At 60.5% G+C, this 56,750-nt stretch carries 54 protein-coding genes and 1 pseudogene; 35 read left to right on the forward strand and 20 right to left on the reverse strand.

Features of this window, described 5'->3' with window-relative positions; genetic code table 11:
• The 4 genes from GSQ77_RS24460 to GSQ77_RS24475 all read right to left on the reverse strand — a co-directional run.
• Positions 1-1,138, reverse strand: a 1,138-nt coding sequence (locus tag GSQ77_RS24460) for an efflux RND transporter permease subunit (protein ID WP_174246506.1), incomplete at its 3' end; no start/stop codon positions are given.
• 28 nt (positions 1,139-1,166) lie between these two features.
• On the reverse strand, positions 1,167-2,351 hold the full coding sequence (locus GSQ77_RS24465; RefSeq protein ID WP_158905657.1) for an efflux RND transporter periplasmic adaptor subunit: 1,185 nt from the start codon (positions 2,349-2,351) through the stop codon (positions 1,167-1,169).
• Positions 2,352-2,379: 28 nt separating this feature from the next.
• Complete coding sequence (locus tag GSQ77_RS24470; protein WP_158905659.1) at positions 2,380-3,177, reverse strand: alpha/beta hydrolase; 798 nt, start codon at positions 3,175-3,177, stop codon at positions 2,380-2,382.
• A gap of 557 nt (positions 3,178-3,734) precedes the next feature.
• Complete coding sequence (locus GSQ77_RS24475; RefSeq protein ID WP_158905661.1) at positions 3,735-4,643, reverse strand: LysR family transcriptional regulator; 909 nt, start codon at positions 4,641-4,643, stop codon at positions 3,735-3,737.
• A gap of 385 nt (positions 4,644-5,028) precedes the next feature.
• Between GSQ77_RS24475 and GSQ77_RS24480 the strand changes: the two genes are divergently transcribed.
• The 4 genes and pseudogenes from GSQ77_RS24480 (at position 5,029) to GSQ77_RS24495 (ending at position 8,827) form a co-directional block, all read left to right on the forward strand.
• Positions 5,029-6,249, forward strand: coding sequence for an MFS transporter (locus tag GSQ77_RS24480; RefSeq protein ID WP_158905663.1), 1,221 nt, complete (start codon positions 5,029-5,031; stop codon positions 6,247-6,249).
• Positions 6,250-6,359: 110 nt separating this feature from the next.
• A complete protein-coding gene (locus tag GSQ77_RS24485; protein ID WP_158905665.1) occupies positions 6,360-7,472 on the forward strand; it encodes an alkene reductase in 1,113 nt (370 codons plus the stop codon).
• A 94-nt stretch (positions 7,473-7,566) separates the two neighbouring features.
• A pseudogene (locus GSQ77_RS24490) lies at positions 7,567-7,683 on the forward strand (oxidoreductase); the annotation flags it as partial.
• A gap of 121 nt (positions 7,684-7,804) precedes the next feature.
• On the forward strand, positions 7,805-8,827 hold the full coding sequence (locus GSQ77_RS24495) for a methyl-accepting chemotaxis protein (RefSeq protein ID WP_158905667.1): 1,023 nt from the start codon (positions 7,805-7,807) through the stop codon (positions 8,825-8,827).
• Between the two features lie 74 nt (positions 8,828-8,901).
• Here the strand turns inward: GSQ77_RS24495 and GSQ77_RS24500 are convergent, their stop codons facing one another.
• Entirely contained in the window at positions 8,902-9,498 is a 597-nt protein-coding gene (locus tag GSQ77_RS24500; RefSeq protein WP_158905669.1) for a TetR/AcrR family transcriptional regulator, read from the reverse strand.
• Positions 9,499-9,677: 179 nt separating this feature from the next.
• On the opposite strand from GSQ77_RS24500, the gene GSQ77_RS24505 reads away from it, so the two are divergent.
• Together GSQ77_RS24505 and GSQ77_RS24510 are read left to right on the forward strand one after the other, a co-directional pair.
• A complete protein-coding gene (locus GSQ77_RS24505) occupies positions 9,678-9,953 on the forward strand; it encodes a hypothetical protein (RefSeq protein ID WP_158905671.1) in 276 nt (91 codons plus the stop codon).
• Positions 9,953-10,144: a hypothetical protein gene (locus GSQ77_RS24510; RefSeq protein ID WP_158905673.1), complete on the forward strand. Its 192-nt coding sequence runs from the start codon at positions 9,953-9,955 to the stop codon at positions 10,142-10,144. Before GSQ77_RS24505 ends, GSQ77_RS24510 begins: the two co-directional genes overlap by 1 nt.
• Before the next feature lie 13 nt (positions 10,145-10,157).
• Here GSQ77_RS24510 and GSQ77_RS24515 read toward each other — a convergent pair whose 3' ends face one another.
• From GSQ77_RS24515 to GSQ77_RS24550, 8 genes are all read right to left on the reverse strand, one after another.
• A complete protein-coding gene (locus tag GSQ77_RS24515) occupies positions 10,158-10,514 on the reverse strand; it encodes a RidA family protein (protein WP_158905675.1) in 357 nt (118 codons plus the stop codon).
• A gap of 147 nt (positions 10,515-10,661) precedes the next feature.
• A complete protein-coding gene (locus GSQ77_RS24520) occupies positions 10,662-12,098 on the reverse strand; it encodes an NAD(P)/FAD-dependent oxidoreductase (RefSeq protein WP_158905677.1) in 1,437 nt (478 codons plus the stop codon).
• Positions 12,095-12,403: a (2Fe-2S)-binding protein gene (locus tag GSQ77_RS24525; protein ID WP_158905679.1), complete on the reverse strand. Its 309-nt coding sequence runs from the start codon at positions 12,401-12,403 to the stop codon at positions 12,095-12,097. The genes GSQ77_RS24520 and GSQ77_RS24525 overlap by 4 nt, the downstream gene beginning before the upstream one ends.
• Positions 12,381-13,496, reverse strand: a complete 1,116-nt coding sequence (locus GSQ77_RS24530; RefSeq protein ID WP_158905681.1) for an FAD-binding oxidoreductase — start codon at positions 13,494-13,496, stop codon at positions 12,381-12,383. The genes GSQ77_RS24525 and GSQ77_RS24530 overlap by 23 nt, the downstream gene beginning before the upstream one ends.
• Entirely contained in the window at positions 13,497-14,309 is an 813-nt protein-coding gene (locus GSQ77_RS24535; protein WP_158905683.1) for an ABC transporter permease, read from the reverse strand. It abuts the gene before it with no gap.
• A 5-nt stretch (positions 14,310-14,314) separates the two neighbouring features.
• The gene (locus GSQ77_RS24540; protein ID WP_158905685.1) at positions 14,315-15,181 is read right to left on the reverse strand and encodes an ABC transporter permease; all 867 of its coding nucleotides are present in this window, start codon (positions 15,179-15,181) and stop codon (positions 14,315-14,317) included.
• Positions 15,178-16,230 (reverse strand): ABC transporter ATP-binding protein, encoded by a 1,053-nt coding sequence (locus GSQ77_RS24545; protein ID WP_158905687.1) that lies wholly within the window; start codon positions 16,228-16,230, stop codon positions 15,178-15,180. Before GSQ77_RS24545 ends, GSQ77_RS24540 begins: the two co-directional genes overlap by 4 nt.
• A gap of 55 nt (positions 16,231-16,285) precedes the next feature.
• The gene (locus GSQ77_RS24550) at positions 16,286-17,353 is read right to left on the reverse strand and encodes an ABC transporter substrate-binding protein (RefSeq protein WP_158905689.1); all 1,068 of its coding nucleotides are present in this window, start codon (positions 17,351-17,353) and stop codon (positions 16,286-16,288) included.
• A gap of 179 nt (positions 17,354-17,532) precedes the next feature.
• Between GSQ77_RS24550 and GSQ77_RS24555 the strand changes: the two genes are divergently transcribed.
• The gene (locus tag GSQ77_RS24555) at positions 17,533-18,441 is read left to right on the forward strand and encodes a LysR substrate-binding domain-containing protein (RefSeq protein ID WP_158905691.1); all 909 of its coding nucleotides are present in this window, start codon (positions 17,533-17,535) and stop codon (positions 18,439-18,441) included.
• Between the two features lie 82 nt (positions 18,442-18,523).
• Here GSQ77_RS24555 and GSQ77_RS24560 read toward each other — a convergent pair whose 3' ends face one another.
• A complete protein-coding gene (locus GSQ77_RS24560) occupies positions 18,524-19,162 on the reverse strand; it encodes a glutathione S-transferase family protein (RefSeq protein WP_158905693.1) in 639 nt (212 codons plus the stop codon).
• Between the two features lie 505 nt (positions 19,163-19,667).
• Here GSQ77_RS24560 and GSQ77_RS24565 point away from each other — a divergent pair.
• From GSQ77_RS24565 to GSQ77_RS24600, 8 genes are all read left to right on the forward strand, one after another.
• Entirely contained in the window at positions 19,668-21,188 is a 1,521-nt protein-coding gene (locus GSQ77_RS24565; protein ID WP_254067766.1) for an MFS transporter, read from the forward strand.
• Between the two features lie 102 nt (positions 21,189-21,290).
• Entirely contained in the window at positions 21,291-22,040 is a 750-nt protein-coding gene (locus tag GSQ77_RS24570) for an SDR family NAD(P)-dependent oxidoreductase (protein WP_158906563.1), read from the forward strand.
• Positions 22,041-22,180: 140 nt separating this feature from the next.
• The gene (locus GSQ77_RS24575; RefSeq protein ID WP_158905697.1) at positions 22,181-23,509 is read left to right on the forward strand and encodes an LLM class flavin-dependent oxidoreductase; all 1,329 of its coding nucleotides are present in this window, start codon (positions 22,181-22,183) and stop codon (positions 23,507-23,509) included.
• Between the two features lie 280 nt (positions 23,510-23,789).
• A complete protein-coding gene (locus GSQ77_RS24580) occupies positions 23,790-24,779 on the forward strand; it encodes a sulfonate ABC transporter substrate-binding protein (RefSeq protein ID WP_158905699.1) in 990 nt (329 codons plus the stop codon).
• Complete coding sequence (gene ssuD, locus GSQ77_RS24585; RefSeq protein WP_158905701.1) at positions 24,779-25,951, forward strand: FMNH2-dependent alkanesulfonate monooxygenase; 1,173 nt, start codon at positions 24,779-24,781, stop codon at positions 25,949-25,951. Before GSQ77_RS24580 ends, ssuD begins: the two co-directional genes overlap by 1 nt.
• A 3-nt stretch (positions 25,952-25,954) precedes the next feature.
• Positions 25,955-26,743 (forward strand): aliphatic sulfonate ABC transporter permease SsuC, encoded by a 789-nt coding sequence (ssuC, locus tag GSQ77_RS24590; protein WP_158905703.1) that lies wholly within the window; start codon positions 25,955-25,957, stop codon positions 26,741-26,743.
• Between the two features lie 21 nt (positions 26,744-26,764).
• Positions 26,765-27,655, forward strand: coding sequence for an ATP-binding cassette domain-containing protein (locus GSQ77_RS24595; protein WP_254067767.1), 891 nt, complete (start codon positions 26,765-26,767; stop codon positions 27,653-27,655).
• Positions 27,656-27,818: 163 nt separating this feature from the next.
• On the forward strand, positions 27,819-28,760 hold the full coding sequence (locus GSQ77_RS24600) for a TauD/TfdA family dioxygenase (protein WP_158905707.1): 942 nt from the start codon (positions 27,819-27,821) through the stop codon (positions 28,758-28,760).
• A gap of 84 nt (positions 28,761-28,844) precedes the next feature.
• On the opposite strand, the gene GSQ77_RS24605 is transcribed toward GSQ77_RS24600, so the two are convergent.
• The 4 genes from GSQ77_RS24605 to GSQ77_RS24620 form a co-directional block, all read right to left on the reverse strand.
• Positions 28,845-29,513, reverse strand: coding sequence for a nucleotidyl transferase AbiEii/AbiGii toxin family protein (locus GSQ77_RS24605; protein WP_367889690.1), 669 nt, complete (start codon positions 29,511-29,513; stop codon positions 28,845-28,847).
• The gene (locus GSQ77_RS24610) at positions 29,510-30,001 is read right to left on the reverse strand and encodes a helix-turn-helix transcriptional regulator (RefSeq protein ID WP_158905711.1); all 492 of its coding nucleotides are present in this window, start codon (positions 29,999-30,001) and stop codon (positions 29,510-29,512) included. The genes GSQ77_RS24605 and GSQ77_RS24610 overlap by 4 nt, the downstream gene beginning before the upstream one ends.
• 97 nt (positions 30,002-30,098) lie before the next feature.
• Complete coding sequence (locus GSQ77_RS29670; RefSeq protein ID WP_254067769.1) at positions 30,099-30,500, reverse strand: hypothetical protein; 402 nt, start codon at positions 30,498-30,500, stop codon at positions 30,099-30,101.
• A gap of 249 nt (positions 30,501-30,749) precedes the next feature.
• Positions 30,750-32,144: a selenium-binding family protein gene (locus tag GSQ77_RS24620; protein WP_158905713.1), complete on the reverse strand. Its 1,395-nt coding sequence runs from the start codon at positions 32,142-32,144 to the stop codon at positions 30,750-30,752.
• A 359-nt stretch (positions 32,145-32,503) separates the two neighbouring features.
• On the opposite strand from GSQ77_RS24620, the gene GSQ77_RS24625 reads away from it, so the two are divergent.
• From GSQ77_RS24625 to GSQ77_RS24655, 7 genes are all read left to right on the forward strand, one after another.
• Positions 32,504-33,613, forward strand: a complete 1,110-nt coding sequence (locus GSQ77_RS24625; protein WP_158905715.1) for an ABC transporter ATP-binding protein — start codon at positions 32,504-32,506, stop codon at positions 33,611-33,613.
• 75 nt (positions 33,614-33,688) lie between these two features.
• Positions 33,689-34,759: an extracellular solute-binding protein gene (locus GSQ77_RS24630; RefSeq protein ID WP_254067770.1), complete on the forward strand. Its 1,071-nt coding sequence runs from the start codon at positions 33,689-33,691 to the stop codon at positions 34,757-34,759.
• A gap of 65 nt (positions 34,760-34,824) precedes the next feature.
• Positions 34,825-36,150: an LLM class flavin-dependent oxidoreductase gene (locus GSQ77_RS24635; protein WP_158905719.1), complete on the forward strand. Its 1,326-nt coding sequence runs from the start codon at positions 34,825-34,827 to the stop codon at positions 36,148-36,150.
• Positions 36,147-37,931 (forward strand): ABC transporter permease subunit, encoded by a 1,785-nt coding sequence (locus tag GSQ77_RS24640; protein WP_158905721.1) that lies wholly within the window; start codon positions 36,147-36,149, stop codon positions 37,929-37,931. The genes GSQ77_RS24635 and GSQ77_RS24640 overlap by 4 nt, the downstream gene beginning before the upstream one ends.
• 54 nt (positions 37,932-37,985) lie before the next feature.
• Entirely contained in the window at positions 37,986-38,711 is a 726-nt protein-coding gene (locus GSQ77_RS24645) for a class II aldolase and adducin N-terminal domain-containing protein (RefSeq protein ID WP_158905723.1), read from the forward strand.
• Positions 38,701-39,207: a flavin reductase gene (locus GSQ77_RS24650; protein ID WP_158905725.1), complete on the forward strand. Its 507-nt coding sequence runs from the start codon at positions 38,701-38,703 to the stop codon at positions 39,205-39,207. Before GSQ77_RS24645 ends, GSQ77_RS24650 begins: the two co-directional genes overlap by 11 nt.
• On the forward strand, positions 39,173-40,267 hold the full coding sequence (locus GSQ77_RS24655) for a D-2-hydroxyacid dehydrogenase (protein WP_158905727.1): 1,095 nt from the start codon (positions 39,173-39,175) through the stop codon (positions 40,265-40,267). The genes GSQ77_RS24650 and GSQ77_RS24655 overlap by 35 nt, the downstream gene beginning before the upstream one ends.
• A gap of 39 nt (positions 40,268-40,306) precedes the next feature.
• Here the strand turns inward: GSQ77_RS24655 and GSQ77_RS24660 are convergent, their stop codons facing one another.
• Entirely contained in the window at positions 40,307-41,953 is a 1,647-nt protein-coding gene (locus GSQ77_RS24660) for an MFS transporter (protein ID WP_158905729.1), read from the reverse strand.
• 124 nt (positions 41,954-42,077) lie between these two features.
• Here GSQ77_RS24660 and GSQ77_RS24665 point away from each other — a divergent pair, with 124 nt between their 5' ends.
• From GSQ77_RS24665 to GSQ77_RS24675, 3 genes are all read left to right on the forward strand, one after another.
• Positions 42,078-42,971, forward strand: coding sequence for a LysR family transcriptional regulator (locus GSQ77_RS24665; RefSeq protein ID WP_158905731.1), 894 nt, complete (start codon positions 42,078-42,080; stop codon positions 42,969-42,971).
• Between the two features lie 103 nt (positions 42,972-43,074).
• On the forward strand, positions 43,075-43,722 hold the full coding sequence (gene ribA / locus GSQ77_RS24670) for a GTP cyclohydrolase II (protein WP_158905733.1): 648 nt from the start codon (positions 43,075-43,077) through the stop codon (positions 43,720-43,722).
• 90 nt (positions 43,723-43,812) lie between these two features.
• Positions 43,813-44,541: a FadR/GntR family transcriptional regulator gene (locus GSQ77_RS24675; RefSeq protein WP_158905735.1), complete on the forward strand. Its 729-nt coding sequence runs from the start codon at positions 43,813-43,815 to the stop codon at positions 44,539-44,541.
• Between the two features lie 48 nt (positions 44,542-44,589).
• On the opposite strand, the gene GSQ77_RS24680 is transcribed toward GSQ77_RS24675, so the two are convergent.
• Positions 44,590-46,332 (reverse strand): IlvD/Edd family dehydratase, encoded by a 1,743-nt coding sequence (locus tag GSQ77_RS24680; protein ID WP_158905737.1) that lies wholly within the window; start codon positions 46,330-46,332, stop codon positions 44,590-44,592.
• A 298-nt stretch (positions 46,333-46,630) separates the two neighbouring features.
• On the opposite strand from GSQ77_RS24680, the gene GSQ77_RS24685 reads away from it, so the two are divergent.
• The 10 genes from GSQ77_RS24685 (at position 46,631) to GSQ77_RS24730 (ending at position 56,592) form a co-directional block, all read left to right on the forward strand.
• Positions 46,631-47,560: a dihydrodipicolinate synthase family protein gene (locus GSQ77_RS24685; protein WP_158905739.1), complete on the forward strand. Its 930-nt coding sequence runs from the start codon at positions 46,631-46,633 to the stop codon at positions 47,558-47,560.
• A gap of 5 nt (positions 47,561-47,565) precedes the next feature.
• Positions 47,566-48,498, forward strand: coding sequence for a Gfo/Idh/MocA family protein (locus GSQ77_RS24690; protein WP_158905741.1), 933 nt, complete (start codon positions 47,566-47,568; stop codon positions 48,496-48,498).
• Between the two features lie 83 nt (positions 48,499-48,581).
• Positions 48,582-49,586, forward strand: coding sequence for an arabinose ABC transporter substrate-binding protein (locus GSQ77_RS24695; RefSeq protein ID WP_158905743.1), 1,005 nt, complete (start codon positions 48,582-48,584; stop codon positions 49,584-49,586).
• Positions 49,587-49,608: 22 nt separating this feature from the next.
• Positions 49,609-51,153 (forward strand): L-arabinose ABC transporter ATP-binding protein AraG, encoded by a 1,545-nt coding sequence (gene araG, locus GSQ77_RS24700; protein WP_254067833.1) that lies wholly within the window; start codon positions 49,609-49,611, stop codon positions 51,151-51,153.
• Between the two features lie 67 nt (positions 51,154-51,220).
• Entirely contained in the window at positions 51,221-52,243 is a 1,023-nt protein-coding gene (araH, locus tag GSQ77_RS24705; RefSeq protein WP_158905747.1) for an L-arabinose ABC transporter permease AraH, read from the forward strand.
• A gap of 65 nt (positions 52,244-52,308) precedes the next feature.
• Positions 52,309-53,307: a 2-dehydro-3-deoxygalactonokinase gene (locus tag GSQ77_RS24710; RefSeq protein WP_158905749.1), complete on the forward strand. Its 999-nt coding sequence runs from the start codon at positions 52,309-52,311 to the stop codon at positions 53,305-53,307.
• Positions 53,308-53,418: 111 nt separating this feature from the next.
• Positions 53,419-54,282, forward strand: coding sequence for an SMP-30/gluconolactonase/LRE family protein (locus GSQ77_RS24715; protein WP_158905751.1), 864 nt, complete (start codon positions 53,419-53,421; stop codon positions 54,280-54,282).
• Positions 54,275-55,201, forward strand: coding sequence for an aldose 1-epimerase (locus GSQ77_RS24720; protein ID WP_254067771.1), 927 nt, complete (start codon positions 54,275-54,277; stop codon positions 55,199-55,201). Before GSQ77_RS24715 ends, GSQ77_RS24720 begins: the two co-directional genes overlap by 8 nt.
• A complete protein-coding gene (locus GSQ77_RS24725) occupies positions 55,198-55,965 on the forward strand; it encodes an SDR family oxidoreductase (RefSeq protein ID WP_158905753.1) in 768 nt (255 codons plus the stop codon). Before GSQ77_RS24720 ends, GSQ77_RS24725 begins: the two co-directional genes overlap by 4 nt.
• Positions 55,966-55,974: 9 nt before the next feature.
• A complete protein-coding gene (locus GSQ77_RS24730) occupies positions 55,975-56,592 on the forward strand; it encodes a 2-dehydro-3-deoxy-6-phosphogalactonate aldolase (protein WP_158905755.1) in 618 nt (205 codons plus the stop codon).
• Positions 56,593-56,750: the final 158 nt, after the last annotated feature.

Here is a 56,750-nt window from a genome sequence, read left to right on the forward strand (position 1 = left end):
CGATCGAGACCGGCACCGCCAGCAACGGGATCAACGAAGCACGCCAGGTCTGCAAGAAGATGATCACTACAACCACGACCAGCGCAATTGCTTCGATCAAGGTGTGCACCACCGCTTCAATACTGGAGCGCACGAACTGCGTCGGGTCGTACACGATGCTGTAGTCGACGCCCGGCGGCATATCGGCCTTCAATTCCTTCATGGTCTGGCGCACATCGCTGGAAATCTGCAATGAGTTGGCGCCTGGCTGCTGATTGATAATGATGGCCACTGCGCGCTTATTGCTGAGCAAGGATCTCAATCCATATTCGGACGCTCCAAGCTCCACGCGCGCAACGTCGCCCAAGCGCGTTACAGCGCCATCGGGTCCCGTCTTCAACACGATGTCGGCGAATTCGGACTCGGTCTGCAAACGCCCTTGCGTATTGATGTTCAGTTGAATCGGTACGTTGGGGCTCATCGGTGATTCACCGATCACCCCTGCGGCCACCTGCACGTTCTGCTCGCGAATCGCATTCGTGATATCGGTCGCGGTCATGTTGTGTTCGGCGACTTTGCGCGGGTCGAGCCAGACGCGCATCGAATAATCGCCCGAACCCCAGAGCTGGGCTTCACCGACGCCCTGGATGCGCTCGATTCGCTCCTTGACGTTGATCAGCGCGTAGTTGCGCAGATAAGTCATGTCATAGCGGTTGTCCGGCGAGATCAGGTGGACCACCATCGTGAGCGTCGGCGACGACTTGATCGTCGTCACACCCAGCAACTGCACGTCCTGCGGCAAACGCGGCAACGCTTGCGAGACACGGTTTTGCACCAGTTCCTGCGCTTTGTCCGGATCGACGCCCAGGCGGAACGTCACCGTCAAGGTCATGTTGCCGTCGCTGTTGGCTTGCGACTGCATATACAACATGCCTTCCACACCGTTGATCTGTTCCTCCAGCGGCGAGGCCACCGTTTCGGCGATCACCTTGGGGTTGGCGCCCGGGTACTGTGCGTGCACGATCACCGAGGGCGGCACCACTTCCGGATACTCGGAAATCGGCAACTGGAACAGCGAGATGATGCCGGCCAGCAGAATCAAGACCGATAGCACGCCGGCAAAAATCGGCCGGTCGATAAAAAACTTTGAAATATTCATGAGAGTCTCGCTTTAACGCCTGAATCGATCACGCGCCCTGTGCCGCTGAGTTTTCACCCGACATCGGCACCGGATTGGCCTTCACTTCGCTGCCCGGGCGTACCCGCTGCAAGCCGCTCACTACGATCTTCTCGCCAGGTTGCAAACCGGCCGTGATCACGCGCATACCGTCGAACATGTCGCCCAAAGTCACCTCGCGATAGCGCGCATGATTCTGCGCGTCGATCACCAGCACGAATTTCTTCGCCTGATCGGTGCCCACCGCACGGTCATCGATCAACACAGCCGGATGCGGTGCACCACCGCCAACCTCGACGCGCGCGTACAGCCCCGGCACGAGCGCACCGTCGGTGTTCTCGAACGTGGCGCGCACGCGTATCGTTCCCGAGCTGGTGTTGAGCACGTTGTCGACCGAGGAGATCTTGCCCTGGCGCGAGTAACCGGTCTCGTTGGCCAGCCCCAGGCGCACTGGCACTGCCGTTTTGTTGTCGTGGCTCAAATACTTCAGATAGGTTTGTTCGTCGACATCGAACGCTGCGTACATCGGCGACACCGATACCAGCGTGGTCAGCGGGGGCGAACTGATGCCGGGGGCGACCACGTTGCCCACCGTCATTTCGGCTCGCGACATACGTCCCGATACTGGTGCATTGATGCGCGTGTAGCCCAGGTTGACCTGCGCGTTCTCCAAGGCCGCCTCGGCCGCTTTTACGTTGGCTAACGCTGCGAGCGCATCGTTGGACTTCTGATCGAAGTCGCGCTTGGCGATCGCGTTGTCGGTAATCAGCTTTTGGGCACGCGCGAAATCGGTGGTGGCGAAACTGGCGCGCGCCTTGGCGGCCGCCACTTGTGCCGCGGCCTGATCGGCGGCGGCGACATAAGGGCGTGGGTCGATCAGGAACAGTGGATCGCCCTTCTTCACCAACGCGCCGTCCTTGAAGTACACCGCCATGATGGTGCCGGGCACGAGCGGGCGGATATCCACGTGGTCAACCGCTTGCAGGCGACCCGAATAGCTTTGCCAATCGGTGATGTTCTTGGAGACGACAGTGGCCACGTCGACCTCGGGCGCCGGCGGTGGCGCGTCGGCAGCGTGCGCGGTATCGAACCCAAACCCGTCCCCGCCGTCATGCAGCGCGACCAACGAACCGGCCCCGGCCACGATCAGGATAGCCGCGAGCGCGACATAAATTTGTTTGCGTTTCAATAGCATGTCGGTATTCCTCTTGGAGATTTATTGTCTAGTGGGTTGGGGAGCCGGCCAGCCATCGCCGAAAAAACACGGCGACTTCGTCCAGTGCCGGTCGATGCGTGGCCAACGCCTGATGCGATACATCGCGGTAGCGGGTAATTTGGGTGGGCACGCCTGCAGCGATCAAAGCCGCGGCGTATTGTTCCGCTTCGACATGCAGGATGTCGTGCTCGGCACTGGCGATCAGGCTGGGCGGCAGGCCGGCCAAGCGGCGCGATTCGATCGGCGCCGAATACGGGTGCATGCGCTGCGCGAGAGTCGGCAGATAGGCGCTATACCACCGCGCGCAATCGCTGAGCGTGACATCGGAATCGAGCTTACAAGCGTCGCCCAGACGCGTCATGCTGGGGTCGAGCAGGGGAGCAAGCAGCGCTTGACTCGAGAACGCGAATTCACCGCGATCGCGAGACATGAGCGCCAGGCAGGCTGCGAGATTGCCACCCGCGTCGTCGCCGGTTACAGCGATGTGGCACGGCGATGCGCGATGTCCGGGGCTCTGGAAAAGCGCCCATTTTGCGGCCAGATAGCCGTCTTCCAGCGCCGCCGGGAACGGGAAATCGGGCGCCAGAGAATAGCCGACCGAAACAACCCGCGCCTCAGTGTGCTCGGCCAGATATCGGGCCGCGGCATCGGCGTCGTTTACGCTGCCCGTGACAAAACCACCGCCATGAAAGTACAGCACGATCGGTGTGGTCGCGGCCGCCCGCACAGGGCGGTAGACGCGTAATGGGATCCGCTGCGCATAGCCGGCGATCCAGATGTCTTCTATGTCGAGCTTGGCGGCCATGATCGGTGTGCTTTGAAGGGCTCGTGTGGGTTCAGCGCGCTGTTGGTGCGATAGGGCGTGGGAGATATCGGATGCGCGCCATTGCAAGGTGCGGCTTCGGCCGAGCGTCTACTACGGTAGGAGCGAATCACAGTAAGGCGTTAGTAAATCTTTGTTAATTAAACGGGCCCAGAAGACAACGCCCCAACTCGGCATCGCACGCGCTTTTCCAACGGCAGGGGGGAGCGTCGCCAGGCCAACGCCCGACTGATAGCTGGGCGGGAGGGCGAAGCGCTGTATGGGAGGTTAGCTAGCTTGTCGAGGCGGGCATCGCTCGACCAGGCGCGGTTGCATTGCTCGACTGGCCTGGAAGTAGGAACGTTTAAGCATGGCCGAATAATACGGTCGTCCATATTAAAAAGTCAAGATCGACGCACTGGCAGGAAGCTCGGCGTAAAAAAGGGAGGGGCGGCGGCGGTTGCGGTGTTTCGGCGGTAGTCGCCGCGGTACTCGCGGTAATAATGTGCGCTACTGGGGTTACTCGAGCAGTAATCGCACGCTACCGGCGCTAAAGCCGATCAGTTTTCCTCGGTTTCCGGCGTATTTTTGGGAAACAGATGCTCCACTAGAAAGTCCACGAATACCCGGACCTTGGGAGATAGATACCGGCTGGATGGCCATACGGCGCGGAACCAACCGGTGTGAACGATAAAGTCATCAAGCACCCGCACGAGCGTGCCTTCCGCGATCTGTTGTCGTATCGCGAAATCAGGGACGCAGGTAATGCCTAGCCCAAGCTCAGCCAAATGGATTAGCGGTTCCAAGGTACTTGCGGCCACCGTCGTCGGCAAATCGAGGTCCACCGACGTATCCGCCGTTAGCGGCCAGCGCTCGAGCTTGCCGATCGTCGGAAATTTGTGCCGCAAACACGCATGCTTTTTCAAGTCTTCGGGCGTAAGCGGGATTCCCGCACGCGCGAAGTAGTCGGGAGACCCCACCAGCGTATGGCTGAACTTCCCGAGCGTGCGCGCCATTAGCCGCGAATCGCTGACTTCGCCGGTGCGCACCACCACGTCGAAGCCGTCGTCGATCACATTGACCATGCGGTCCGTGAAATCCAGATCGAGTTCGACGTCAGGATACGCCGCGATAAACCGGCTCAGGGTCGGCATCAACAGCATGCCCACCAGCGGCAGGCTCACCCGCAAGGTGCCGCTGGGCGCGCGCTTGATTTGCGCCAATTCCAGCTCGGCCGTTTCGATCTCGGCGAAGATCCGCCGGCAACTCTCGAGAAACAACGCACCTTCCTGCGTGAGCGCGATGCTGCGCGTGCTGCGATGAAACAGACGCACGGCGAGCCGCTCTTCGAGGCGCGCGATCGCCTTGCCGATCGCCGAGGAGGAAACGCCAAGTTGGCGCCCCGCTTCGGTAAAGCTGCGCGCTTCAGCCGCGCGCACGAATACATTGAGCGCCCCTACGTTATCCATAGCTCGTTCCCGAATCCATAGCTCGTCGCCGAAGATATCGGACTCCACCGTCCGATATGTTTGGAACTATAGACTATTTATTCTTGGCGTATCAACTTCTATAGTCAGGGCGTTGACGGGGCTGTGACCCAAGGCCGTGACCCAAGGCTGTGACCCAAGGCCGTGACCCAAGGCCGTGACCCAAGGCCGTGACCCAAGGCCGTGACCCAGGACTGTGACCCAGGACTGTGACCCAGGACTGTGACCCAGGACTGTAACCCGGGCTGCAACCCAGGCAGGACTCCATATCGGCCTGAACTTCGCCTCGTCTTATTCGGCATTTATCAGACACTTATTTGTCGTTGAGGTGCGATCGTCAAACCCGATCGTTTAACAGGAATGTGCAATGAAATCGACTAGCTCTCCTCTCACTTCGAATGCGCCGCTGTACTGGCTCGCATTGGGTACCTTCGCGGTCGGCACCGAAGGCTTCATGATCGCCGGTTTGCTGCCGGGCATGGCCGCCGACCTCTCAGTCAGCGTTGCCGCGGCGGGGCAACTCGTCACGGTGTTCGCGTTTGCTTACGCGATCAGCTCGCCATTGCTGACTACGGCCACCGCCAGCATCAATCGCCGCAAGCTGATGATCATGGCGATGGCCTTATTCTCGCTGGCCAATATGATTGCGTGGTCGGCGCACGGATACTGGTCGCTGATGGGCGCGCGCATCTTGCTCGCGTTCGCCGCCGGCGTGTACGTGCCTGGGGCCAATGCGCTGGCAGGTGCGTCGGCTGCGCCCGAGCGGCGCGGCGCGGCGCTGGCCATCGTCAACGGCGGGATCAGCATCGCCATCGTGTTCGGAGTCCCCTTGGGTGCGCTGGTCGGTGAACACCTGGGGTGGCGCATGACCTTTGCCGGTGTGGCCGCGCTGGCCGCGGTGGCGACGGTAGGCTTGCTGGTCGGCTTGCCGCGCAGCATCGGCGAGGGTATCCCGACCGCCAGCCTGCGCGAGCGCATGAGCACCGCCGGCAAACCGGTGATTCTGCTGACCTTGCTGGTCACTACCCTGTGGGCTACGGGTGGATACACCATCTACACGTATCTCGCGCTGTTCATGGCCAGCGCTACGCACATCCACGGCGGGCAGATCGGCATCGTGCTGTTCATGTGGGGCGTGGCCGCAGCCATCGGCGTGACGATAGGCGGCAAGGCGATTGACCGGATCGGCTTTCGCGCGGTGATCGTGCCGTGTCTGGTAGTCACGATCGCGGCGTTCCTGAGCCTGTCTTCGAGCGCGCACTTCCTGTCCAAGTCACTTGCATTGGTGCCCATCTTGATTGCCGTCGCGGCATGGGGCAGCGCGCACTGGGCATTCTATCCGGGGCAGCAAGCGGGGCTGATCCATACAGCGGGCCTGAAAGCTGCGTCCATCGTGCTCTCCCTGAACGCTTCGTTTATGTATCTCGGGTTTTCGCTTGGCGCAGCACTCGGCTCGCTGACTTTGACGTACAGCTCGCCGGCCGATCTGGGCTGGGTTGCGGCAGCGTGTGAAGTCGCGGCGTTGTCGCTGACCTTGATGTTGGGCCGGCGTGCAACGGCGAATAGCACGGTAGCGGTGGGAGCTTGATCCCTTGATCTGCAACAACCCGACAACAACGACAGCAACACACGACGCAAATACGAGCGGACGCGTTAAAGCGTATCCGGAAAGAAGCACACCACTTTATGAGGTAATCAATGTCTGCATTGTTTTCACCCCTGAAAATCGGCCGGTACTCGCTGTCACACCGCGTGGTGCATGCGCCGATGACGCGCCTGCGCTCCGACGCGGACGATACCCCGAGTGAAATGATGACTGAGTATTATAGCCAGCGCGCATCGGAAGGCGGTTTGATCATCACCGAGTCGTCGCATGTATTGCGCAGCGGTCGTGGCTATCTGGGCGGTCCCGGCATCTATGAAGATCGGCACATCGACGGATGGCGCAGGATCGCTGACGCGGTGCATGCCAAGGGCGCTCGCGTGTTCATGCAACTGGTGCACGACGGGCGTCAGTCTCATGTCGATATGACCGGTGGCACGGCGCCGGCAGCGCCCTCGGAAGTGTCGTTCGAAGGGCTCGCGCTGACCCATAACGGCTGGGTGCCGGTTTCGATGCATCGGGCAATCGATATCGATGAAATCCAGGACATCGTCGCGGCGTTTCGCAAGGGCGCCGAGCGTGCCTTGGCGACCGGCGTTGACGGCGTCGAGCTGCATTCCGCCAACGGTTATCTGGTCGATACCTTCCTCCAGGACGGGACCAACAAACGCACCGACGCCTATGGCGGCTCGATCGAAAAGCGCGCGCGATTCATGCTCGAACTGACCGAGGCACTCGTATCCGTGTGGGGCGCTGATCGCGTCGGCGTACGGATATCTCCGAGCGGGAAGTGGGGGTCGATCTCCGACTCGAACCCGGAAGCCACATTTAGCTATGTGGCCGAGAAGTTGAATGAGTTCGGTTTGGCCTATCTGCACATCATCGAACCTCGCGTGATGGGTGTCGAAACGCTGCACGAAAATCAGGCGCCGGTCGCCTCGGTTTTTCTGCGCAAGATATTCAAAGGGCCTATCATCGCCGCAGGCGGGTTCGACCGCGATGGTGCCGAAGCCATCATCAAAAAGGGCGATGCCGATTTAGTCGCGTTCGGCCGTTTTTTTGCTTCGAATCCGGATTTGCCCGAGCGCCTGCAACGCAAGCTCCCGCTTGCGAGCTATGACCGTTCGGCGTTCTGGGGAGGCACCGAAATCGGTTATATCGACTACCCGTCCTACGAGCAGCAGAACGCCACATTGCTTGCAGTTTGATATTTTTATCGCGATGTAGACGTTAGGCATACTAATTTTAACGCTGCCACCAGCCTGGAATAAATGCTCCCGATGTGTGACGCATGGGCACAGCGGCGTCGACTGGGTCGCCGTCGGCCTGATTACGGAAGCACGACAAGCCGAAGAAATCATCGCCAGCGGCCGTGCAGATCTAGTCGAGATTGCGCGCGCGATGCTTTACGATCCGCGCTGAACACGCGTCGCGTGAGGTGAGTGAGGTAAAGACATTTTTATATTTTCGTATTTTGGCTGTCGTAATTTTCTGCTAGCGTGACGACATCTAAACCACGAGGATGCCCTCGCCCCACTTCATGACTAACGTATCCGAAATTGTTCAACTAACCAAGGAAGTCCATCGCATCGCTCGAGGCAAGGTGGCAGACATTAACGAAATCAACCGCGAATCGACCTTCCTCGCGCTCAATGCGCTGATCGAAGCCGCGCACGCCGGCGATGCCGGTCGAGGTTTCGCGGTGGTTGCCGCCCAGATCAAAACCGTTTCAAGCCGAATCGGCCAATTAACGGAGGAGCTGAATAGCGAGCTGGTTGCCCTGGGCGATCGAATGATACGTCAGCTTGAACACCAGGACTCGCAGCGTCTGACTGATCTCTCGCTGAACATGATCGATATCGTCGACCGCAATCTCTACGAGCGTTCGTGCGATGTGCGCTGGTGGGCGACCGATTCGGCCGTCGTCGATTGCGCCGGCGAGCCATCGCCGGAGACTGCCGCGCACGCGGCCAACCGGCTCGCGATCATCCTCGCAAACTACACGGTCTATCTCGATCTATGGGTCATCGGTCTGGACGGGCAGGTGCTGGCCAACGGCCAACCCGGGCGCTACGACGTCGCTGGCAAGCAGAACGTCAAGACGCAAGCTTGGTTCAACGCCGCGATCAACACGGGCTCGGGAGCGGAATACGCAACGGGCGAAGTCGAGAGGTTCGCCGCGCTCGGCGATTCGGAAGTCGCGACCTATGCGACCGCCATTCGCGAAAATGGGCTGCAAGACGGACGCCCGATTGGTGTCCTCGCCGTGTTTTTCGACTGGGCGCCGCAGGCATTGTCCGTGGTGAAGAGCGTGCGTCTTTCGGAGGAGGAATGGTCGCGCACGCGCTGCATGCTTGTCGATGCGCGTTTTCGCGTGCTCGCGAGTTCCGACGACAAAGGCGCTCTTGAGGACACCATTGCGCTACGCACCGGCGATCAGAAAGTCGGCCACTATCGGCTTGACGACGGCACCGTCATTGCATTCGCTCGAACGCCGGGCTACGAGACTTATCAGGGAATGGGCTGGTATGGCGTGATCGAGCGCACGATGCCGCGGCCTTGATTCGTTGCGAAGTTCAGCGAGAGGCTAGGTGAGACTTGACGAGCGGTTTGAATCTGTTCGAGGGGCGAGGCGCTTTAGTTCAGCACAGGCTGGCGCAAGACCATCGAGAAAAGCAGGCTCTTGAAGCCCTCGATGGGGGCCGCGTCACGCTGCGTTTTCGCTAGGAGAATCGCGCCCTGCATAGACGTCATGATGAATCGCGCGACTTTGTCGCAATCGGTGCTCGACGGCAGTTCACCGCGTTGCACCGCAGCTTGGAGGCAGTACGCGATGCATCTTTGCACCTCGGCAAATATTTCGACGAGGCGCAGCCGTATCGCTTCACTATGGTCGCTCGCTTCGACGGCGAAGTTGCCGAACAAACAGCCGTTTTTCGTATTGTTGAGGCTGATTTGCTCGATATTGGAGTCGAGGTACTGGCGTAGACGTTCGAGCGGGGAAAGTGCATCGTTGCACAGCGTCACGTGCATCAATTCGCAGATTTTGGCGAAATGGATCTCGATGATCTCGAGGCCAAACGCTTCCTTCGAGGCGAAGTGGTTCGTGAACGACCCCTGCGGCACGCCTGCCGCTTGGACGATATCTCGCACGCTCGAACCGCCGAAGCCATGTTCATGAACGACCCGCAGGCCTTCGGTGAGTATCTTTGCGCGGTGGGAGGGTCTAGGCATGGTGTCCTTAATATACGTTCGTCCGTATTGGATTGTCAAGACGGGGCATTGAGGGGGCGGATCATCAACGCGGGCCCGTCAGTGCTCGCGCCCCGTAAAGACGAGTTGCAAAAGTCTTGACTGCGAGCGGCTATGGGCTAATATGTACATATCATGTGCATGTACATAGGAGCAAGATTATGGCAGCCGCTACCGAAAGGATAGTCGTGCAGGTTACACCGGTGCAAAAACAGGCCATCGCGCATACGGCCAAGCGTCTGGGCATGAATGTGAGCGAGTTGATGCGCCAGGCTGCACAGGGGTTTATCCCGTCGGAAGACGAGCAGGATCTTAACGCATTGATCGAACGCGTCAATGCCTCTTCGAAAGAGGCCAATGACGCACTCGACGACGCACTGTCATTCGTGTCGGAATCGAACCGGCGCATCGCGACGCTGACCGAGGGCAGCCGGTAATGGGCGTCACAGACAAAGTGTGGGACGCGCTCACGACCGTCATCAAGATGAACGATAAGGTCGTTTCGCTAGCCGGCACTGTGAAGGAGCAGCAAGCCAAGATCGAGGGCTTGACCGAGCGTGTGATCAGGCTCGAAGCCACCCTCGAATTGATGATGCGCGCCGGTGAAGTAAAAAAACTCAAGGGTTAGCGCTGAGGACCAACTAAAGCGCTGCGGCGGTCACCGAAATTTCGACCAGCAAGTCCGATTGCGCGAGCTTGGACTCCACGGTCGCGCGAGTTGGCGCGCAGTCGGGCGCAACCCAGGCATCCCACACGGCGTTCATGCTGGCGAAGTCGGCGTCAATGTCCTTGAGCCAGATCTGGGCGGTCAGCAGACGCGTTTTATCGATGCCGGCATCGGCCAAAAACCCGTCGATCTTGGCGAGCACTTGACGGGTCTGGCCCGCTGCGTCTTCGGTACGATCGGTCGCAGTCTGGCCGCCGATAAAGACCATGCCGTTGTACACCACCACTCGGCTCATGCGGGTGCTTGGGTGGATTCGTTTGATATCGCTCATGGTATTTCCAAGTAAAAAAACTACAGCAAAAAAATAAGGCGAGAGAGAGTCAGTCGAACTGATAGCTGCGGGAGCATGGCCCCGTAACTCGACTCAATTCGACTCGACTCGAGCGTGACTCGACCCGAATCACGAGCGCGTCCTGCGCTATTTCGGAAACTCGGCGCGCGGCAGTACCGATCCATCAGGCGACGGTACGGCAATGGCCAATTCGCCCAAAGTAACTGGCTTGATCGGCGGCCGGATTCGATAATAGCCGACCTCAGGCACGGATTTGCCTTGGCTATCGGCCAGCAATTCCGCAACCGTTGTGCCGCAAAAGCGCCCTTGGCAGGGCCCCATACCGCAGCGCGAAAACGACTTGGTCTGGTTCGGTCCGACACACCCCAGCTTGGCCATCGCTCGGATTTCACCGGCCGTCACTTCCTCGCAGCGACACACGATCGTGTCGTCGTCGGCGGGCCGCCGGAAACCATCAGCCGGCCGATAAAGTGTATCAAGGAACGGCCGGATCGCATTGTGTCTGGCCAGCTCCGTGCGCAACGGGGAGGCGGTTGAATCGCGTGTTGCGGCATCGAGCTTACCGATGCGGTGTGCCGCCTGCAGGGCGGCCAGCCGGCCCGACGGCTCGGCCGCCAACGCCCCGGCGATGCCCCCGCCATCGCCCGCCACGAAAATATCCGCAACGCTGGTTTCCCCCCAACTGTCCAGTCGCGGACGCCAGCACAATTGCGCGTCGTCCCACACGTGATCGACGCCGATCGAGCGCGTGATCTGCGTATTCGGAATCACACCTTGATGCAGCAAGACCAGCGCAGTCTCGATGCGATTGACCTGCCCAGCCACGGTGTATTCGATCGCTGCAACTTGTTGCTCGCCGAGTATCCTAAGCGCCTCGACATGCTTGATATGCGTCACGCCCGCGCGTCGAATCGCGCGCAGCAACTGCCACCCTTTGGCCAGATACGAAGGCGAGCGCAACGCACCGCCCACATGGCCCAATGCCGTTCGATAGCTGCCGCGCTCGGCCGTGTCGAGAATCGCACGGATGCCCACGCCGGCCCGAATCAATTGCCATGCGAACAGGTACAGCAGCGGGCCGCAACCGGCCAACACCATGGGCGCCTGCGGCACCATCGCGGACGCCTTCAAAAGCGTTTGCGCCGCGCCCACGCCCATCACGCCGGGCAAGGTCCAGCCCGGTACCGGGAACGGGCGCTCCTGTGCGCCGCCAGCCAGCACGATGGCACGCGCGGCGATTTGCAGCGTACCGCCTCCGGCGTCCTGGCGTGTCACGCTGACGCGTTTGTCCTGGCTGATCTGCCAGGCGAGCGTCTGCGGCCAATACGCGACGCTGCTGCGTTCGAAATCCTCGACCAACGCCCGACCGCGTAGATAATCGGCGCCGAGCACGCTCGGATCGGCCAAGGGCGAATGGCTGACGCTGCGATAAATCTGGCCGCCCGGATAAGCGTTCTCGTCGAGCACCAGCGTATCCAAGCCATGGCGTTGCGCTTCAAGGCCGGCCGCAATGCCAGCCGGGCCGGCACCGATCACCAACAAATCCAAATGCTTCACCGTCATGCGATGCTCCTTGCTCCGTGCATGCGGCGCACGCGCATGCCGTCCTGCACGGGCGTCATGCAGCCTTGCCGATTGGGCACGCCATCGATTTCCACCAGGCAGTCGAAGCACACCCCCATCATGCAGAACGGCGCGCGCTCGGCACCGCTCACTACCGTAGTGCGGCAAGCAAGCGGGCCGTTGGCCAGTAGCGCCGCAGCTACGTTCAGGCCACGCGGAACCTGATAGGGCAAGCCGTCGATAAAAACACGCACGGTGCCGTTGGCCGCGCGCGGCAGCGTCTTAAACAGCGAATCGTTTTGCATAGAACGAGTCCAGAAGAGTAGGGCGATCTGCGCCGAGTATCCACGGCGCGATGGTTTCGCAATGAGCGGCGGCGAGCGTCACGCCGCTGTGACACGTAGCCAGGAACGCGCCGGGATACGCGGTCGATTCCTCATAGATCGGCAGGCCGTCTGGCGTCATCACGCGCAATGCGCCCCAGGCGCGCACCAGGCGCACGTTCTTGAGAATCGGAAATGGCGCGATGGCACGGCGCGCGATATCGCCGAGCACGTCCGGCGTGACGTTATCGTCGAAGCCCACGTCTTCGGCCGAGTCGCCCACCATGACCGAGCCTTCGACGGTTTGACGCACGTAAATGGTCGGATAAGCGAGGAAGGGCTGGACCCGCTCGGTCACCAGAATCTGTCCGCGCAAGGGCTTGACGGGTGCCGACAGTCCGACCATGGGGGCGAGCGTTCGATTGCCCAGGCCAGCCGCCAATACCACGCGACCGGCGTTCAGCGTGCTGTCGCCCACCGTCAAACGGAACGCCCCGCCGCTCGGGGTAATGTCGCTCACCCTCGCGTTGGGCGCATACTCGCCGCCGGCCTGTTCGTAAGCGGCAAACAAGGCGCGCAGCGTATAGAGCGGATTGACGTGCCCATCGTTGGGCGAATAAATGGCGCCCGCGACATCGGGGCCGATGGCAGGCAAGCGCTCGGCCAAGGCATTCCGATCCAGCACTTCATACTTCAAGCGCGGCTCCGCCTCGAACAAACCCTGCATCATGGCCGCTTTGGTCGCGAGCTCGCCGGGCTGCATGGCGATGTTGAAACCGCCGGGGCGCTCGAATGCGACCGATACGCCCGTGCGGGCTTCCAGATCGTCGGAGAAATCCTGCCAGGTATCGGCCGAATGCAATGACCAGCGCGCGTAGTTCGTACATTTCGTGCCCTTGCCCTGCACCCACACCAGACCGAAATTGCCACGCGCCGCGCGCAGCGAATTGTCTTCGCCATCGCAAACGATCACTTTCTGGCCACGCTTGGCGAGCCCGAAGGCGATCGCCATGCCGACCAAGCCGCCACCTACCACGGCGACATCGTAGTCGGACGTATCGAAGTTCTTCTGCATTTAATGGTTTCCTACCAACACTTTGTTAAGTCCGTAGATGCGGTCCAGCACCAGCATGGCCACCAGGGTTAGCGCGATAATCGCCGTGGACACGGCGGCCACCATCGGATCCACCGTTTCAGCCATGCTCATGTAGATGCGCACCGGTAGCGTAATGGTGGCCGGCGCCGCCACGAAAATAGTGGCGGTCAATTCATCGAAGCTATTGATGAAGGCCAGCACCCAGCCGCCGACAAAGCCCGGCACGATCATCGGCAAGGTGATGCGGCGAAAGGTGGTCCAGCGTCCCGCGCCCAGCGAGCGTGCCGCATGTTCCGCCTCGTCCGCTTGGCCCGCCTGATCCGCGAATCCGGCCATGATGAGGCGCAAGGCATACGGAAATATCAGCAACGCATGGCATGCCACGAGGCTTGCGAACGAGCCACCCATATCGATCAGCGTGAATAACCTCAGGAACGCGATGCCCAGCACCACGGGGGGAATCATCAACGGCGAAAGCAGGAACGCGTTGATGGCGTCGCGGCCTGGAAAACGGTAGCGCGCCAGGCCCATTGCTGCGGGCAGCGCGAGCGCCGAACTCAGCGTCGCCGAGCACACGCCGAGCAAGAGGCTGGTCTTGAACGCCGAGGTGAAATCGTCGTCGCCCCAGAGCGAGATGAACCAGCGCAGCGAAAAATGCCGCGTCGGAATCGACAGGAAATCGTTGGGCGTGAAGGCAACCAGGCACACCACGACCAGCGGCGCCAGGATGAATCCCATGAACAGCAGGTGGAAGAGCAGGGCGACTGCGCCGTTGCGATCGTTATTTTTCATCTTGATCACCCCAGGCGCCGCGTAAAGCGTCTTTCCACCGCGCGGTTATAGCCGACGATAATCACGACGTTGATCAACAGCAGCACCATCGCGATCGCGGCGCCTAGCGGCCAATTGAGTGTGCCGAGGAATTCGTCGTACGCGGTGGTGGCCACCACTTTCAGGCGTCGCCCGCCGATCAGCGCCGGCGTGGCGAACGCGCTCGCGGTCAACGCGAACACGATCAGGCTGCCCGAGAGTATGCCGGGCGTGATTTGCGGCAGCACCACGCGCCACATCACCTTGAAGCGTCCGGCGCCCAGCGAGCGCGCGGCCTGGCTCACTGCGGGGTCGAGCCGCGTAAGCGAAGTCCATACCGACAGCACCATCAACGGCACGAGCACATGCACCATCGCGATCGTCACGGCGCCGAACGTAAATATCATCTGCAGCGGATGATCGACGATGCCAAGCTTGAGCAACAGCGTGTTGATCAAGCCTTCGCGCCCGAGCAGGATAGACCAGCCCAGCGTGCGGACCACCACCGAGATCAGTAGGGGGCCCAGCACCATCACCAGGCACAGCGAGCGCCAGGGATCGCGCATGCGAAACAGGAAATACGCTTCGGGCACGCCGATCAGCACGCACAGTATCGTCACCAGCAGCGACAGCACAAACGTGCGCAGGAAAATCGTGTAGTAGTACGGGTCGCTGAGCACGGCGGCGTAGTTACGCAGGGAGCGGCTATCGAGGATCCCGCCCAGATTCGCGTCGAACCCATGCAGGCTGAGCACGAACGTCAGCACCAGCGGCACCGCCAGCAGCAGGCCGAAAAAAAGCGTGGCCGGAGCGGTCAGCGACCAGCCGGCAGCGTTGGTGCGCGCGGTGCTCATGCGTCCTCCCGCACTGGGCGCAGCGCGTCGTCGGCCCAGTCGAGGCCCACCGCATCGCCCTCGGCAACGGCTTCGCGTCCGTCATTGGCGAGCAACACGCGCAGTGGGCCCAGGCCGGTGTCGACATTGAGCACCCAGTGGTCGCCATGGAAGGTGCGCTGTCCGACGCGGCCACACACGTGGCCCGTGCCCGCAGCGGTGAGGCGAATGCGCTCGGGCCGCAGTGAGAATATGGCGGCACCGGCGGTGGCCATCGCGGCCGGCAACGCGAAACACGTGCCATTGGCACTTAGCACAGGGCCGCCTGCGCGTAGTTCAATTTGGCCCTCGACGAGGTTGGTCTGGCCGATGAAATGTGCCGCGAACGCTTGTTGCGGATCCTCATAGACGGCATGCGGTGTATCGATGCGTACGACGCCGCCACGGTTGAGCAACACCACGCGATCGCTGATGGCCAGCGCTTCGGCCTGATCGTGCGTGACCATCAAGGTGGTAGTGCCGACTTTGCGCTGGATCGCGCGCAGCTCGTCTTGCATCTCCTCGCGCAACTTGGCGTCCAGGTTCGATAGCGGTTCGTCGAGCAGCAACAACGGCGGTGCGATCACCAGCGCGCGCGCCAGTGCCACACGCTGACGCTGGCCGCCCGACAATTCGCGCGGATACCGCTTGGCATGCGGACCCAGGTGCACCAGCTCAAGCGCCTCGCGCACACGCCGTTCGCGCTCGCCGCTATCGACGCGGCGCATGTCCAGGCCGAACGCGATGTTCTGCGTGACTGTCATGTGCGGAAACAGCGCGTAGCTTTGAAACACAATACCCAGCCCACGTTTCTCCGGCGGAATCGGTGTGAGGTCGCGGCCCTCGAGCAGGATGCGGCCGTGGCTAGGCTCGACAAACCCGGCGATCATTTGCAATGTCGTCGTCTTGCCGCACCCCGATGGACCGAGCAAGGAAACGAACTCGCCTTGCTCGATCGACAAATCGATCGAGTCCACCGCGGTGGTATCGCCGAACCGCTTGCACAGATTTTCCAGGCGTAGATAGGTCATAGTGCCAGTGCCATAGCGCGTGCGTAGAGTGTTACCGCCGAAGTTGCTCGGGGTGCTACTGCTCGATCTCGCGGTTCCAGCGCTGCGTCCAGTCCGCGCGCTTCGGGTTCACCACATCCCAGTCCACGCGGATGAGCTTGCCGATCACGTCCGGGCCCGGCACACGAGCTGCCACCTCAGGCGACAACTGGGTCTTGCGATTGGCTGGGGCCACGCCCTGGCTGTCGGCCAGCAGCGCTTGCACGGGCGGCGACAACACGTATTGCACGAACTTCTGGGCGAGCGCCTCGTTAGCCGACTTGTCGACTACGCACACACCCATGCCCAGTGCCACGGCGCCTTCTTTCGGATAGACGAATTCGACCGGAATGCCTTGTTGGCGCAGCGCCTGGACGCGGCCGTTGCCCCAAACCGCCAGCGCGATTTCATCGTCCTGGAACAGTTCGGCAATCTTGCCCGGCGACGGGTCGAACGACAGCACATTCGGCGCGATCGACTTTTCCATGACCTTGAAGCCCGGGTCGATGTTCGTGTCGCTGCCGCCGTTGATTTGCGCTTCGACCAGCAACGCGTGCAGGCCGTAGGTGTTCTTGATGCTAGGCATCACCATGCGCCCTTTGTACTTCGGGTCGGACAGATCTTTCCACGAGGTGGGCGGCGCCCAGCCTTTGGCTTTGAACAGGCGCGTGTTATAGGCGATGCCGGTGGCGATCAGCCCGACTGCCACGGCGTTATCGCTCTTGAAGCGGGCGATGTCGTAGAGATCCTTATAGACCGGTGCATCGGCCAGCTTGCCGCAGAAACCCAATTGAATGGCCTGATACATCGGACCGTCGTCGAGGAAGGCCACGTCCATGCCGGCCTTGCCCTTTTGCGCTTGCAGCTTGGCGAGCGTGGTGGTGGAGTCGCCGGGCACGACCACGACTTTTGCGCCGCCATTGGCTTGCGAGAATGCGGGAATCACATCCTTCCTCAGCATCTGCTCGAACGAACCGCCATAGGCGCCGACGTAGAGCGTGGGCTCATCGGCGCTGGCCGCGCTCAGCGACAGGACCATCGCAGCGGCGGCCAGACCGAGCTTGCGTAGCGTGGGGAGCAACACCGTAGTGGGCAATACCGTCATCGTGATCTCCTTGTCGAGCAGTGTTATGAGTCGAAAACAGAAATTATTCACGTCAATGCGGCGCATTATTGGTATGAGACGCAGGCTAATGAGCAGGATCGCTTTCACAAAAAAGCAAGTCAAATCAGATTTTTTGGGTCGTCTATACGCAAACGTTATGGCTGGGTAAGATACCGTTTATGAAGATTCGACAACTTGAGGCGTTTCGCGCGCTGATACTGCGCCAGACCGTGACCCGCGCTGCTCAGATGCTGCACGTTTCGCAGCCGGCCGTCACGCGTTTGATCAACGACCTGGAAAGCAGCGTAGGGTTTGCCCTATTCGAGCGTGCCAACGGCCGCTTGCATCCGACGCCGGAAGGGCTGGTGTTGTTCGAGGAGGTGGAACGATCGTTCGCCGGTATGGACCGCATCGCTCAGACAGCTGAGCAGATCAAGTCGCTTCAACGCGGGTCGCTGCATATCGCGGGGGCGCCGGCCATCGCGCTGGAGTTTCTGCCGCAGACGCTGACCGGCTTTATGCGCGAGCACCCCGGCATCAACAGCGCGCTGGTCATCCACAGTTCCAGCATCGTGATGGACCTGATCGTAGGGCGGCGTTGTGATGTGGGCTTTATCGCGCATCCGTTGACGCACCCGGCGGTGCAGATCGAACTCGTACACAGCGCGTCGATGAAATGCATCCTGCCGCTGGGTCATCGCCTCGCCGAGCGCTCGACGATTACGCCGGAAGACCTGCGCGGCGAGTCGTTCATTTCATTTCCGAAGGAGTTCGATGTGCGCGTCAGCGTCGACAGGCTGTGCGCCGAGCGGCGCATCGATCGGGTCATGACGTCGGAGTCGCAACTGTCGCACGCAATATGCGTGCTCGTGCAGCACGGCGCGGGCATCGCGCTGATCGATCCGGTTACCGCCCACTATGCGGCTGGGCGAGTTCTGGTCAAACCGTTTGCGCCGGCCATCAGCTCGCAGTTCGCCGTCGTGCTGTCGAACCAGCACCCGCCGTCGCAACTCGCCCATGCGTTTGTCGCATACGCGAAGGCGCGCATGGCTGAGATGTTTCCGGCAGACGATGGCGCGGCGGCGTGACCGAATCCAAGCGCGCCTGATTGAGCGCGAGCATGAGCCCAAGCCCAAGCCCAAGCACGAACGCGAGCCGGTTCGCCGCGCTTTATGCGACCGCGCTTTTGAACGCGGGCCGTTCGGTGATTTTGCTATGCCAAGCCAGCAAGGACGGTAGCACGGGCGGCTGCGCAAGCACCTGCGGGTAGCCGTCGGCCAACCCTTTCCAGCGGTGTACGGCGAGGCCCACTGCGATATCCGCGACCGTGAGGTTCGGCCCCGTCAGATAGGCTTGCCTGGACAGCAGCTCATCGACGAACGTCAGCAGCCGTGACGCCTCCTGGTGAGCCTTCTTGATGGCCTCGTAATTGCGCTGCGGCTCCGGGGTCCGGGTCAAGCCGAGGAAGGTCACGCGCAATGTCGTCCATAGGGTCGCCAATTGCCAGTCCATCCAGCGTTCGCAGTCGGCGCGGCCTTTCGGATCGGCTGGCAGCAAGATGCCGTCGCCACGGGTAGAGGCGATATAGCGAACGATGGCGTTGGATTCCCAGAGAACGAAATCGTCTTCAATCAGCGCAGGCACCAGACCATTGAAATTGAGCTTCAGATATTCGGGCGTGTTGTTGACGCCGAAGTCAAGGCCCGCGTCGATACGTTCATAGTCGCGGCCTTCAATCAAATCGAGTTCGGCTAGGCACCATGTGACTTTCTGGACATTGATCGAACTGCGTCTGCCGTATATTTTCATGGGTGTTTTACGAGTGCTTAAGGAGTGTTTTGACGGGGGTAATGGATATTTATTAATCGGTAAAGCGGATTTAACACGAGGGACTCAACACAGCCGATTTAAAGCGGCGGATCCAGTCCGGTGGTTTTGGCACCACGGGATCAGCGCCGAATTTGGCGTCGCGCTGCAGCTATTGTCATTTTGCGAGATTATAACGTTCGGATATAGTACTAGCCGCGAAAATAATGCCTTGCGGGCCACCCGATAGCCTTGCGGCGTCGGGAACATGCCATATCGTCATGCCGGAATCGGTTTTTGCCGCCATGGCTAGCTAAGCGGTTATTTGCACACAACGATTTAATGGTTTGGCTTTGTGTCCCGGCATCCGTATCATCCACCGTTGACCAATTTACCTCGCGCATCAATGTCCAATACATTTCCTCCTCCGCCCGGCGAACCCCTGCCGCTCGAATCCCTCTCGCTCGACGAATCTTCTGGGCAAGAGGCAGGAACGCAAGAGTCAGGAGTGCAGGAGCCAGAAAATCAGGACGCCGCCAACGAGCCGATTGTCATACGCCTGGCGCAAGATGTCTCCAGACTGGTGGACCGGGGTGCCGCGATTGGCGGCAATGCCAGGATCGTGATTGCGATCGCGTTGGGTGGCGTGTTCCTCGATGCTTACGACCTGACCTCGCTCGCCTACGGAATCAAGGATATCGCTCGGCAGTTTTCGCTCACGCCGGTGCAAACCGGTTTGGTGTCGTCGGCCATCGCGTTTGGCGCCGTGATCGGCGCCTTGTTCGGCGGATACCTGACCGATAAGATCGGCCGCTATCGCGTCTTTATGGCCGACATGCTGTTTTTCGTGGTTGCGGCCATTGCGGCCGGCCTGGCGCCCAACGCCTGGGTGCTCGGCGGGGCGCGTTTCATGATGGGTTTTGGCGTGGGGCTGGACCTCCCGGTGGCGATGGCGTTTCTCGCCGAATTCTCGCGTCGCAGCGGCAAGGGCAACAAGGCTGCCAGTGTCGCAGCATGGTGCCCTGCCTGGTATGCCGCGACCAGTGGCTGCTATCTGCTGATCCTTGGGCTTTATGCGGTCTTGCCAGCCGCGGATCTGAGCTGGCTTTGGCGTGTCACGCTGGCGTTCGGCGCCGTACCTGCCTTGCTCATCATTGCGGTGCGTAGCCGCTATATCAGCGAATCGCCGGTGTGGGCGGCAAATCAAGGCGATCTCGATGGCGCGGCGCGCATCCTCAAGCGATCGTACGGGCTCGACGTCGTGGTGGAGCGCAACACCGATACCGATATCTACGGCAGGTCGGTCGGCATACCGCACAAAGCCTCGTTGCGCAGTTTCAAGGCCTTGTTCAGTACGACCTACCGCAGTCGGACCATCCTCGCGCTGGTGCTGGGTTGTGCCTCGTCGTTCGGCTATAACGCGATCGTGTTCGGCTTGCCGGTCATACTCAGCAGTTTTCTGCAGCAGGGTCCGTTGACGACGATCGTCGCGGCGCTGGTGCTGAATCTCGCGTTTGCGTTTATCGGCGGGCTGATCGGCGTTCGCACGGCACCGACCATAGGTGCATGGAAAATGACCACGCTGGGCGTGTCGCTGCAATTCGTCGCCCTGGTCGGTCTTGCACTGATCGGCCGGCCGAGTGGCACGGCGCTGATCGTCGGAGCGCTGTTGCTGCTTGCGCTCTATTTGTTTGCACAAGGCTTCGGCCCCGGTTCGCATACGATGACTTATGCGACGCTGAGCTATCCGACCTCGCTGCGCGGCGTTGGTGTAGGCTTCAACCAGACACTGGTGCGCGCCTCGTCGACCGTCTCGTTGTTCTTGTTTCCGGTGCTTGCGGCGGCGCTGGGTACTAAAGTGTTCTGGGTAATCGCGGCGGCGCCGTTGATCTCGTTGACGGCGTTGCTGCTGTTGCGATGGGAGCCTTCGGGATACGATATCGATGCGGAAGACTACGCGCCCACCGGTGCGCCGATTGCGTCGCCGCGCGCGCTGGGCAGTCGGCAGGGCCCGCTTCCCACGAACTGAGCAGCGAATTGACCAGCGACCCGCAAGCACGGACTAAGCACGAACCGAAGGGCCGGCGCGCGGCGCTCCATGCATGCTAGGACAACGACGGGGATGACGACGATGACGACCGAACTCAACACACAAGCACGTGAAGTGGCCTGGATAGCGGGCGTCGGCGCCAGCGCCGGCCTGGGCGCCGCATTGGCGCGCCGCTTTGCCGAAGGGGGTTTTCGGGTCGCGGTAACTGGACGCAGCCCTGAGCGGCTCGCGGCCATCGTCGAGGAAATTCGCGCGGCGGGGGGCGAGGCGCTTGCATTGCCGGGCGACGTTAGCGATGAGCACGCCGTTGCGGCATTGGCCTTGCGCATTGCCGAACTCGGCGTGCTGCGCGTGGGGATATTCAATGCGGCAAGCGGCACCCGCGCGCCAACGCTGGAGCTGAGCGCCGACCAATTCGAACAAGCGTGGCGCACCAGTACGCTGGGCGGATTCGTGTTCGGCAAACAGGTGCTGGTTTCCCTATTGGCGAATGGCGGCGGCACCTTGCTGTTCACCGGCGCGACGGCGTCGCTGCGCGGCCGTCCGCCGTTCGCAGCGTTTGCGGCTGCCAAGGCCGCGCTGCGCTCGCTGAGCCAGAGCTTCGCGCGCGAGTTCGGGCCGCAAGGTGTGCATGTCGCGCACGTGATCATCGACGGCGGCATCGACGGCGAGCGGCTACGCTTAGCATCCCCGCAACGGGTCGCCGAACGCGGCGCTGACGGCTTGCTGGACCCCGCGGCCATCGCCGAAGCTTATTGGCAAGTGCATAAGCAACCGCGCAGCGCGTGGTCGCAGGAGATCGATCTGCGGCCCTATAACGAAACGTTCTGAATGGCGGTTTCCTTCACGTCCGTAATACTCTTGTGCTTGAGCGGATAACGATTCCGAATCGATTCTGGTTACTCTGCTCGTCGGCGGAAATTGGCGTATCGTGAGTTTTGTTCAACACGACCGCCATCGAGCACAACGCCATGACTAAAGCACGCCAACTGCGCCTCGGCGCCTTCATGCGCCCCGTCAGTCTGCATACTGGCGCGTGGCGCTACCCGGGCGCCTACCCGGACGCCAACTTCAACTTCGCGCACCTGAAGCGCTTTGCGCAGACGCTCGAACGCGGCCGGTTCGACGCCTTCTTCATGGCCGACCACCTCGCCGTACTCAACATGCCGGTCGACGCGCTGAAGCGCAGCCACACGGTGACGTCTTTCGAGCCGCTGACATTATTGTCGGCGCTGGCCGCCGTCACGGAACACCTGGGATTGATCGGCACCGGCTCCACCACGTTCGAGGAGCCGTATCACCTGGCACGTCGGTTTGCCTCGCTCGATCACATCAGTGGCGGGCGTGCAGGTTGGAATTTGGTGACCACGTCAAATCCCGACGCTGCATTGAATTTCGGCTTGGACGAGCACGTCGAGCATGGCGAGCGCTATCACCGCGGCCGCGAGTTCTTCGACGTGGTCACCGGCCTCTGGGATAGTTGGTCGGACGATGCCTTCGTGCGCAATGTCGAAACCGGGATCTTTGTCGACCCAGAGAAAATGCACGTACTTGGGCACAAGGGCGAACATCTGTCGGTGCGTGGACCGCTGAACATCGCGCGACCGGTTCAAGGCTGGCCCCTCGTCGTGCAGGCGGGATCATCCGAAGCGGGGCGGCAGCTCGCAGCGGAAACAGCGGATGCCGTATTCACCATGCAGCGCACGCTGGCTGACGGTCAACGTTTTTATGCCGATGTGAAAGGTCGGATGGAGGCGGTGGGCCGTCACCGAGACCACCTCAAGATTTTGCCGGGCGCGTTCGTCGTGGTGGGCGACACGCTGGAAGAAGCGCGGGAAAAGCGCGCGCTGCTCGACAGCTTCGTGCACTACGACAGCGGCATCGCGTCGCTATCGATCGCGCTGGGGCATGACGTTTCGAGCTTCGATCCCGATGGTCCGCTACCTGACATTCCAGAGACCAATGACAGCAAGAGCACGCGACAACGCATGCTCGATATGGCGCGAGAGGAGAATTTGACGATCCGCCAACTGGCCCAGCGCGTGGGCGGGTTCTCGGGCTTCCAGTTGGTCGGGACGCCTGCGACGATAGCCGACGAGATGCAAGCATGGTTGGTGGGCGAGGCGTGCGACGGGTTTAACGTCATGTTTCCGTATCTGCCTGGCGGCCTCGACGATTTCGTCGACAAGGTCGTGCCGGAGCTGCAGCGTCGCGGGATATTCCGGCGCGAATACGAAGGCGCCACGCTGCGCGAGAACCTCGGACTACCACGGCCGGAAAATCGTTTCTTCAAAGCATGACCTCGGAGCGTAACGGCTAGGCATGAAGCGGACGGGCCCGGGTGTCGCATCGCGGGCTCGGTAGCTGCTGCTCGAACGCGCGCATTGCGCATGGAACCGCACGTTAGGCACGGAACCGAACGCCTTATATAAAAATCGCCTTAGCATTCCTGAAACAATCCGTTCCCTTCTCTTGCGACGATCGTTAGTCTTCCAATGAGTTATTTCTCTCGCTGACTACCTGTGGGCATAGTCACAGGTAAAGCTCGGCGCGCCCCAAAATAAATCGTTGGAGTTACATATGTCGAAGCAAAGAGCGCCGCGCGCGTTGGGCGGCTGGATCCGTGCATTGCTTGCAGTGAGCGCGGTCATGCTGTTGGGCACCGCAACGTCGTCGGCCTTGGCCGACGTGAACACCCACGAGATTCGCATCGGCTACCAAAAAGCTGCGAGCGATTTGGTGCTGTTGAAGGCGCACGGTACCCTGGAGAAGCGCCTGAGTGCGCAAGGCGTTACGGTCAAGTGGATCGAATTTCCGGCCGGCCCGCAACTGCTGGAAGGTCTGAATGTCGGTTCGATCGATTTCGGCTACGTGGGCGAGGCGCCCCCCGTGTTCGCTCTGGCCGGCGGCACCGATTTCGTCTATACGGCTTATGAAGTTCCGACCCCGCAAGCCGAAGGCATACTTGTCCCGCAGGATTCGCCCATCCATACGATCGCCGACCTCAAGGGCAAGAAAATTGCCTTCAACAAGGGCTCCGACGTGAACTGGTTGGTAGTCAGCGTGCTCAAGAAAGCCGGCCTTAACTATACCGACATCCAACCCATTTACCTGGCGCCGGCCGACGCACGTGCCGCATTCCAGAAGGGCGCGGTCGACGCATGGGCCATCTGGGATCCGTTCCAGGCTGCGGCGCAGCAGCAAACGGGAGCCCGGCAACTGGCCAACGGCGTTGGCGTGGTGAACCACTATCAATATTTTCTGACGGCCCGCGCCTACGCACAAAAGCAACCCGAGGTGCTTAAGACTGTCATCGCCGAGGTCGGGCGCGAAGGTCAGGACATCCGCGCCGACTACAAGAAAGCCGCGGCCGAGCTTGCACCGATTCAAGGGCTCTCGCCGGACATCATCGAAACGAGCCTGCAACACTATGCACACGTTTTCAAACCGATCGACGCGACCGCGCTCAACGATCAGCAGAAAATTGCCGATGCGTTTTACGATCTCAAGCTGATTCCGACGAAACTGAATGTGCATGACGCCGTGTTGAACAAGGTCGGAGTACAGTAATGAATGTCTTTTGGTTTATCCCCACGCATGGCGACAGCCGCTATCTGGGTACAGCGCAAGGCGGCCGCCGGGTCAGCTACGACTACTTGAAGCAAGTGGCAGTGGCGGCCGATACTTTGGGGTACGACGGTGTGCTGCTACCGACCGGGCGCTCGTGCGAAGACGCATGGGTTACGGCGTCCAGCTTGATCGGCGTCACCCAGCGGCTCAAGTTTCTGGTCGCCGTGCGTCCGGGGCTCACGGCACCGAGTCTTGCGGCCCGCATGGCTGCAACGTTCGACCGGTTGTCCGGTGGCCGTTTGTTGGTCAATGTGGTCACAGGCGGCGATCCTGTCGAATTGGATGGCGATGGGCTGTTCGAAACGCACACCGAGCGTTATGAAATTACCGACGAATTCCTTCGAATTTGGCGCGGTGTGCTGGCGGCATCGCACGATAGCGAAGACCTCAGCTTTACGGGCGATCACCTCACGGTGAAAGGCGCCAAAGTGCTCTACCCGCCTGTGCAGAAGCCGTATCCGCCGCTTTACTTCGGTGGTTCGTCGCCGGCTGCCCATGATCTGGCGGCTGAGCAGGTCGACGTCTATCTCACCTGGGGCGAGCCGCCTGCGGCGGTCGCGGAAAAAATTGCGGACATGCGGCGCCGTGCCGCCGAACGCGGACGCACCCTGCGCTTCGGGATCCGCTTGCATGTGATCGTGCGCGAAACCGAGCCCCTTGCATGGCAAGCCGCCGACGATTTGCTCAGCAAACTCGATGTCGACACGATCAAGGCCGCGCAAACCAAATTCGCCAAGATGGATTCGGAAGGGCAACGCCGCATGAGTGCGCTGCATGGCGGGGACACGTCGAAGTCTCGGGCCAAGCTTGAGGTCAGTCCCAATCTGTGGGCCGGCGTTGGTCTGGTGCGCGGCGGTGCGGGTACCGCGCTGGTCGGCGATGGTGCGACAGTGGCGGCTCGCATGAAGGAATACGCCGACCTCGGTATCGACACGTTCATCCTCTCCGGTTATCCGCATCTGGAAGAGTCGTATCGGGTGGCCGAGCTGGTGTTTCCGCATTTGCCGCGGCCTCAGCAGGAAAGCTTGCCGGGCTTTTCGCTGTCCGGCCCCTTTGGGGAAATCGTGGCCAATCACATCGTCCCTTCGGCTGCGGCCGCGTCGGCCGGCTGAACCATGGCGTCCGCACTCTCTACACGCATCAATTGGCTTAGACGGATATTCCCGTGGATACCGACGTTGGTGCTCATCGCGGTTTGGCAGTTGGCATCCAGTCGCGGCTGGATGTCGAACCGGATTCTTCCGGCCCCGCTCGGGGTCGCCAAGGCGTTCTGGACGCTGACGCTTTCGGGGGATATTTGGGCGAACGTCAAGGTCAGTTCATTGCGCGCCTTGGCGGGTTTCGTCATCGGCGGTGGTCTGGGTTTGGGCTTCGGCTTGCTGACCGGTTCGTTCAAGACCATGGAAACGCTGTTCGACACCACGCTGCAGATGGTGCGCAACATTCCGCCGCTCGCCTTGATCCCGCTCGTCATTCTCTGGTTCGGCATCGACGAGAGCGCCAAGGTGTTCCTGGTGTCGGTCGGCGTATTTTTCCCTTTGTACTTGAACACGTTTCACGGCATACGCTCCGTCGATCGAGGGCTGCTGGAAATGGCGCGCAGCTATGGGCTCTCGGGCTGGCCGCTATACCGCGACGTGATACTGCCCGGTGCTTTGCCGTCGATCCTGGTGGGCGTGCGTTTCTCGTTGGGATTGATGTGGGTGATTCTGATTGTGGCCGAGACCATCTCCGCGCAGTCCGGGATAGGCTACATGACGATGAATGCGCGCGAGTTCTTGCAGACCGATGTCATGCTGGTCGGCATTTTGCTGTACGCCGTGCTGGGCAAGTTGGCGGACCTGTTGGCGAATGGCCTGTCGCGGTACTGGCTGCGCTGGCACCCCAGTTACCAGGCTAACTAAATGAAACAGCAGGGGATGATCATGCAACACGCTGGTCTGGAACGTGACGTTGTCTCGGCGACGGTTCGACGCGCATCGCTTGTCGAGCAGCCGCGGCAATCGGGCATTGCGGTGCAACTGCGCGGGGTCGGCAAGGCATACGGTGAGAAAACCATCCTGAACGCAATCGACTTGACGATTCCGCCGGGCGAGTTGGTTGCGATCGTCGGGCGCAGCGGGAGTGGCAAAAGCACCTTGCTTCGTCTGCTGGCCGGATTGGATAAGGTAAGCGGCGGGACTGTCGCTTATGACGGGGTTTCGAGCGCCGCTTCTGATAAGGGCATCCGAGAGGATGTGCGCGTGATGTTTCAGGACTCGCGTTTACTGCCCTGGAAAAAGGTGCTGGCCAATGTCGCGTTGGGCTTGCCCAGGAGTCGGCATCAGGAGGCGCGCGGCGTGCTGGAGCAGGTTGGTCTCGCCGATCGTGCCGACGATTGGCCCGCCCATTTGTCGGGAGGACAACGACAACGTGTGGCGCTGGCGCGCGCGCTCGTGCATAAGCCCCGGCTGCTGCTGCTCGACGAACCCTTGGGCGCGTTGGACGCCCTGACGCGGATCGAAATGCACGCGCTGATTGAGCGCATATGGCGTGCCAATGGCTTTACGGCGCTGCTGGTCACGCACGACCCTGCCGAGGCCATCGCGCTTGCCGATCGCGTATTGCTGGTCGAGGACGGTGCGATAGCCATGGATTTGCGGGTGGATTTACCGCGACCGCGTGCATTGGGTTCGGCTGCGTTCGCGGCGCTTCAAGATCGTTTGTTGCGACGTCTGCTTCAATCCGACCCTGCGGCCCCTGTCGCAGAACCCGCTCAAGATCTGGGCGATATTTCGCTGCAACGCACGGTAAGCGAGGTTCGATGGGCGATTTAGAGGATCCTGACAGTTCACGGCGCCGGATCGCGCAGGGCCGTGTGCTGGGAGGCAGAGCTCTATTTTCCGTATCGATCTATCGATAGCGGATTTTCTTCGTTGCCTGGCAATTCGTACGTGGCTACCGTTAACGATTCCGCAATCGGGCAGGGCAGTACAGCGTATGAACCAATCAACCGTTTTGACCAGGCCGGACCTGGATTCGGGCCTCTCCTCAGTTAAGCAGGCGTCGGTAAACGCATCGGACGCATCGAACACACTAGAGATCCGCGCGTTCGACGCGCCGCTAGGCGCCGAGGTGCTGGGGCTGGATTTGTCGCGCCCGCTCTCCGATAGCGATTTCGCGCAGCTGCATCGCGCTCACCTCGACCACCACGTGCTGGTGTTCCGGGATCAACGCATCACGCCCGAACAGCAAGTGACGTTCAGCCGCCGCTTCGGCCCGCTCCAGATCCACGTGCTCAGGCAATTCCAACTTGCCGGCCATCCGGAGGTTCTGGTCGTGTCGAACATCAAGGAAAATGGGCAGCCGCTGGGCTTGGGCGATGCAGGGCATTTCTGGCATTCGGACCTTTCATACAAGGAAACGCCGAGCTTGGGGTCGCTGCTGCACGCGCAGGAACTGCCGTCCGAAGGCGGCGACACGTTGTTCTCCAACATGCATCTGCTGTGGGATACCTTGCCCGCAGAGTTGCGTCGCGCAGTCGTTGGCCGCCGCGCCGAGCACACCTACCTGGCGAAATATGCGGAACTGCAGCGGCGCAGCCCGTGGCGGCCGAACCTGACCGCCGAGCAAGTCGCCGAAGTCAAGCCGGTGATCCACCCGGTGATACGCACTCATCCGGAGACAGGCCGCAAAGCGCTGTTCGTCAGCGAGCACTTCACCACGCGCATCCTCGACATCCCCGAAGACGAAAGCCGTGCGCTGCTCGATGCACTGTTCGAACACGTTGCCCGGCCGGCCAACATCTATCGCCATGTCTGGCGCGAGCACGACATGGTGTTCTGGGACAACCGTTCGGTGCAGCATCTGGCTAGCGGTTGCCCGGACCATTTGCGCCGCAAGCTCTTTCGCACGACCATCGAAGGCGACGTGCCGTTCTAAAGCATCTGCCGACGTGGCACGCTGCGGGTTTGCCGATTGTCGAGCGCGACTACGAACACATCTGCGCACGGTGAGTATGAACTGTCAGCTTGGGAGTTGATCGAGGTAACGAATAATCAGCCCGGCCGCATGTTCAAAGGTCGGGCTGTAGTTGATTCGCTGAATACTGTTGAATTGCGTGATGAAGTTGTCGCTCGGTGAGCGCAGATGTTCCAAAAATGCGTCAAGGTGCCGACGCATAAATGGAATCGCATCAATCAAGGCATCTGGTTCGCGTTCAATGACCATTGCCAGATCAAACACGTCCCGGGCCGTCGCGATGGCTCCGCGGTGATACATCTTCTTGGCAACGATCTCAGCTGCTGTTTCGACGCGAACCTCGCGGCCGCATAGTTCCCATAGCTCATAGGCCCTGTCACCAGACAGCAGGTTTGGCGATGCCACGAAGTCGATCTCCCCTTCCTCGAGGATGAGCTTTACGAAATTGGCAGCTTCGATATATTGCGAGTTACATATCTCCTCGGCGACGGCACTAAGGCGCGGGCTCACGTAGTTCAGGCTTTGCGGATCTGGAACGAAGATATCGATGTCTTTGCTGAACCGATGCTGATAGCGAAGCATCAGTACCGTTCCCCCGCCGAAAGTAAAGAACGGGTTGGCGACGCCGCCGTGCTTTGATATTTCGTCAGTCAGCGCGAGCGCATGGGGAAGTAATTGTTGCCACAGCCCCGGCACCGGATCTATTTTCTTCAAACCCAAAACGTCCTCCGGCTGTCTGAATGGGTTTTTGCGAGCATGGCGACATTGCGCCATATATCGGTCGGTGCCTTGTGCTCTAGCGCCGCAACTTCTTCGACAGCCATGATGACCAAGCTGACCGGCGCCTCGTCCAGCAGGTGCCCAATATGTGCCTCATACCCGCTCGGCGCGTATCCTGTTGCTAAGGCCTGTTCCAGCATGCCCTCGGTCAATTCACCGGCGTAGCTGACGCTGGACGTTTTTGCTGCCATCCATAGTCCACGTTTGCGCTGTCTTGCCGCAAGCGACAGAGTATCGAAGCTGAGCCCCAAGACGTCCAGCAGCCTCGCGACTCGCTCGAATCCTAAGTCTTTTAGCGAGCCGGTTTCAAGGCTTTGGACCGTTTGGCGCGATAGATTGGCGAGCCGGGCAAGGCGTACTTGAGTGAGGCCGAGCGCTTCCCGGCGCTCGTGCACGTGCTTGCCCAAAGTCAAGATGTTCATCAGATCGGCCTCCTTTGCGCCAGTATAGCCCATGAGAATGCCTAAAATATTAGACATTTTAGGGCAACCATGAAGGTAACGCCCAGGCAGAGAATCGCTATCCAGCGATCACCAGTGCCGATCCTGTAGCCACGAGGGTTCCACACCACAACCATTCGAAGTTGATCCAGCCGTGCCGAAGAACGCCTAGCCCGAGTACTTCATAGGCCAGGAGCGCGGCCAAAGCTGTCGTCGCAGTGCAGACTGCCGTATGTATTGTGACAAACGATATGATGAACAGTAGCGTGGTGTTACTGCCAACTGCGGTGGTGCATATGGGTAGCAAGGCTGGCACGAGCATCAAGCCTGCTCCATGCATCGTCGCCATTCCCGCTGACCACAACGTAAGTCCGAAAAACCCGACGGTCATGCCGACTCGCACACGATGACGGTGCCCATATTTCAGGTGATAGATGGCCCAGGCAATCATGACTGCGCCGAGAATCTCGTGAATTCGCATTCTCGGCTCCCAAACGTTCAGAGCTGCAGCCGACGAGGCGATGAGAAGAATGGAGGCCGCATGTCCAATAGCAAGAGGCGGTAAAGCAGCAAACAGAAAAGTTCGGCTGCCTCGTTGCATAGCTAATGCAGTAGCGAACAACCAGCCCATGGCTGGATTGATCCCGTGAAAGATTCCACTCGCGACGATCACCGTCCATGTCATCGGGGAGTTGGCATCAAGCAGCGTATGCATGCTGTGTAGGCCGGCTTAAGGGTAGCAATACGAGTCGGAGGAGCAATCGCCGCCCTCAAGACGAATCTGATGCGGCCGATGCGTTTGCGGCCATTCGACGAAGAAGCGCTCGTCGAATGCCAGTCCGCCGTCGGGGCCCGCATCGAGCTTTACCATCCATCCATTGATACCGTCCGGATAGAACTGTTCATCGATTGCGCCATAGAGTGAGTTGGTGAAATAAACGCGCTTGCCGTCGCGACTGACTTCCACCATTTGCGGGCCGCCGTTCAGGCTACGGTCACCCGCTTGCGGATGCGCCGCGCGAGCGGCGATGCCGCCGATCCGTACACAGCCCGTGAGTTTGGGAGTGTTCGGGTCCGACACATCGTATTGCCGTAGATCACCTGTTCCCCAGCAAGCCACGTAGAGAAAACGGTCATCCAACGATAACGCGATATCGGTCACGAGCGGTGGCACGACACCAAACCCCTTGAGCAAGGGAGGTAACAAGTCGGGGTCGGTCGGCTCCGCCGGAATCTCGATGATTTTTCGCGCTGCCCACGCGTCGCCGTCGCGGTACCACATCCAGATCGACGAGGACAGGTCGTTGAGATTGATGACCGAATTGACGAAGCCGTAAGCCCGGGTGGGATTGTGCGCAGGCCGCAATTCAAAGACCAGTTGGTTTTCACTGCCGAAATCGAGGACTTGTTTATGCCGGCGCGTATGCAGATCCCAGAAGTGAAGCCTGTGGCCATACTTTCCGCCCAGCAGTACCTCCGGGACTAAACCATTCTCGAACGTTGCCGGCAGCCCCCACTCGCTTGTCACCATGGCGTCGTAGCCGAGGTGCCACCACCCATCGTAAGCCAGCTCTTGCGGGCCGCGTTCGATTTCCCATTGACCGAGGATGTCGAACGTCTCGGGGTTCATCAGGAAAATGCCTCCAGGCGCCTCCCCGTCCGCGTTCGCGAGGGCAACGACGTAGATGCCTTCAGGGCCGCAATGAATGGTGTGTGGACGCGTATAGCCGGCTCTATCGGCAACTTCCTTGGGCTCGAGTACGCGCACGATGCTGGGCCGGCGCGGGTCGGGCTTGGTGTCGAGTATATGAATACGTGACGAACGTAAGCCGGGCACGACGAGGTAACGTCTTTCCATATGAGCATGCGGTGCATTTGGACAAAGACACGAACTGCATGCATTCCAGCCGAAGTGATGCAGTTCGTCACCGACGTTTGGCATTGCGATTCGGTTGACGATACTTCCGTACCCGGGCGATGCAGGATCTAGATCGATAACATCGATGGAATCAGGGACTTGTCGCGATGGATCGAAACTCGCGACATAGGCCAGCGTCTCTTTGGCGGCGCTGCCCGCCATACGGGCGGAGGGATAGAACGTGGGATCAGGTTTCCAGGTGGACATGGATCTTTCTCCAGTTTGCTGGTGATTCTTCTACCCAAGAGGAAGCGGGTGTAGCTATCTTAGAGTCGCGTTCGCATGCCTGCAATGATCTTCTTTCCCTGGGCCATACACGGGGTCACTTCTTCGGCCCATGTCTCGACCGAACTGGCGCCACACAGTTAACCTGACCCCTTTGCATATGTAAAGACTATGCATTGAATGGGAAAACAATGCTTCCACCTTTAATTTGACTTGTTAAATTGCCGTGATGGAAGGCTAGTTAGCAGGTGCAAAACATAAGAGTCGGCATTCGAAAGTCGGGTCTACTTAGCGTAGGTGGGTAGTGATATGACATTTTCTTTTCGTGCGGGAGCTTCGCCATGTATGGACTGGTGAGTGTAGCCGACGGGGCACAGTCTCTGCCTGCTCAGGTATTGACGCTCAAAATGCGCACCGAGGGGCTATCGAAAAATTACGGTAGCACGGTGGCTCTGCATCCGATCGATCTTGAGGTAAAAGCCGGTGAACTCCTAACGCTGCTCGGGCCTTCCGGCTCGGGCAAGACCACGCTGCTGCAGATCATCTGTGGACTGGTTGAACCGACCACGGGCAAGCTGTTCATCGATTCGCAGGATCGCACCAAGGCCCTTGTGCATGAACGCGACATCGGTGTGGTGTTCCAGAACTACGCGCTCTTTGCGCATCTGAACGTCTACGAGAACATCGCATTTCCGCTGCAGATGCGGCGCCTCGCCGGCAGCGACATCAAGCGCCGCGTCATGCGCGCGCTGGAGATGGTGCGACTCGAGACGTTCGCCGAACGCTTTCCACGCGAGCTGTCAGGCGGCCAGCAGCAGCGGGTCGCGCTCGCGCGCTGCCTGGTGTACGAACCGTCACTGCTGTTGATGGACGAATCGCTGTCCGCACTCGATCGCAAGCTTCGTGAAGACATGCAGGTGGAAATCAAACGCATCCATCGCGAAACGGGCACCACCATCATCTTCGTTACGCACGATCAGGAAGAAGCGCTCGCGCTCTCCGATCGCGTATGCCTGATGAACGCGGGACGTATAGAACAGATCGGCACGCCCCAGGCTATCTACGAAACACCGCGCTCGTCCTTTGTCGCCGACTTCATCGGCGTCTCCAACAAATTGAGCGGCAAGCCAGGCCGCGACGGCTGGCTCGTCACCGCCGACGGCAACGTCCCGCTGCCCGGTGATAGCGCATCACGCGCAGCGGCCAATGCACCGCAGGCGATGATCATCGTGCGCCCCGAACACATCCGCATCGACGAGGCCAATGAGGGCTACGTGCGCGGTCGGATCGTCGAAAGCATCTACGGCGGTTCGCAGACACGCTTGCTCGTGCAATTGCAAAGCGGTGCCGTTCTGACGGTCAGGCAAATGGCCGGGACCGGTTCCCGGTCGATCGGCGACGTCATCTCGCTGCGCTGGCAAGCGGAACACTCGCTTTTGCTCGATCACTAGGCATTGCGCCGAGCGTGCTTGCAGCAGTGGTACTTAACCAACGCAACATCCTGTAACCCCATCGGAGCAATGAGAGTGAGCGCTATCATCAAGACCAGTCGCAGGCAGTTCATCAAGACCACGGGCGCCGCCGGCTTGGCGCTCGGTTTCCCAACCATCTGGACGCAGCGCGCGAACGCGGCTGAACCGCTGACGGTCGCGGACAACGGCGGCGCGCTCGGCCCCATCATGCGCACCGCGTTCTACGACCCGTTCGAGAAGGAAACGGGCATCAGCATCGTCAACGTCGCGCACGAGTCCGACCCGGTGACGCAATTCAAGCTATCGGTGGATTCAGGCTCGCACATCTGGGACCTGGCGATGGTAACGCCAGACAACGTGCTGCGTCTCACCGATCAGAAGAACTATCTCGCCCCGCTCGATATCGCTTCAAGCGACGGCAAGGGCATCCTCCCCGGCATGCTGACCAGCAACTGGTTTGGTTTTTCCATCTACGGCGTGGTGATGGCGTATCGCACGGACAAGTTTCCCAAGGTGGCACCCGCCAGTTGGCAAGACTACTGGGACCTCAACAAATTCCCGGGCCGCCGGGCCCTGTTTCGCCAGCCGATTGGTCTGCTCGAAAACGCGCTGCTCGCCGATGGCGTAGCACCGAAGGATATCTACCCGATCAACGTAGACCGCGCGCTGAAATCGCTCGACAAGGTCCATTCATCCATCAACGTCTGGTGGGCCAACGGCGCACAGAACACTCAACTGCTGCAAAGCGGCGAAGTCGACTTGTCGGACACGTGGAACGCCCGCGCGCTCGCCGCAATCTCTGCGGGTGCGCCGGTCAAGATCGTCTGGGAAGGCACTTACAACGTAGACGGCTGGTCGATCCCGATCGGCACGCCGCGCTTGAAGCAAGCCCAGCAGTTCGTGCGCTTTTGTATGCGGGCCGACCGCCAGGCCCAGTATTCGAGTCTGGTTGCAAATGGTCCGAGCAACAACGACGCGTACAAGCTGATCGATGCGAAGCGCGCCGAGTTGTTGCCCACCTACCCGAAGAATTTTGAACGTCTGACCCGCCGCGACACGGCGTGGTGGGGCAAAAACTTCGACTCGGTCAACGAGAGATTCCAGGAATGGCTGCTGAATACGTAAGCAACGCACGTAAGCAAACCCCCTGACTTACCCCAAGGAGACTGCGCATCATGGCTGACCAACACATGGCCCTCGGCGTGCTCGTGCATGCCACGGGCTCTCATCCGGCATCGTGGCTGCAATCGGAGGCACCCCGCGATGCGTCGACCAACATCGACTACTATCGCCGTCTCGCTACGCTCGCCGAAACGGGTCTGCTGGATTTGTTCTTCATCGCCGATACGCCCGCCGCGCGCACCGAGAAACTCAACGTCTACACGCGCTATCCGCTGTTCATGAATTGCTTCGAGCCGATCACGCTGCTCTCGGCGCTATCGGGATCGACGACGCACATCGGCTTGGGCGCGACGGCTTCGACGAGTTTCTACGAGCCGTATAATCTGGCGCGCCAGTTTGCGTCGCTCGATCACCTGTCGCACGGACGTGCCGGATGGAACGTGGTGACGTCCGCGAACGACTACGCGGCGAGAAACTTCGGGCTCGACAAGCTGCCGCCGCATGACCAGCGTTACGAACGGGCGAGGGAATTCTTCGACGTCGTATCGAAGCTCTGGGATACCTGGGAGGACGACGCGTTTGTCGGCGACAAGGCGCAGTGTAAGGTCTTCGAGCCGGAGAAGTTCCACACCACGGATCACCAGGGCAAGTTCTTCACCGTATACGGCGGCCTCAACATCAAGCGCGCGCCGCAGGGCCGGCCTGTGATCATCCAGGCGGGATCGTCGGAAGACGGCAAGTCGTTCGCCGCCGAAACGGCCGAAGTGGTGTTCTCCTCCGACCCGACACTTGAGAAGTCGCAGCGCTTCTATGCCGATCTCAAGGGTCGCATGCCTGCGTTTGGGCGCGCGCCGGAGGAAATGAAGGTCCTGGCGGGATTGTCGGTCATGGTGGGCAGCAGCGAGGCCGAAGCGCAAGACAAGTATCGCGAGTTGCAGAGCCTGATACACCCGGACGTCGGCCGCATGCGTCTTGGCGCGGACCTGGAACTCGACCTCACGAACTTCCCGCTCGACGAACCGATCCCCGAGCACATGATTCCGCAGAAGGCCAACCTGCATCAGGCCTACTTCAACCAGATCGCGACCATGATCCGCGAACAGAAGCTGACGCTGCGGCAGCTTTACTCAAGCTATGAACGCGGCAAGGTGACCTTGTGCGGCACGCCCGAGCAGATCGTGGATCATATGGAGGAATGGATCGACACCCGGGCCGCGGACGGTTTCATGCTGGCCTTTCATGTGCTGCCGAACGATATGACCGACTTCGTCAAACTCGTCATTCCCGAATTGCAGCGGCGGGGGCGTTTTCGCAAGGAGTACAGCGGCCAGACACTGCGCGAGAATCTCGGCCTGGCGAGGCCGACGAACCGTCACGCCCGGGATTCGCGATGAATGCATCGGTGGTGAGTACTGGCGAAACGCCATCGCGATCCCGCGGAATTACGCTTGGGCCGCTTTGGCTGACGTTGCCGGGCGTGCTGTTCCTGCTCGCGTTTCTCGTCTATCCATCGCTCAGGCTGCTCTCGCTATCCGTGATTCAAAACGGCACGGGCGCATTCTCCCTGTCGGCGTTCGCGCGGTTCTTCGGCCCCAGCGTCTATCGGCAGGTGCTACAAACCACCTTTTCGATTGCCCTGCAAACCACGGGCTACTGTCTTGTGTTCGGCTATCCGCTCGCTTACTGGTTGTCCGGCCTGCCCAAACGCCGGCAACAAGCGGTAGCCCTGCTAGTGCTGCTGGCGTTCTGGACCAGCACGCTCGTCAAGAGTTTCGCGTGGCTCGTCCTGCTTGGACGCAACGGCTTCGTGGCGGACGTCATGCACGCCCTGGGCTTTTCCGGTGGCGACCGGCTGCTCTTCAATCGCCCAGTCGTGATCTTCGCGATCAGCCATACCCTGTTGCCCCTTGCCGTGGTAACGATGTTGCCGGTGATGAACCAGATCGACCGGCGCATGTCGTTGGCCGCCGCCACGCTCGGCGGCGACCGCGCGCAGGTTTTCTGGCGGATCTTCTTCGTCTCGTCGATGCGTGGTGTTGCCGCAGCAGGCCTGCTGGTGTTTATCGGCGCGCTTGGCTTCTTTATCACGCCCACGCTACTCGGCAGCCCGCACGAGATGATGTTGGGGCAATTGATCATCGTCCAGATCAACGAATTGCAGAACTGGCAGCTGGGAAGTGCGCTGTCGGTGGTACTGGTGAGCACGGCGCTCGTGAGCTGCTTTATCTACAACTTGATCTTCGGCATGTCCTCGCTCGCCGACGATCGTCACGCAGTGCGTTCATCGCATCACCGTCATCTGCGGCGCTTCGGCAATCGAATCGTCAATGGTCTTGGCCTCGTGTTCTCGCATGTGCTCGGTGTCTACGATCGTCATGTGCGGCCAGTCACGCGTGTGAGCCCGCTCGCCGTGTATTCGTGCGCGGTGATTTTCGTGCTCCTCTTTCCCATCGTCGCGATCGTACCGATGGCGTTTACGGCTGACACCTTCCTTTCGTTCCCGCCCAAAGGCTTCAGCTTGCGCTGGTTCGAAGCCTACTTCGAATCGCCGCTATGGATAGGCGCGACAGTGCGGTCGTTCGGCATCGGGCTGGTGACCGCACTCGTCACGACTGCAATCACGACGCTAGCAGCGCTCGGCATCGTACGCTCGAAGACACGCGCAACGGGCGCGCTCTTCTTGCTGTTTCTCCTGCCGATGATCATCCCGTCCATCATCACCGCAGTCGCCCTGTTCTTTCTGTGTGCGCACATCTCGCTCGTCGCGACCAACCTAGGCATCATCATCGGACACGTGTTGATCGCCATGCCCATTGTGTTCGTGATCCTACTCACGACGTTCAAAGGCCACGATTGGGCGCTCGATCATGCGGCCGGCACACTAGGCGCGAATCGCCTGCAAGTGCTGCGGCGCATTACTCTGCCGTCGATTAGGAACGGACTGGTCGCGGGGTTCGTGATCGGCTTCCTAACGTCGTTCGAGGAGTTGACGGTGGCATTGTTCATCGGCGGCGGCATCAAGACGACACTTCCCAAGCAACTCTGGGACGACATCCTGCTGCAGGTCAATCCAACCCTCGCGGCGGCGTCGACGGTCATGCTGGTCGTGGTCACCATACTGTTTCTCGTGCTTCAGCACGTGCATCCGCGTGGCAAGAGCGCCGCGGCGGCATGACATTCCATGCACGGGAAGCCCTCCAATCACTTCAACGTAGAGAGTTTTTGTTAAATGGATGAACATCAGCTTCGAATCGATCTCGCGGCCGCATTTCGCTGTTTTGCACGCCTGGGAATGCACGAGGCGGTCGCCAATCATTTCAGTGCGGCAGTGTCGGCCGATGGTCGAAAATTCCTGATGAATCGCAAGTGGCAGCACTTTTCGCAGATCAAGGCGAGTGACCTGCTGCTCCTCGATGCCGACGACGGCGAAGAGCTGGCCGGGCACACCGACGTTGACCCCACCGCATGGGCGATTCACGGACAAATTCACCGGCGTGCACCGCACGTGAGGGTCGCGCTGCATCTGCATCCGGTCTATGCAACGGCCATTGCTTGTTTGAAGGATCCGCAGATCAAGCCGATCGAGCAGAATACCGCGCGCTACTTCAATCGGGTCGCGCTCGACACCGCGTTCGGTGGCATGGCGGATACCGCGGCCGAGGGCGCGCGTCTGGTCGAAGCGCTCGGCGACAAGTCGCGCCTGATGATGTGCAATCACGGTGTCCTGGTGACCGCATCGACCGTGGGCGAAGCGTTCGACGACATGTACACGCTTGAGCGCGCTTGCCAGATCCTCACGTTGGCCTATTCAACGGGACAGCCCTTGAATCTCCTCTCTACCGAAGTGGCCGAGAAGACGGCGCGCGACTGGGAAGGCATCGTGGATTTTTCGATGGCGCACTTCGAGGAGATGAAACGGATTCTCGATAAGGAAGAGCCTTCTTATGCTGACTGACATGAACACGAAGGAAGTATCGCTGGGCGCGTTTCGCGACGCGATGGCGCAATTGGGGGCGGCAGTCCACGTCGTCACGACGGATGGCGAAGGTGGCCGCGCGGGCTTCACGGCGTCGGCCGTCTGCAGCGTAACGGATACACCGCCCAGCGTTCTCGTTTGCATCAACAGGACTTCGTCCGCTTACGCCGCGATGAAGGCGAACGGTGTTCTCTGCATCAATACACTGAGCGCGGAGCAGCATGAGATATCGAGCGCCTTTTCTAGCAAGCAGCCGATGGCCGCACGCTTTGAGCACGGCGAATGGCTAGCGCGCAACGGTCGGCCGCCGCTTCTGGCTGGGGCGATCGTCTCGATCGATTGCAAGGTGGTCAGCCAGGTGCCGGTCGGGACGCACGACATTCTCGTTTGCGAAGTCAGCGAGATTCAGGCCAATACGCGCTCGGGAATTCTGATTTACTATGACCGCAAATATCACCGGATCATTCGGGACTGAGCGCACTTTGTACTCAAGCGCTCACTCATGTCACTCATGTCACTCAACCGATTTTGATCCAAAGAGTGCAAAGAAAATGTCAAACCGGCCTTTGAGCATATATGTCGAGAACTACACGACTGACGAGCATCGCGCCATTGCCAAGGAACAAGTCGAAGCCTGCTTGCGCGACGTTGATGCGCCGCTGAACATTACAATGGGTTGGCATGCGACGCCGGATGTGAAAGCCTTGGCGATCTCGGATTTTATCGTGGCGCCCCGTTTCAACACCGCGGCCATTTTGCAGCATGCGCGCAATCTGAAACTCGTTCATTGCATCAATGCCGGCGTCGAGCGCTACATGCCTCTGGATTGGTTGCCGGTGGGCGCCGTGCTCACGAATAGCCGTGGCATTCATGCAGTGAAAGCGCGAGAGTATGCGTTGATGTCTCTGCTCATGCTCAATACGCGCATGCCAGTCTTGGCGGATGCAAAGCGTGCGCGCATATGGAAACCCGAATTTACGACGCCAATTCTCGGCAAGACCGTGGTTGTCGTTGGCACCGGCGGCATCGGTGGCGCGATCGCGGGTGCTGCAAAGAGCTTGCAAATGCGCGTGATCGGGGTCAACAGGTCAGGAAACGAGCATAGCGATTTTGATGAAGTCGTCGCCCAAGAGCGTTTGGAGGAGGTATTGCCGTATGCCGATTTCGTCGCCCTTGCTTGCCCATTGACGATTGCGACGCGGAACCTCTTTTCTGAAGATCGGCTTGCTTTGCTCAAGCAGGGCGCTGGGATCCTGAATATGGCCAGAGGCGGCGTCATCGACACTGCCGCATTGATTCGGATGCTCGAGGAGAAGCGGCTGTCGGGCGCTGTCGCCGATGTGTTCGATCAGGAGCCGCTTCCCGAATCTTCTCCTGTCTGGGACGCTCCACACCTCATCGTCACGCCACACATTTCCTGTGACTCTCCTGTGGGTTACGTCGACGCCGGGCTGGCTATATTCGGCTCAAACGTCAGGAGCTTGTTGGCGGGCCGTGAGGTCACAAACCGTGTGGATCCTGATCTGCAATATTAGCGGGGGGCATACGTCGGGGCAGCGCGGTGCTTCCAGCGTCTATCGAGCTGATGGCGTCGACGCCGCGGCCGTGCTCGCGCGACCATAAGCACGACCGGCGAGCATCCACACACCCAACGCCGCGCACGCTGCGACTATCCCCGCGATACACAGCGCCGACGCGAAACCGCTGGCAAAACTCTCGCGTGCTACCGCCAGGACCGCCGCGCGCAGATCCTGCGGAATACTGCTCACCGCTTGCGCCGCGTCGCCCGCCAAGACCCTGGACATGAAATCGGGGTCGACATGTTCATGCACCCCCGGCATAGAGAGCAAGCTAGGCTCGAGCGTAGTGCGGGTACGCGCGGCAAGCGCTGCGCCAAGCACGCCAACCGACATCACGATCGCAGTGAAGCGGGTCGTTGTGCTGATACCCGAGGCCATCCCTGTGCGGTGCGCAGGCACGCATGCCATGATGGCCTTTTGAGTATCGCCGTTGAGCACGCCGGCACCCAGGCCGGTCACACAAGTGGCGAACGCGATCAGCACAAAACGCGCATCCTGCGCCACGAACGCCGTCAACAGATTGCCGACCGCAATCAAGGCGAGTCCGAGCACCAGCAGCGCAGTGCTGGAGAAACGCTGCGAGAGCACCGCGCCCAGGCGCGGCCCCAGGATCATGCAGATGGCGAAAGGCAGCATGCCGACACCGGCGGCGATGGCGGAAAATCCGAACGCGTTCTGCAAATAAAGCGGCAGGAACGTCATCATCACCTGCGCGCATGCTGCGTAGCCGAACATCGCCAGCACGGCAGCCACGAAACGACGTTGCTTGAATAACGACAGGTCGATCATGGCGTGCGCGCGAACGCGCTCCAACGACAGGAACGCGATCAACAGAACCACACTGGCGGCGAATCGCGCGGCCGTCGCCCAACTGGTCCAGCCATCCGATTGGGTGCCGATCAGCGCCCAAATGCCAATTGCCAGCGCGAGTCCAAACAAGGTACTGCCGGCTACATCGGTCGGTCCCGCATGCGGATTGCGAGACTCGCGTATCGAGTAGTGCACGGCTACGACCAGCGCAATGCACACTGGCAGATTCAGCAGGAAGATCCACCGCCAGCCCAGCCATTGCGTGATCACGCCGCCAATCAAAGGTGCAATCGTGGTGGCGAGGCCCATGCACATGCCCCAGATAGCCCAGGCGCGAGCGCGCGGCGCGCCCTCGTGGAACGTGTTGGCGATTACGGCGAGCGCGGACGTGAGCAGCAGTGCCGCACCCACGCCTTTCACCGCACGCGAAATATTCAAGAACAACACGGACGGTGCGATAGCGCAGCCCAGCGAAGCCAGAAAGAACACGGCGAGCCCGAGCAGCAGCATTTTCTTGCGACCGAGCCGATCGGCCAGGCCGCCGGCCGGCAGCAGGCAGGACGCAAACGCCACCATGTAGGCGCTCACCACCCATTCGACGTCGGCAAAGCTGGCATGAAACGAACGGGCAATCGAAGGTAGCGAAACGGCGACGACATTCGTGTCGAGGATGATCAGTGCGCACGTGGCCGAGGCCGTCGCCAGGACAAAGTTTGCGGCGCTGCGGCTCAGTGGGGTCGGCGGCGTCGGCGCGTGGGCATCGGCGTCGGCGTTAGCTTCGGCGTTGGCTTCGGTATGAGGCGGCCGTTCGATCGACGTGTCGTGCTGCATGCTTGTCTCCCGCAAATATTCAGGTCCATCTTGGGTTGATGCTCAGGTAAACCATGATAACGTCTCACCTATATGTCCGTCATTGACATAGAATCACTAAATAATTAGCTTTTTTGTCAATACCATGCCGACGCTGGAACTTCGTCACATGCGCTGTTTCATCAGCGTTGCCAAGCACTTGCACTTCTCGCGAGCGGCCGAGGAATTGGGCATCGCGGCGCCGTCGTTGACCAAATTGATCCAGCAAGCGGAGCAGCTTCTCGGTGTGCGCCTGTTTCTTCGGACCAAGCGCACGGTCGCATTGACGGCGGCGGGCAGCGCCTATCTCGCCGAGGTGCTCACGGCGTTCGAACATTTGTCGCGTGGCGAAGAGCTGGCTGTGCTGGCCGAGCGGGGCGAACTGGGCAGGATCGAGGTGGGCTTTATTTCGTCGGCGGCGTACGCCGGGGTGCTGCAGCATACGATCCGCGGCTTCAAGAAGAGCCATCCGCGCATTGAAATCGGCATCCACGAAGTTGTGATGGAGCGCATCACGTCGATGCTGATCGACGGGCAGTTGGACGTTGCCTACTTGCGCCCGCCGATGCACTACCCGGAGAGCATTCGAGCCATCACGGTCTATCGGGACACGTTTATCGCCGCGATACCCGCCGATTCGAAGCTCGCCGCGTTGCAAGAAGTGTCGCCGTCGCAACTGCGCGACCAGACGTTTGTGGTGCCGGAGCAAGAGTTCGGCACCTTCGAAGTGGCTCGCCGGGGCCGCTTTGTACCGACGGTCACGGCTCGACCCGGGCCGTTGTCTGCCGTGCTGGCGCACGTTTCATTGGGCGGGGATGTAGCCATCGTGCCCCGCACGCTGGCCTTGTGCGTAACGTTGCCGGGCGTCGAATTTCGGCCCATCACCGGCAAACCGGTGTCCTCGGAAGTGGCGATGGCCTATCGCCGGCACGAGCGCGCGGCTGCCGTCCAGGCGTTCCAGCGCTATGTGATGCGCCTTGTGGCACAGTCCCCTGACTGAGCGCGGGGCCACGGGCGGTGCGGTTCTCAAATTTGCTCTATAGTGATCGAAGCATTCCGCTTACTTTCTTTATCCCGTCTCGAGCGGGAATCTGCTTATAAATATGACTACGTCTTGCGATCCGTCGAATGAGGACGGCAATACCACCGGCGAGTGCGTTGTTCTGCAAGCTGTTGCCACGTTGCCCACCAAATATGGGGCATTCACGGCTCATGTGTTTCGCGTGGTCGACGGCGGCGCCGAACACCTCGCGCTGGTAATGGGCGATGTTGCCGACCAGAAGTCGGTCCTCACCCGTTTGCACTCCGAATGCCTGACCGGGGATGTGCTCGGTTCATACCGTTGCGACTGCGGCGAACAGTTGGATCTCGCGCTACGTTATATCGCTGCGGAAGGTCGCGGTGTGCTGCTGTACTTGCGTGGCCATGAGGGGCGCGGCATAGGGCTGAGCAACAAGATCCTCGCCTACGCGCTTCAAGAGCAAGGCCGCGACACGGTGGAAGCCAATCTCGACCTGGGCCTGCCGGACGATTCGCGCGAATACGATTCCGCGGCGGCGATCTTGCGCATGCTCAAGGTCACCTCCGTGCGGCTGATGAGCAACAACCCAGCGAAGTTCGGCACCCTCGCCAAACATGGCATTCCGGTGTGCGAACGGGTTGCCCTCGTGATCCCGATGCGCGAAGAAAACGAGCGCTATGTGCTCACCAAACGAGCCAAGTTCGGGCATTACGTGGACGAGAACGACTAAGGCTCTCATCTCGCGGCATTTTGCACTGTAAGCTCGGTCGATATAGTCATACAATATAGACCAAGTTAACCTGTCAATTGCCCGCGAATAATGAACTATCGCCATCCGCATCAAGGCAAGAGCATGCACAGCCGCATCGTGCAGGATCTTGGTATCGACATCGTCAGCGGCAAGTTAGCGCCGGGCGAACGGCTGCCTGCCGAGGCGGGTTTATGCGCAACCTATGGCGTAAGCCGTCCCGTGCTGCGGGAAGCGACGCGCGTGCTGGTCGCGAAAGGGCTGGTCATCTCCAAGCCGCGCGTGGGCAGCATCGTGCGCCCGCGCGTCGACTGGCATATGCTCGATCCCGATGTGCTCTACTGGACCATGAGCCAGGTTCCGGAGCACGATTTTTTCCGCTCGGTGCTGACGGTGCGCCGCATCATCGAACCGGCGGCGGCAGCGCTTGCCGCGAGCTTGGCCACGGACGACGACGTGCGCCGCATCGAGACGGCATATCGGAAAATGGAAAGCGCCGCTACACCGGAGGCGCTGCTGGAGCCCGACTTGCAGTTCCATCGCGAGATCATGGCCGCGACACATAACGATCTACTCGCGTATATCGGCAACATGATGTCGCTCGCGCTGTCGGAGTCGATCAAGCTGACTAACAGCCATCCCAATGCGCACGCGCTGTCGCTGCCTCGTCACAAGGCTATCCTGACCGCGATTCAGAGCCGCGATCCGCTCGGCGCGCGCCAGGCCAGCCTGGTTCAACTGGAAAGCGCACGCGCCGACGCGGACAGTCTTCGCGAGCTGACCATGTCCGCTGAGCCGTAAGAGCTGTAGGTGGAGCGCTCCGTAGCGCAGGCTCCACGTTCTATCGCGTCAATGCGAGTGGCTGGGGACTTCCGAGCCGCGGCAACCGACGAGAAAATCAAAGTCGCACCCTTGATCCGCCTGCAGCACATGCTCGACATACAGCTTGCGGTAACCGCTGGAGTCGGCGGCCAGGGGCCGTTGGTTCTCGGCCCAGTCGGCCAGCCGGGCCTTTAGCTCCGCGTCGGGAATATCGAGCTGCAGGCGACCGGCCAGCGCATCGAGCTCGATCCAGTCGCCGTCCCGTACTACGGCCAGCGGGCCTCCGGCGCGGGCTTCCGGTGCGACGTGCAACACCACCGTGCCGTATGCCGTGCCGCTCATCCGAGCGTCCGACACGCGCACCATATCCGTTACGCCCTGCGCAAGCAGCTTGGGTGGCAAACCCATGTTGCCGACTTCGGCCATGCCAGGGTAGCCCTTCGGACCGCAATTTTTCAACACCATTACTGAGTCCGCCGTGACCTCCAGATCGGGATCGACGATACGCGCCTTGTAGTGCTCCAGGTTTTCGAACACGACGGCCTGACCACGGTGGCGCAACAATGCCGGCGTGGCCGCCGACGGCTTGATCACCGCACCACTCGGCGCAAGATTACCTCGCACTACGCATAGGCCGCCGTCGTCGATCAAGGGATGGGCGAGCGGACGTATCACTTCGTCGTTATAAATCGGCGCCTCGCGGTTGTTGTCCCAGAGCGACTGGCCGTTGACCGTGAGCGCTTGCGGATGAGGGAGCAGACCCGCTTCACCCAGGCGGCGCAGCACGGCCGGCAAGCCGCCCGCATAATAAAATTCCTCCATCAGGAAGCGGCCCGAAGGCTGCAGGTCGACCAGCGTTGGCGTGCCGCGACCCACGCGAGTCCAGTCGTCGAGTTCCAGCTCGACACCGATACGCCCGGCGATCGCCTTCAGGTGTATCGCCGCATTGGTCGAGCCGCCGATCGCGGCATTGACGCGGATCGCGTTCTCGAATGCCGCGCGCGTCAAAATTTTCGAGAGCTTGAGGTCCTCGTGGGCCATCTGCACGATGCGCATCCCGGACATATGGGCGAGCACATAGCGGCGTGCATCGACTGCGGGAATCGCGGCGTTATGCGGCAAGGTCACGCCCAGTGCTTCGGCCATGCAGGCCATGGTCGAAGCGGTACCCATGGTGTTGCAGGTGCCGGCCGAGCGCGACATGCCGGACTCCGCCGACATGAACTCGTGCACGCTGATCTTGCCCGCCTTTACTTCTTCGCTCAGCCGCCAGACCGCCGTGCCGGAGCCGATGTCGAGGCCGCGATGTTTGCCGTTAAGCATCGGGCCGCCGCTGACGACGATTGCAGGTACGTCGCAACTGGCGGCACCCATCAACAGTGCCGGGGTGGTTTTGTCGCAGCCGACCAGTAGCACGACGGCGTCGATCGGATTGCCGCGTATCGATTCCTCTACATCCATGCTGGCAAGGTTGCGCGTGAACATCGCGGTCGGGCGCAGGTTCGACTCGCCGTTGGAGAAGACCGGGAATTCGACCGGAAAGCCGCCCGCTTCGAGCACGCCGCGCTTCACATGGTCGGCCAGCTTGCGAAAGTGTGCGTTGCAGGGCGTGAGCTCAGACCATGTGTTGCAGATACCGATGATGGGCTTGCCTTCGAACTCATGGTCCGGAATGCCCTGGTTTTTCATCCAGCTTCGGTGCATGAAGCCATTCTTGTCGGCCGTGCCGAACCATTGCGCCGAGCGCAGTTTGGAAGTGCTTTGTGTCATCTTGTTCCGTTCAGATCTAGCGTTTAATAGTCATGCTATGTGGGTTTCTCGCGCTGCCGACGCTGCGGTGTTAGTCAGACTTTTTTTACGATCCATTACAGCGTGCACGCGGATGAATTCGCAAACTGCCCGATGGCACAGACTTTCAAAGGAAATTGAAGGCAAGTTAATCAGCGCGGGCACTCATTAATAACATGACTATTTATACGTGGAATACGGGGAAACCACTATTCTTCGCCCTATACACACCGAATATAGTTTGACTATTGAATTTGTCATACAAAAGGAACGCACTGCAATGGGAGCTACGCCCCAACCTCGCTACTCAGGGCTTTTTCCAGTCGCGCCGACCCCGTTTACCGAGGCAGGCGATCTGGATCTGGAAGGTCAACGCCGCGTGATGGATTGCATGATCGACCAGCGCGTCGACGGGATTTGCATCCTGGCCAATTACTCGGAGCAGTTCGTCCTGACCGATGCAGAGCGCGACACGCTGATCGACGTTTGTCTGTCGCACGTTGCCGGCCGCGTTCCCGTGATGGTGACCTGCAGCCACTTCAGCACGCGTATCGCCAGCGAGCGTGCGCAGCGTGCCGTGGCCGCTGGCGCAAGCATGCTGATGCTGATGCCGCCGTATCACGGCGCAACGCTGCGCGTTGATGAGAACGCGATGTTCGAGCACTTCGCCAGCGTGGCGCAAGCGGTGGGAGTGCCCATCATGATTCAGGACGCACCGTTGAGCGGCGTGACGCTCAGTGTGCCGTTCCTCGTCCGGCTCGCCCGCGAGTTGCCGCTGGTGCGCTACTTCAAGATCGAAGTCCCCGCTGCCGCAGGCAAACTGCGTGCATTGATTGCGGCCGGGGGCGATGCCATAGAGGGACCGTTCGACGGCGAAGAGGCCATTACCTTGATGCCCGACCTCGATGCCGGCGCCACGGGTACGATGTCCAGCGCACTTTTGCCCGACCTGATACGCCTCGTGCTCGATGCATACCGCGCCGGAGAGCGCCGCGAGGCGCAGCAACGCTACGCGTCCATTCTGCCGCTGATCAACTTCGAGAATCGCCAGTGCGGTCTGCGCGCAGCCAAGACCGTGATGATGGAAGGTGGCGTGATCAAAAGCGATGCCGTGCGGCATCCGCTTGAAAAATTAGGCGCGGCAACGCGTACCGAACTATTAGAATTGGCGCGCGCTGCAAATCCGCTCGCATTGCGTTGGGGTCGCTAGTCAGTATGAACAAACCGCTATCAATCGGCGTGGTGGGAGTCGGCAAGATCGCTCGCGACCAGCATTTGCCGGCGATCGCCGCACTCGATGGCTACACGCTGGTCGCGTGTGCGAGCCCGAATTCGAAAGTCGATGGGGTGCGCAACTACACCAGCATCGAAGCGATGCTAGACGCCGAACCGACGCTGGATGCCGTCTCGTTGTGCGCGACGCCGCAAGTCCGCTTCGAACAGGCGCGCGCCGCGCTCGCCGCGGGCAAGCACGTGATGCTCGAAAAGCCGCCGGGCGCCAGCTTGAGCGAGGTTGCCGTGCTCACCGATCTCGCGGCCGCTGCCGGCCGCACGCTGTTTGCGACCTGGCACTCGCGCCATGCGCCGGCGGTGGAAGTGGCGCGGGCGTGGTTAGCCGAACATACCGTGCACACGGTCGAAGTGCGCTGGAGAGAAGATGTGCGTCGCTGGCACCCAGGCCAGCAATGGATCTGGGAACCCGGTGGGCTCGGTGTGTTCGACCCGGGCATCAATGCGCTGTCCATCGTCACGCGTATCTTGCCGAGCGAAATTTTTCTGCGCAGCGCGACGCTTTGGGTGCCGGCAAACAAACAGGCACCCATCGCCGCAGACCTGAAATTCGTTGACGAGCGCGGCCTTGCCATGGTCAACGCCGTATTCGACTGGCGCCATGGTCCTGTCGAGCAATGGGAGATTCGTGTCGAGTGCAGCGGCGGCATGCTGCACCTGTCCGAAGGCGGAAAGCGCTTGAGCGTGGCCGGGCGCGCCGTACAGCTGGGGCCGGAGCGCGAATACCCATCGCTGTATGAACGATTCCACGAGTTGATACGCAACGGTCAGCAAGATGTCGATGTCCGACCGATGCGGCATGTCGCCGACGCTTTTTTGCTCGGCAATCGGCAGGAGGTAGCAGCATTTCTGGACTGAGCGTTTCATCGAGTTTCCCTAACGGGTCCAACTCACGCGTTATATAAAACAGGTCGATAACGGCCATATCAAGGAGACGACAAATGAACAACAAGCTTCGACGCCTTACCCTTTCCACCATCGCCAGTGCACTGCTGGCCGTGCCGTTCATGGCACAGATTTCGGCACACGCCGCCGAACCGTTGAAAGTCGGCTTTCTGGTGAAGATGCCTGAGCAGGCATGGTTCATCAACGAGGAAAAGGGCGCGACCGCCCTGGGGCAGAAGGAAGGGTTTTCGGTTGTGAATATCGGCACGCCCGACGGCGAGAAGGTGCTTTCGGCAATCGATAACCTCGGCGCTCAAGGTGCCAAAGGCTTCGTGATCTGCGCACCCGACGTGCGTCTCGGACCGGCTATCCAGGCTCGTGCGAAGCGCTATGGCATGAAGTTCGTCACGGTCGACGACCAGTTGGTCGATTCCAGTGGCAAACCGCTGGCCAATGTGCCGCACCTGGGGATGTCCGCGTACAAGATCGGCAACCAAGTGGGTCAGTCGATTGCCGACGAGATGAAACGTCGTGGCTGGAATCCGGATGAAGTGGGCGCGCTGCAAATCACCGACTACGAACTGCCGACTGCCAAGCTGCGTACCGACGGTGCGACCGCCACGCTTTTGGCCAACGGTTTCAAAAAGGACAACGTCTTTAACGCGCCGCAGAAGACCACGGACGACGAAGGTGGCTTCAATGCCGTGTCGCCGGTTCTTTCGCAACACCCCAACATCAAGAAATGGGTGATCTACGCGCTCAATGAAGAAAGCGTGCTCGGCGCCGTGCGCGCCACGGAACAGTTGCATATTGCCGCGCAGGACGTGATCGGCGTGGGTATCAACGGCGCCGGTGAAGCCTTCGCCGAGTTCCAGAAAAAAGAGCCGACTGGTTTCTACGGCACCATCGCGGTGAGCTCGACCAACCACGGCAAGCAGAGCACCGAAAATCTCGTCGACTGGATCAGGGATGGCAAGCAGCCACCCGCCGATACGCAAACCACGGGCAAGCTGATGGTGCGCAGCAACTGGGTGGAACTGCGCCAGGAACTCGGTATTTGATGGCATGAGCGAGACGAACGCGATGAACCTCACAAGTGGAACCGAGGTGTCCGACGCCGCGCAGGCGCATGACACTGCCGCCGATGCGTATCTGCAACTCGACGCCATCTCGGTGCGCTTCCCCGGCGTTCTCGCGCTCGATAGCGTCTCGTTCGGTGTGCGGCGCGGCGAGGTTCATGGGCTGATGGGCGAAAACGGCGCCGGCAAATCGACGCTGCTCAAAGTGCTGTCCGGCGTGAACCAAGCCGAATCGGGGTCGTTGCTGCTCAAAGGGGTCGCACAGAAATTCGCGACCACCAAAGCGGCGATCGAAGCGGGTATCGCGATCATCTATCAGGAACTGCATTTGGTGCCTGAGTTGACGGTGGCGGAAAACCTGATGCTCGGGCAGCTGCCGAACCGCTTCGGCTTGCTCGACGAGAAAGCCATGGTGGCCCGCGCGATCGAAACACTGGACCGGCTTGGCGAAAAGATCGACCCCGCCACGCAAGTCAAGAATCTGTCGCTAGGGCAGCGGCAAATGATCGAGATCGGCAAGGCGTTGATGCGCGACGCACGCGTGATCGCCTTTGATGAGCCGACCAGCTCGCTGTCGTCGCGCGAAGCCGAGCAGTTGTTCAAGATCATTCGCGCGTTGCAGGCGCAAGGCCGCGCCATTATCTACGTGACGCACAGGATGGACGAGGTGTACGAGTTGTGCGATCGCGTTACGGTATTTCGTGACGGGCGCTGTATCAAGACCTTCGAGTCGGTCGACAATCTCGGACGCGACGAGCTGATCAGTTGCATGGTGGGGCGATCGATTGCCGATGTGTACGGCTATCGCCCCCGCGAGATCGGCGCAACGCAGCTTGAAGTCAAGGCGTTGATGGGACCGGGCTTGTCTGCGCCGGTTTCGTTCAGCGCCAGGAGGGGCGAGATCGTAGGCTTCTTCGGCCTGGTGGGCGCGGGGCGCTCCGAATTGATGAAGCTGATCTACGGTGCGGTGCAGCCTAGTAGCGGGCAAGTGGAGCTCAACGGCGTTCCGGTCAGCTTTGCCACGCCGCGCGATGCCGTGCGCGCGGGGGTTGCATTGTGCCCTGAGGACCGCAAGCGGGAAGGGATAGTCGCGATCGCTTCGGTTGCCGACAACCTGAACATCAGCGCCAGGCGACACTTCAGTCTCGCGGGTTTCGTGCTGAACGCGCGCCGTGAGCGCGAGTTGGCGAGCGACTATATCGACAAGCTTTCGATCAAGACGCGCAACGCCGAAACGCCGATAGGCACGCTCTCGGGAGGCAACCAGCAGAAGGTCATCTTGTCGCGCTGGCTTGCCGAGTGCATCGACGTGTTCTTGATGGACGAACCGACGCGCGGCATCGACGTTGGCGCGCGAGCGGAGATATATGGGTTGCTGTATGACCTGGCCGAGGCGGGCCGCACGATCATCGTGGTGTCTAGCGATCTCTCCGAGGTCATAGGTGTGGCCGATCGCGTGCTGGTGATGAAAGAAGGGCGCCTGGTTGGCGACCTGCCGAAGGCGCAGGCCACGCCGGATCAGTTAATCAAGCTGGCGCTGCCGCATTGAGTAGCCGAGCGAATGAGCGAGCGCAACCGGGTGCCGATAGGCACACGAATGGATGAAGAAAGAGATTATGCAAAAACTTAGCACGCCGTCGGCCAACGAGCCGACCACCCCCAACGCCGGAGCACGTCGCGCGGATGCACGCGGACGCGCCGCGCGGACTTGGGAACTGATCAACAAGTCGGGCATCGTGGTGGTGTTCCTGATCCTGTTCGTGGCACTCTCGCTGAGCGTGCCGGAGTTCCTCAGTACGCGCAATATTCAAGGCCTGCTGCTTTCAGTCACGCTGATCGGATCGATTTCGGTGACCATGATGTTCGTGCTGGCGTTGGGGGAAGTCGACCTGTCGGTTGCCTCGATTGTGGCGTTTGCGGGGGTCGTCGCGTCCACCGTGATCACGTCGACGCATAGTGTGGTGCTTGGTGTTACGGCCGGTGTGCTTGCGGGCGGCGCGGTCGGATTGGTCAACGGTGTGCTGATCGCTCGCTTCAAGGTCAACTCGCTGATCGTTACGCTGGCAATGATGGAGGTGGTGCGGGGCCTCGCTTATATCACCTCGAACGGCGACGCAGTGATGATTTCGGAGGAACGCTTCTTCGATCTCGGCGGCGGGTCGTTTCTGGGCATCAGCTTCCCGATCTGGTCGAACATCGTTGGCTTTGTCGTGTTCGGCTTCCTGCTCAAGAAAACCATATTCGGCAAGAACGTGCTCGCGGTGGGCGGGAATGGTGAAGCGGCGCTACTTGCGGGCTTGCCGGTCACGCGCATCAAGATCACCGTGTTTGTGCTGCAGGGGCTGGTCACAGGCTTTGCCGGTGTGATGCTGGCTTCGCGCATGAGCCTTGGCGACCCGAAGACTTCGGTTGGCCTGGAGCTCGGCGTGATCAGTGCGTGTGTGCTCGGAGGCGTGTCGTTGACCGGTGGCGTTGCGACCATATCGGGCGTGCTCGTCGGTGTGCTGCTGATGGGCTCGGTGCAAGACGCGATGAGCCTCGTCAATGTGCCGACGTTCTATCAGTATCTGATCCGGGGCGGCATTCTGTTGCTTGCTGTTTTGTTCGACCAATTCCGTCGCAGCAAGCGCGTGCACTAACTCATCGGACGCAAATATCCGACGCAAATTCGACTGATGCAAATCTATTTAAAGCCACTACACGCATGAACATCTTGACTATCGATACGGGCACGACCAACACACGGGTGACCGTGTGGCGCGGCAATGCGCCGCTCGGCCACGCGAGTCGCGAGATCGGCGTGCGCGATACCGCGATCACTGGCACCACCGCCCGTTTGATCGCCGGGATTCGCGATGCCATGCAGGCGGCTGTGGCGGAAGTCGGTCTCACGTTGAACGCGATGGATTGCGTCCTAGCTTCCGGCATGATTACCTCCAACCTTGGTCTGCACGAGTTACCTCATCTCGTCGCCCCGGCTGGCCGGGAAGCCCTTGCGCAAGGCATGGCGCGAGTATCGATTGCCGACGTATGTCCGCAAGACATCTGGTTTGTGCCCGGAGTGCGTAACCCGGTGGAAGATGTGGGATTGCACAATTGCGAAGCGATGGACATGATGCGCGGCGAGGAGACCGAGGCGATCGCGTTGATCGATCGTCTGGCATTGCGCGAACCTGCGGTCATCATGCTACCCGGCTCGCACTCGAAATTCGTTCATGTGGATGGCGCGCAGCGCATCGCCGGTTGCATCACGACGATTGCCGGAGAGTTGCTCGATGTCATCACGCACAACACCCTGTTGACCGATACCCTGAGCGGGGAATTTGCCGATACGCTAGCCCCGGATATGCTGCTCGCCGGCGCACGGTCCGCCGCGCGGGTGGGTCTCGCGCGTGCGTGCTTTACGGTCCGGATTCTGGATCGGTTCACGAGTCACGATCGCAACGCTCGTGCCAATTATCTATTGGGCGCCGTGCTCGGTTCCGATCTCGTCACGTTAAAAAATAGTAGTGCTATTCATATAAACGCGAACACAAAGTTCGTGATCGCCGGAAAACCGTTGTTGCGCGAAGCATTGGCCATTCTGGCACGGGCAGACGAATTCTTTTCCGGCTCGGTCACCGTCACGTCGGACGAGCAGCAGGCCGATCTGGCAGGGTTTGGCGCGATGTGCATTGCGAAAGCGCGCGGATTGATCCAGTAGAAGGAATACGTAGCGGACGGACCTCCTTTGTTGTCGTTGCCGTCGGGAATTTAAAGAGTTCATTTTGGTGCGCTGCCCGTAAGCGGGCGTAGCGGACCTCAGGGAAAACGAATGGTATCGGTGCAACCACTGCTGAAGCGGCGTCATGATTTGAGCGAGTGCATCGTTTGGGACGATGTGCTCGGCGTATTGTGGTGGACCGACATTTTCGCGGCGACCTTATGGCAGTACGATCCCGTGCGCAACTGCGAGCGCAGTTGGGTCTTGCCGTCGGCCTTGGGTTCCTTCGCCTTGACCACCACGCCGGGAGTGCTGCTGCTGGGGCTGCGCAAGGAGCTAGCGCGCTTTGACACGAATCACGACAAACTCGAAGTACGGGTACCCGTCGAACCGGACCTTGCGCAGACTCGCATCAACGACGGCCGTTGCGACCGCGCCGGCAATTTCATCTTCGGCACCACCAACGATGGCGCACTTCATGTGCCCGGTGCTTTCTACCGCTACACGCCGCAAGGCCAATTAAGCCGGCTCGATTTACCTTCGGTGGCGATTGCCAACAGTCTATGTTTCAGCCCGGACGGCGGCACGCTCTACTACGCCGACTCGCCCGCACGACGCATCATGGCATGCGACTACGACTCGGCGAATGGCCAGGTGCGGCGCTCGCGTGTGTTTGTCGAAGTCGAACACGGCGTGCCCGACGGTTCGTGCGTGGATGCCGAGGGCTACCTGTGGAATGCGGTATGGGGTGCGAGCCGCGTGATGCGTTACGCGCCGGATGGTCGCACCGACAGAATTTTGGATTTGCCGGCCCGGCAGCCGAGCTGCGTTGCCTTCGGTGGCGCGGCATTCGATACCTTGTATGTCACATCCGCACGTCGCGACATGCCGGACGATGAGCAAGACTCGGGGCTGGTCTACAGCGTGACCGGGCTCGGGGTGCGCGGTCTTCGGGAGTGCCGCTTCGATGCTTAAAAAATCCACACCCATGCCCAGCCCCGCATGCAGCCCCATATCCAGACTCATCCTCGCCAATGACCGTTTGCGCGCCGAGATCGTTCCGGAGCTGGGCGGCGCGTTGGCGCGTCTCGATGCGCTCAGTGCCGATGGAGCGCAACCCTTGCTGCGCGCCCACGCGGCAGACGCCGGTGAGCACGATCCCAATCTTCTGGCCTGCTATCCGCTGGTGCCCTGGTCGAATCGTATCGGCGGTGGCCAATTCGTGTTCGACGGGCGTACCGTGGAAGTCCCGCGTACCTGCGCCGCCGAAACGCTGCCGATCCATGGACATGGCTGGCGAGCACCGTGGCAACTCATAGAACAAGATCAAGACCTTGTGTCGCTGTCGTACTCGCATGAGGACGGGAAGCCGTATCGTTACCGCGCACAGCTCGACTACCGGCTGACCGGTGAACAACTGACGGTCACGCTTGCGCTCCAGAATCTGGGCGCGACGCTCCCGTTCGGGATGGGCCTGCACCCATTTTTCCCACGCAACTCGCGCACGCGTCTTTACGCACCCGCACAGTATTGGTGGGAATCCGGTCCGGATCATCTGCCCGTCGCTCAAGCCTCGTTACCCATCGCAGTCGATTTTGCTACGTTGCGCGGCATGCCCGACGGTGTCGACCATGCGTTTGGCGGATGGGCGGGTCTTGCGCGCATCGACGGCGGCCCGTTCACCCCTTCGGTGACGCTCGAGTCCGATACCGATCATTACGTGCTTTACACGCCGGCAGGGCAGTCGTTTTTTTGTTTCGAGCCCGTCGATCACCCCATCAACGCATGCAATCTCCCCGGAGAAGCTACGCAACATGGGTTGACGGTGTTGAGCGAAGGCGAAACGCTGACGCGTAATTTTCGCTTCGTCGTATCAGCTCGGGGTGCGCAATGAGACTCGCGGGCAAGGTCGCTGTGATCACGGGCGCGGCCCAAGGCATAGGCGCGGCGACCGCGCGTCTGTTCGCCGAGCAGGGCGCATGCGTTGTGATCAACGATAGCCAATGCGACGAGCGAGCCTACGCGCTGCAGGCCGAAATCGGTGCCGATCGCGCGTTGTGTTTCGAGGCTGACGTCAGCAACCGGGCGGCGGTCGGTCAACTGATAGCCGCCACGCTGGAGCGATTCGGCGCACTCGACGTTCTGATCAACAACGCCGGCGTCAACGTGTTCGGCGATCCGCTCACGCTTTCCGCGACGGACTGGCGGCGTTGCATGGACGTCGACCTCGATGGCGCGTGGCATTGCTGCCAGGCCGCGCTGCCGGAGATGTTGGCGCGCGGTGCCGGAAGCATCGTCAATATCGCGTCGGTGCATGGACACAAGATTATTCCCGGCGCGTTTCCCTATCCCGTAGCCAAGCACGGCGTGATTGGCCTGACGCGCGCATTGGGTATCCAGTATGCGGCGCACGGGATACGCGTGAATTCGATCTCGCCGGGCCTGATTCTCACACCGTCCGCCGAAGCCCATTTTTTGCGCGATGCCGACCCTGATGGTGAACGACGTCGGCAAGCCGATTTGCTGCCGTGCAAACGTATAGGCGAACCCATCGAAGTGGCCTACACGGCCTTGTTCCTGGCCAGCGATGAAGCACGCTTCATCAACGCCACCGACATTTTGATCGACGGCGGTCGATCGCAGCTTTACCACGAATAAAGGACTTCCATGACTTGGCCGACCCGCTTGCCGCTCATCGCTATTTTGCGTGGCATCACGCCTGACGAAGTGATTGCCCATGTCGCCAAGTTAATCGAGGTTGGCTTCGACGCGATCGAGGTGCCGCTCAATTCGCCCAATAGCCTGGTCAGCATTGAACGCCTGGTGCGCGAGTTCGGTACGCAGGCGTGCATCGGCGCCGGAACGGTGCTCGACGTCGAAGCGGTGGATAAGCTGGCGGCGCTGCGATGCCGTTTGATCGTAACCCCGAACACCGACCCCGCGGTGGTTAGGCGTGCGCGCGGACACGACATGCTGTGCGCTATTGGGTGCGCCACGCCCAGCGAGGCGTTTGCCGCCATCCGCGCGGGTGCGCAAGCCATCAAGGTTTTTCCCGCGGGTATTTTTGGCCCCGCCTATATCCGTGCACTCAAGGCCGTCCTGCCGCCCGATTTGCCGGTGTTCGCCGTGGGTGGCGTCACGCCGGGCACCTTGGCCGATTATCTCGCGGCGGGATGTATAGGCGCCGGGCTCGGCGGCGACTTATACCAGCCCGGCCAACCGGTATCGCGTACCGAGCAACAAGCGCAGGCATTCGTCGATGCGTATCGTCAAACAGTAAGGTAAAGCAGTAGTGCTAATGCGGTAGGGCTCATGCAGTAAAGGTAAGGCAGTAAAGGCGTGAGGGCTTTCGGCGGCTCATAAGGTCGCTCTCGCAAAGTTGCAGTCAAAAAACGCTTGGGAAGGACGTCAACAAGGCGGCCGTTAGTTATTCGTTTATTCGG

The organism is Burkholderia sp. L27(2015), assembly GCF_009765705.1.
Lineage (GTDB): Bacteria > Pseudomonadota > Gammaproteobacteria > Burkholderiales > Burkholderiaceae > LMUX01.

What these genes read in the sequence shown, in the direction of transcription:
- GSQ77_RS24710 (WP_158905749.1), top strand. Translation starts at nt 52,309, where the DNA reads ATGAACATCTTGACTATCGATACGGGCACGACCAACACACGGGTGACC.
- GSQ77_RS24570 (WP_158906563.1), top strand. Translation starts at nt 21,291, where the DNA reads ATGACGACCGAACTCAACACACAAGCACGTGAAGTGGCCTGGATAGCG.
- GSQ77_RS24685 (WP_158905739.1), top strand. Translation starts at nt 46,631, where the DNA reads ATGGGAGCTACGCCCCAACCTCGCTACTCAGGGCTTTTTCCAGTCGCG.
- GSQ77_RS24675 (WP_158905735.1), top strand. Translation starts at nt 43,813, where the DNA reads ATGAACTATCGCCATCCGCATCAAGGCAAGAGCATGCACAGCCGCATC.
- GSQ77_RS24575 (WP_158905697.1), top strand. Translation starts at nt 22,181, where the DNA reads ATGACTAAAGCACGCCAACTGCGCCTCGGCGCCTTCATGCGCCCCGTC.
- GSQ77_RS24665 (WP_158905731.1), top strand. Translation starts at nt 42,078, where the DNA reads ATGCCGACGCTGGAACTTCGTCACATGCGCTGTTTCATCAGCGTTGCC.
- GSQ77_RS24485 (WP_158905665.1), top strand. Translation starts at nt 6,360, where the DNA reads ATGTCTGCATTGTTTTCACCCCTGAAAATCGGCCGGTACTCGCTGTCA.
- GSQ77_RS24655 (WP_158905727.1), top strand. Translation starts at nt 39,173, where the DNA reads ATGACCGCAAATATCACCGGATCATTCGGGACTGAGCGCACTTTGTAC.
- GSQ77_RS24540 (WP_158905685.1), bottom strand. Translation starts at nt 15,181, where the DNA reads ATGAGCACCGCGCGCACCAACGCTGCCGGCTGGTCGCTGACCGCTCCG.
- GSQ77_RS24620 (WP_158905713.1), bottom strand. Translation starts at nt 32,144, where the DNA reads ATGTCCACCTGGAAACCTGATCCCACGTTCTATCCCTCCGCCCGTATG.
- GSQ77_RS24495 (WP_158905667.1), top strand. Translation starts at nt 7,805, where the DNA reads ATGACTAACGTATCCGAAATTGTTCAACTAACCAAGGAAGTCCATCGC.
- GSQ77_RS24505 (WP_158905671.1), top strand. Translation starts at nt 9,678, where the DNA reads ATGGCAGCCGCTACCGAAAGGATAGTCGTGCAGGTTACACCGGTGCAA.
- GSQ77_RS24595 (WP_254067767.1), top strand. Translation starts at nt 26,765, where the DNA reads ATGCAACACGCTGGTCTGGAACGTGACGTTGTCTCGGCGACGGTTCGA.
- GSQ77_RS24680 (WP_158905737.1), bottom strand. Translation starts at nt 46,332, where the DNA reads ATGACACAAAGCACTTCCAAACTGCGCTCGGCGCAATGGTTCGGCACG.
- GSQ77_RS24645 (WP_158905723.1), top strand. Translation starts at nt 37,986, where the DNA reads ATGGATGAACATCAGCTTCGAATCGATCTCGCGGCCGCATTTCGCTGT.
- GSQ77_RS24500 (WP_158905669.1), bottom strand. Translation starts at nt 9,498, where the DNA reads ATGCCTAGACCCTCCCACCGCGCAAAGATACTCACCGAAGGCCTGCGG.
- GSQ77_RS24600 (WP_158905707.1), top strand. Translation starts at nt 27,819, where the DNA reads ATGAACCAATCAACCGTTTTGACCAGGCCGGACCTGGATTCGGGCCTC.
- araH (WP_158905747.1), top strand. Translation starts at nt 51,221, where the DNA reads ATGCAAAAACTTAGCACGCCGTCGGCCAACGAGCCGACCACCCCCAAC.
- GSQ77_RS24720 (WP_254067771.1), top strand. Translation starts at nt 54,275, where the DNA reads ATGCTTAAAAAATCCACACCCATGCCCAGCCCCGCATGCAGCCCCATA.
- GSQ77_RS24465 (WP_158905657.1), bottom strand. Translation starts at nt 2,351, where the DNA reads ATGCTATTGAAACGCAAACAAATTTATGTCGCGCTCGCGGCTATCCTG.
- GSQ77_RS24535 (WP_158905683.1), bottom strand. Translation starts at nt 14,309, where the DNA reads ATGAAAAATAACGATCGCAACGGCGCAGTCGCCCTGCTCTTCCACCTG.
- ssuC (WP_158905703.1), top strand. Translation starts at nt 25,955, where the DNA reads ATGGCGTCCGCACTCTCTACACGCATCAATTGGCTTAGACGGATATTC.
- GSQ77_RS24520 (WP_158905677.1), bottom strand. Translation starts at nt 12,098, where the DNA reads ATGACGGTGAAGCATTTGGATTTGTTGGTGATCGGTGCCGGCCCGGCT.
- GSQ77_RS24660 (WP_158905729.1), bottom strand. Translation starts at nt 41,953, where the DNA reads ATGCAGCACGACACGTCGATCGAACGGCCGCCTCATACCGAAGCCAAC.
- GSQ77_RS24580 (WP_158905699.1), top strand. Translation starts at nt 23,790, where the DNA reads ATGTCGAAGCAAAGAGCGCCGCGCGCGTTGGGCGGCTGGATCCGTGCA.
- GSQ77_RS24725 (WP_158905753.1), top strand. Translation starts at nt 55,198, where the DNA reads ATGAGACTCGCGGGCAAGGTCGCTGTGATCACGGGCGCGGCCCAAGGC.
- GSQ77_RS24650 (WP_158905725.1), top strand. Translation starts at nt 38,701, where the DNA reads ATGCTGACTGACATGAACACGAAGGAAGTATCGCTGGGCGCGTTTCGC.
- GSQ77_RS24470 (WP_158905659.1), bottom strand. Translation starts at nt 3,177, where the DNA reads ATGGCCGCCAAGCTCGACATAGAAGACATCTGGATCGCCGGCTATGCG.
- GSQ77_RS29670 (WP_254067769.1), bottom strand. Translation starts at nt 30,500, where the DNA reads ATGCGAATTCACGAGATTCTCGGCGCAGTCATGATTGCCTGGGCCATC.
- GSQ77_RS24545 (WP_158905687.1), bottom strand. Translation starts at nt 16,230, where the DNA reads ATGACCTATCTACGCCTGGAAAATCTGTGCAAGCGGTTCGGCGATACC.
- ssuD (WP_158905701.1), top strand. Translation starts at nt 24,779, where the DNA reads ATGAATGTCTTTTGGTTTATCCCCACGCATGGCGACAGCCGCTATCTG.
- GSQ77_RS24695 (WP_158905743.1), top strand. Translation starts at nt 48,582, where the DNA reads ATGAACAACAAGCTTCGACGCCTTACCCTTTCCACCATCGCCAGTGCA.
- GSQ77_RS24530 (WP_158905681.1), bottom strand. Translation starts at nt 13,496, where the DNA reads ATGCAGAAGAACTTCGATACGTCCGACTACGATGTCGCCGTGGTAGGT.
- GSQ77_RS24610 (WP_158905711.1), bottom strand. Translation starts at nt 30,001, where the DNA reads ATGAACATCTTGACTTTGGGCAAGCACGTGCACGAGCGCCGGGAAGCG.
- araG (WP_254067833.1), top strand. Translation starts at nt 49,609, where the DNA reads ATGAACCTCACAAGTGGAACCGAGGTGTCCGACGCCGCGCAGGCGCAT.
- GSQ77_RS24715 (WP_158905751.1), top strand. Translation starts at nt 53,419, where the DNA reads ATGGTATCGGTGCAACCACTGCTGAAGCGGCGTCATGATTTGAGCGAG.
- GSQ77_RS24475 (WP_158905661.1), bottom strand. Translation starts at nt 4,643, where the DNA reads ATGGATAACGTAGGGGCGCTCAATGTATTCGTGCGCGCGGCTGAAGCG.
- GSQ77_RS24510 (WP_158905673.1), top strand. Translation starts at nt 9,953, where the DNA reads ATGGGCGTCACAGACAAAGTGTGGGACGCGCTCACGACCGTCATCAAG.
- GSQ77_RS24480 (WP_158905663.1), top strand. Translation starts at nt 5,029, where the DNA reads ATGAAATCGACTAGCTCTCCTCTCACTTCGAATGCGCCGCTGTACTGG.
- GSQ77_RS24525 (WP_158905679.1), bottom strand. Translation starts at nt 12,403, where the DNA reads ATGCAAAACGATTCGCTGTTTAAGACGCTGCCGCGCGCGGCCAACGGC.
- GSQ77_RS24640 (WP_158905721.1), top strand. Translation starts at nt 36,147, where the DNA reads ATGAATGCATCGGTGGTGAGTACTGGCGAAACGCCATCGCGATCCCGC.
- GSQ77_RS24560 (WP_158905693.1), bottom strand. Translation starts at nt 19,162, where the DNA reads ATGAAAATATACGGCAGACGCAGTTCGATCAATGTCCAGAAAGTCACA.
- GSQ77_RS24730 (WP_158905755.1), top strand. Translation starts at nt 55,975, where the DNA reads ATGACTTGGCCGACCCGCTTGCCGCTCATCGCTATTTTGCGTGGCATC.
- ribA (WP_158905733.1), top strand. Translation starts at nt 43,075, where the DNA reads ATGACTACGTCTTGCGATCCGTCGAATGAGGACGGCAATACCACCGGC.
- GSQ77_RS24550 (WP_158905689.1), bottom strand. Translation starts at nt 17,353, where the DNA reads ATGACGGTATTGCCCACTACGGTGTTGCTCCCCACGCTACGCAAGCTC.
- GSQ77_RS24625 (WP_158905715.1), top strand. Translation starts at nt 32,504, where the DNA reads ATGTATGGACTGGTGAGTGTAGCCGACGGGGCACAGTCTCTGCCTGCT.
- GSQ77_RS24635 (WP_158905719.1), top strand. Translation starts at nt 34,825, where the DNA reads ATGGCCCTCGGCGTGCTCGTGCATGCCACGGGCTCTCATCCGGCATCG.
- GSQ77_RS24515 (WP_158905675.1), bottom strand. Translation starts at nt 10,514, where the DNA reads ATGAGCGATATCAAACGAATCCACCCAAGCACCCGCATGAGCCGAGTG.
- GSQ77_RS24555 (WP_158905691.1), top strand. Translation starts at nt 17,533, where the DNA reads ATGAAGATTCGACAACTTGAGGCGTTTCGCGCGCTGATACTGCGCCAG.
- GSQ77_RS24690 (WP_158905741.1), top strand. Translation starts at nt 47,566, where the DNA reads ATGAACAAACCGCTATCAATCGGCGTGGTGGGAGTCGGCAAGATCGCT.